The sequence below is a fragment of the Streptomyces sp. NPDC086147 genome, from assembly GCF_040702165.1.
GTDB lineage: Bacteria > Actinomycetota > Actinomycetes > Streptomycetales > Streptomycetaceae > Streptomyces.
In genome coordinates, this window is sequence record NZ_JBFBJO010000024.1 from 1 (window position 1) to 57,671 (window position 57,671).

The 57,671-nt window shown below is 76.3% G+C and carries 28 protein-coding genes (1 of these 28 running past the window's edge); 18 read left to right on the forward strand and 10 right to left on the reverse strand.

Annotated elements, in window-relative coordinates:
• Nucleotides 1-245: 245 nt before the first annotated feature.
• The 6 genes from AB0398_RS30510 to xylA all read right to left on the reverse strand — a co-directional run bounded on the left by AB0398_RS30510 (nucleotide 246) and on the right by xylA (nucleotide 5,346).
• The gene (locus tag AB0398_RS30510; protein WP_366378891.1) at nucleotides 246-503 is read right to left on the reverse strand and encodes a hypothetical protein; all 258 of its coding nucleotides are present in this window, start codon (nucleotides 501-503) and stop codon (nucleotides 246-248) included.
• Nucleotides 504-643: 140 nt separating this feature from the next.
• Complete coding sequence (locus tag AB0398_RS30515) at nucleotides 644-1,039, reverse strand: hypothetical protein (RefSeq protein WP_366378892.1); 396 nt, start codon at nucleotides 1,037-1,039, stop codon at nucleotides 644-646.
• Nucleotides 1,040-1,161: 122 nt separating this feature from the next.
• Nucleotides 1,162-1,797, reverse strand: coding sequence for an LUD domain-containing protein (locus tag AB0398_RS30520; RefSeq protein ID WP_366378893.1), 636 nt, complete (start codon nucleotides 1,795-1,797; stop codon nucleotides 1,162-1,164).
• Nucleotides 1,794-3,191, reverse strand: coding sequence for a LutB/LldF family L-lactate oxidation iron-sulfur protein (locus AB0398_RS30525; protein WP_366378940.1), 1,398 nt, complete (start codon nucleotides 3,189-3,191; stop codon nucleotides 1,794-1,796). Before AB0398_RS30525 ends, AB0398_RS30520 begins: the two co-directional genes overlap by 4 nt.
• A 50-nt stretch (nucleotides 3,192-3,241) precedes the next feature.
• Nucleotides 3,242-3,967: a (Fe-S)-binding protein gene (locus AB0398_RS30530; RefSeq protein ID WP_366378894.1), complete on the reverse strand. Its 726-nt coding sequence runs from the start codon at nucleotides 3,965-3,967 to the stop codon at nucleotides 3,242-3,244.
• Between the two features lie 206 nt (nucleotides 3,968-4,173).
• Entirely contained in the window at nucleotides 4,174-5,346 is a 1,173-nt protein-coding gene (gene xylA / locus AB0398_RS30535) for a xylose isomerase (RefSeq protein WP_366378895.1), read from the reverse strand.
• A 270-nt stretch (nucleotides 5,347-5,616) separates the two neighbouring features.
• Between xylA and xylB the strand changes: the two genes are divergently transcribed.
• The 5 genes from xylB to AB0398_RS30560 all read left to right on the forward strand — a co-directional run bounded on the left by xylB (nucleotide 5,617) and on the right by AB0398_RS30560 (nucleotide 10,919).
• Complete coding sequence (gene xylB, locus AB0398_RS30540; RefSeq protein WP_366378896.1) at nucleotides 5,617-7,125, forward strand: xylulokinase; 1,509 nt, start codon at nucleotides 5,617-5,619, stop codon at nucleotides 7,123-7,125.
• Nucleotides 7,126-7,198: 73 nt separating this feature from the next.
• On the forward strand, nucleotides 7,199-7,432 hold the full coding sequence (locus AB0398_RS30545; protein WP_366378897.1) for a hypothetical protein: 234 nt from the start codon (nucleotides 7,199-7,201) through the stop codon (nucleotides 7,430-7,432).
• A gap of 288 nt (nucleotides 7,433-7,720) precedes the next feature.
• Entirely contained in the window at nucleotides 7,721-8,941 is a 1,221-nt protein-coding gene (locus AB0398_RS30550; RefSeq protein WP_366378898.1) for an ROK family transcriptional regulator, read from the forward strand.
• 56 nt (nucleotides 8,942-8,997) lie between these two features.
• Nucleotides 8,998-10,431, forward strand: coding sequence for a WGR domain-containing protein (locus AB0398_RS30555; RefSeq protein WP_366378899.1), 1,434 nt, complete (start codon nucleotides 8,998-9,000; stop codon nucleotides 10,429-10,431).
• Nucleotides 10,428-10,919 carry a hypothetical protein gene (locus AB0398_RS30560; RefSeq protein WP_366378900.1) on the forward strand — a complete coding sequence of 164 codons (492 nt, stop codon included), beginning with the start codon at nucleotides 10,428-10,430 and terminating at the stop codon, nucleotides 10,917-10,919. Before AB0398_RS30555 ends, AB0398_RS30560 begins: the two co-directional genes overlap by 4 nt.
• A 10-nt stretch (nucleotides 10,920-10,929) precedes the next feature.
• On the opposite strand, the gene AB0398_RS30565 is transcribed toward AB0398_RS30560, so the two are convergent.
• The 3 genes from AB0398_RS30565 to AB0398_RS30575 all read right to left on the reverse strand — a co-directional run bounded on the left by AB0398_RS30565 (nucleotide 10,930) and on the right by AB0398_RS30575 (nucleotide 13,572).
• Nucleotides 10,930-11,352 (reverse strand): DUF350 domain-containing protein, encoded by a 423-nt coding sequence (locus AB0398_RS30565; protein ID WP_366378901.1) that lies wholly within the window; start codon nucleotides 11,350-11,352, stop codon nucleotides 10,930-10,932.
• Between the two features lie 146 nt (nucleotides 11,353-11,498).
• Entirely contained in the window at nucleotides 11,499-12,113 is a 615-nt protein-coding gene (locus AB0398_RS30570; protein WP_366378902.1) for an HdeD family acid-resistance protein, read from the reverse strand.
• An 82-nt stretch (nucleotides 12,114-12,195) separates the two neighbouring features.
• Nucleotides 12,196-13,572 carry a dipeptidase gene (locus AB0398_RS30575; protein WP_366378903.1) on the reverse strand — a complete coding sequence of 459 codons (1,377 nt, stop codon included), beginning with the start codon at nucleotides 13,570-13,572 and terminating at the stop codon, nucleotides 12,196-12,198.
• Between the two features lie 226 nt (nucleotides 13,573-13,798).
• On the opposite strand from AB0398_RS30575, the gene AB0398_RS30580 reads away from it, so the two are divergent.
• A complete protein-coding gene (locus AB0398_RS30580; protein ID WP_366378904.1) occupies nucleotides 13,799-14,332 on the forward strand; it encodes a DoxX family membrane protein in 534 nt (177 codons plus the stop codon).
• Nucleotides 14,333-14,474: 142 nt separating this feature from the next.
• Nucleotides 14,475-15,386 carry a glucose-6-phosphate dehydrogenase assembly protein OpcA gene (gene opcA, locus AB0398_RS30585; protein ID WP_366378905.1) on the forward strand — a complete coding sequence of 304 codons (912 nt, stop codon included), beginning with the start codon at nucleotides 14,475-14,477 and terminating at the stop codon, nucleotides 15,384-15,386.
• Nucleotides 15,387-15,576: 190 nt separating this feature from the next.
• Here the strand turns inward: opcA and AB0398_RS30590 are convergent, their stop codons facing one another.
• A complete protein-coding gene (locus AB0398_RS30590; protein WP_366378906.1) occupies nucleotides 15,577-16,215 on the reverse strand; it encodes a 4'-phosphopantetheinyl transferase superfamily protein in 639 nt (212 codons plus the stop codon).
• A 270-nt stretch (nucleotides 16,216-16,485) separates the two neighbouring features.
• Between AB0398_RS30590 and AB0398_RS30595 the strand changes: the two genes are divergently transcribed.
• From AB0398_RS30595 to AB0398_RS30645, 11 genes are all read left to right on the forward strand, one after another.
• Nucleotides 16,486-17,514, forward strand: a complete 1,029-nt coding sequence (locus AB0398_RS30595) for a 3-oxoacyl-ACP synthase III family protein (protein ID WP_366378907.1) — start codon at nucleotides 16,486-16,488, stop codon at nucleotides 17,512-17,514.
• A 1-nt stretch (nucleotide 17,515) separates the two neighbouring features.
• Nucleotides 17,516-17,761 carry a phosphopantetheine-binding protein gene (locus AB0398_RS30600; protein ID WP_366378908.1) on the forward strand — a complete coding sequence of 82 codons (246 nt, stop codon included), beginning with the start codon at nucleotides 17,516-17,518 and terminating at the stop codon, nucleotides 17,759-17,761.
• Nucleotides 17,758-18,513, forward strand: coding sequence for a 2-oxo acid dehydrogenase subunit E2 (locus AB0398_RS30605; protein WP_366378909.1), 756 nt, complete (start codon nucleotides 17,758-17,760; stop codon nucleotides 18,511-18,513). The genes AB0398_RS30600 and AB0398_RS30605 overlap by 4 nt, the downstream gene beginning before the upstream one ends.
• Nucleotides 18,510-19,628, forward strand: coding sequence for an alpha/beta hydrolase (locus tag AB0398_RS30610; RefSeq protein WP_366378910.1), 1,119 nt, complete (start codon nucleotides 18,510-18,512; stop codon nucleotides 19,626-19,628). Before AB0398_RS30605 ends, AB0398_RS30610 begins: the two co-directional genes overlap by 4 nt.
• A complete protein-coding gene (locus AB0398_RS30615) occupies nucleotides 19,625-20,455 on the forward strand; it encodes an alpha/beta fold hydrolase (RefSeq protein WP_366378911.1) in 831 nt (276 codons plus the stop codon). Before AB0398_RS30610 ends, AB0398_RS30615 begins: the two co-directional genes overlap by 4 nt.
• A gap of 18 nt (nucleotides 20,456-20,473) precedes the next feature.
• On the forward strand, nucleotides 20,474-39,304 hold the full coding sequence (locus AB0398_RS30620) for an SDR family NAD(P)-dependent oxidoreductase (protein ID WP_366378912.1): 18,831 nt from the start codon (nucleotides 20,474-20,476) through the stop codon (nucleotides 39,302-39,304).
• A 174-nt stretch (nucleotides 39,305-39,478) separates the two neighbouring features.
• The gene (locus AB0398_RS30625; protein ID WP_366378913.1) at nucleotides 39,479-49,990 is read left to right on the forward strand and encodes an SDR family NAD(P)-dependent oxidoreductase; all 10,512 of its coding nucleotides are present in this window, start codon (nucleotides 39,479-39,481) and stop codon (nucleotides 49,988-49,990) included.
• A 27-nt stretch (nucleotides 49,991-50,017) separates the two neighbouring features.
• Nucleotides 50,018-53,269 carry a beta-ketoacyl synthase N-terminal-like domain-containing protein gene (locus tag AB0398_RS30630; RefSeq protein ID WP_366378914.1) on the forward strand — a complete coding sequence of 1,084 codons (3,252 nt, stop codon included), beginning with the start codon at nucleotides 50,018-50,020 and terminating at the stop codon, nucleotides 53,267-53,269.
• Entirely contained in the window at nucleotides 53,266-55,215 is a 1,950-nt protein-coding gene (locus AB0398_RS30635; RefSeq protein ID WP_366378915.1) for an HAD-IIIC family phosphatase, read from the forward strand. Before AB0398_RS30630 ends, AB0398_RS30635 begins: the two co-directional genes overlap by 4 nt.
• A 49-nt stretch (nucleotides 55,216-55,264) precedes the next feature.
• Complete coding sequence (locus AB0398_RS30640) at nucleotides 55,265-56,296, forward strand: LLM class flavin-dependent oxidoreductase (protein ID WP_366378916.1); 1,032 nt, start codon at nucleotides 55,265-55,267, stop codon at nucleotides 56,294-56,296.
• A 116-nt stretch (nucleotides 56,297-56,412) separates the two neighbouring features.
• Nucleotides 56,413-57,671: the 5' portion of an ABC transporter substrate-binding protein gene (locus AB0398_RS30645; RefSeq protein WP_366378917.1), read on the forward strand. It continues 400 nt past the right edge of the window; the window shows 1,259 of its 1,659 coding nt (coding positions 1-1,259); its start codon is at nucleotides 56,413-56,415; its stop codon lies beyond the right edge, outside the window.

Consider the following 57,671-nt stretch of genomic DNA (forward strand, 5'->3'; position numbering starts at 1 on the left):
GTGTCCCCTTGTCCGCGCGGGGGGGGGCCGCCGTGTTTTTTGGGGGGCGGCGGGTGTGGGGGGCTCGGGGCCCCGCCGGGCGGGGGCGACACGGCCGGCCGTGTCGCACCGCGTCGTCGGGCCGGGCCGTACGCACGCGAAACCGTCCTGGCCGGTGGTCGTGCCCCACTCGCGGGAGGGGTACGGCCACCGGCCAGGACGGTTTCGGCGCGGGGCCCCGGTTCACCGGGCCACGGGCTACGGGGTTACGCGCTCGCCACGACGGCACCGAGGATCAGGCCGCCGACCAGGCCTGCGGCGCTGACCACGAGGGCGACGGTGGCGAGCCGCTCGTGCCGGACGAACTTGGCGATGGCGGCCAGCACCAGGGCGATCACGCCGAACACGATGGGGAAGAAGACCAGCGAGATCACACCCAGCACGATCGCGATGATGCTCATCACGTTGCCGTTGGTCCCGCGGGTCTGCTGGTCGGCCGGACGGTTGTCATACTGCGTCGTCATGTTCCACTCCTTCGGGACGGTCACTCCGGGGGCTGATCCGGAGGTGGACCGGCCCACCACCCGGGTACCCCGAAGTTCCGTGCTGACACAGCGACTTGAAGAAGTGCGGATCGGGAAGGCCCGCCCGTCCGCCCGTCCTGTCAGTCGGACGTCCGCTCCTGGGTGCTTCCGGAGGGGGCGAGCAGCGAGACGGCGAGGATCGAGACGCGCGTGATCAGGCCGGCGAGGACGATCGTGCCGAACCCCTCGACCCGCAGCTCCGCGCCAAGCGTCCCGCCGAGCCACGAGAGCAGCCACCAGATGAGGGAGTCCTGTAGGACGCCGGCGGCCGCGAAGGCCGCCAGGGGAGCGGCTCCGACGCGCACCGACGGGCCTATGTGGACGATCTGTGTGATCAGCGCGACCGCGACGAAAGCGACGGCGAGGGAGAAGGCGACGTCGGCGCCGGCCGTGCCCAGGGTGATGCCGGGCAGCAGCCCTCCGGCGAGGCATACGCCGACGAGGGCCCCGAGCTTGCGTCTTCCTTGATCGGTCATGCGCGGACTCTGGCACATCGTGAGCGGCGTGGTGAAGAATTTGTGGAAAGCGATCGTTCTGGAGGGGCGCGGGAGATGTGCCGGCCACGGGAACGACAGGCCGCGGACCTGCCGAACCCCCGTCAGGGGCCCGTCACCAGCACCACCTCCAGGGTCCGGGGCCCGTGGACGCCCTCGACGCGGTCGAGTTCGATGTCGCTCGTCGCGGACGGGCCCGAGATCCAGGTCAACGGGCGTGCCGGGTCGAGGCGGGGGAGGGCCCGGGGGACCGAGGCGACGACCTGTTCCGGAGCACGGACCACGCACAGGTGCAGGTCGGGGACGAGGGTGAGGGCGCGGCGGCCCTGTCCCGGGCCGCCGTCGAGGACGATCGTGCCCGTCTCGGCGACCGCCACCGCGCACCCCGTCACCACGGCGTCGGTGCCGTCCAGTTCGTACGGGGTCAGCCGGGGCACGTCGGTCCGCCGGACGGCCTCCGTGGCGGCGAGCCAGCCGGCGGGCAGTCCGGGCGGTACGACGACGCTGCGGGCGCCGCGCTCCGCGAGGAGCCGGGCGAGCAGCCCGGCCAGGCCGTCCGGGGCGGTCCGGTGGACGTGGGCCCGGTAGTCGACGAGGTTCTCGTGGAGCAGGTCGAGGAGGGCCGCCGGGTCCCCGGCGGTGTGGCTCGTCCGGTAGTCGCGGACGGTGGCGGGCGCCTCGGGCGCGTCCGCGACGGCGGCGCGGATCCGGGCGAGTACGCGCGCGCGTGCGTCGGTCATGTGCGGTTCTTCCTCCACCAGTCGCGGAACGGTTCGGCGGGCATCTCCGGCAGGTCGCGGCTCCCGGTCCACCGGCGGACGCCCGGACCCGGCGCCCGCCGGGGGTGCAGCGCGCGGGTGCGGGAGGCCAGGCGCTCCCCGGCCGCCAGCACGCCCGGGTGGTCCAGTACCCAGGCGGAGGCCTTGACCGCCGCCCTTTCGAGGGCGTGACCGCCCTGTTCCGCGACCTTTCCGCGCAGGTGGACCAGGACCTCGGGGATGTCGATGGCGACCGGGCACACCTCGTAGCAGGCGCCGCAGAGGGAGGAGGCGTAGGGCAGGGAGGCGTCGATCTCGCTGGTGGTGCCCCGGAGCTGGGGGGTGAGGATCGCGCCGATGGGGCCGGGGTAGACCGAGCCGTAGGCGTGGCCGCCGGCCCGTTCGTACACCGGGCAGACGTTGAGACAGGCCGAGCAGCGGATGCAGCGCAGGGCCTGGCGGCCGACCTCGTCGGCGAGGGCCGTGGTGCGCCCGTTGTCGAGGAGGACGAGGTGGAAGGAGCGGGGACCGTCGCCGTCGGCGGTGCCGGTCCACATCGAGGTGTACGGGTTCATCCGCTCGGCCGTCGAGGAGCGGGGCAGGGTCTGGAGGAAGACCTCCAGGTCCCGCCAGGTCGGCACCACCTTCTCGATGCCGACGACCGAGATCAGGGTCTCGGGCAGGGTCAGGCACATGCGGCCGTTGCCCTCGGACTCCACGACGACCAGGGTGCCGGTCTCGGCGACCATGAAGTTCGCCCCGGAGATCCCGACCTTGGCCCGCAGGAACTTCTCCCGCAGGTGCAGCCGGGCCGCCTCCGCCAGCTCCGCCGGGGTGTCGCTCAGCCCCTCCGGCGCCGGGCGCCCCCAACTCCCCATCCTCTCGCGGAAGATGTCGCGGATCTCGCCCCGGTTGCGGTGGACGGCCGGGACCAGGATGTGCGAGGGGCGGTCCTCGCCGAGCTGCACGATCAGCTCCGCGAGGTCCGTCTCGTAGGCGGCGATCCCCTCGGCCTCCAGGTGCTCGTTGAGCCCGATCTCCTGCGTGGCCATCGACTTGACCTTGACGACCTCGCGCTCGCCGGTGGCCCGCACGAGATCGGTGACGATCCGGTTCGCCCCGTCCGCGTCCTCCGCCCAGTGCACGGTGCCGCCCGCCGCCGTCACCGCCTCCTCCAGCCGGAGCAGGTGCGTGTCGAGGTGGCGGAGCGTCTCGTCCTTGATCCGCTTCCCGGCCTCGCGCAGGGCGGCCCAGTCGTCCAGCTCGGCCACCGCCCGCGCCCGCTTGTCCCGGATCGTGTGCGTGGCGTGCCGGAGGTTGGCCCGCAGGGTCGTGTCGCCGACGGCCCGCCGCGCCGCCTCCGGGAACGCCGGCATGCCGACGAAGGCCGGACCGGACCTCCTCGGGGGTGTCCTCTCGTCGCCGCTCAACGCCAGGGCTCCTCTTCCGTGCTCGCCAGGATCTCCGCCAGGTGCAGGGGGCGCAGCGGCGCCTCCCGTCTGCTCGCCATGCCGCCCAGGTGCAGCAGACAGGAGTTGTCCGCGCCGCACAACACCTCCGCGCCCGTCGACAGCGCGTTCGCGAGCTTGTCGGCGCCCATGGCGGCCGAGACGTCGGGGTTCTTCACCGCGAAGGTGCCGCCGAAGCCGCAGCACTCCTCCGCGCCCGGCAGCTCCACCAGGTCCAGGCCCTTCACCGCCTCCAGGAGCCGCCGGGGCCGCTCCCCGAGCCCGAGCAGGCGCAGACCGTGGCAGGAGGGGTGGTACGTCACCCGGTGCGGGAAGTACGCGCCCACGTCCGTCACGCCGAGCACGTCCACCAGGAACTCCGTCAGCTCGTACACGCGCGGCGCCAGGCCCGCCGCTCCCGGCACCTCCGCGCCGAACGTCCCGTAGTGGTGCCGGACCATGGCCGCGCACGAACCGGACGGGACGACGACGTGCCCGTACCCCTCGAAGGCGCGCACCGTGCGCCGTACGAGGGGCGCGGTCTCCCCCCGGTAGCCGGTGTTGAACTGCGGCTGTCCGCAGCAGGTCTGCGCGGCCGGGAAGTCGACCTGCACACCGAGCCGTTCGAGCAGCCGGACCGTGGCCACGCCCGTCGCGGGGAAGACGGCGTCGTTGACGCAGGTGACGAAGAGGGCGACACGCATGGCGGATTCCTCGGGGACGGCTCGGCGCGGGGTCTGACGCGGTCCGTAGTCTGGCAGGGGACGCGGCCGGAGGCCCGGCCGACGCCCCGCGCGGCAGCGGGCGTCCGCGTGCCCGTCGATGCCCGTACGTCCAACGGCGCCCGCCTGCTTACTGCCGCCCGCGCGCCCACAGGCGCCCCGCGTCCACCTGCCTGTGCCCCGCCCGCCTACCGGCGCACCCCGAGCAGGTGCTCCAGGGCCAGCTGGTCGAGGCGCTCGAAGGCCATCGAGCGCTCCGCCGCCGCGTCCGCGTCGAACGTCTCGTACGCCGTGGGGTCGGCGAGCAGCCCGGCGAGGCCGTCGGCGGCCGTGGGCACGGCCAGCTCGGGCAGCCGGGAGGCGTCGAGCGCCGCCACGACGTCCGGGTCGGCACGGAAGGCCGCCGAACGCTCCTTCAGGACCAGGTAGTTGCGCATGCAGTTCTTCGCGGACTCCCACACCCCGTCGAAGCCGTCCGTGCGCACCGGCTTGAAGTCGAAGTGGCGCGGCCCGTCGTACCCGGCCGTCTCCAAGAGGTCCACCAGCCAGAACGCCTGGCGCAGATCGCCCGCCCCGAAGCGGAAGTCCTGGTCGTACTTGATGCCCGACTGCCCGTTGAGGTCGATGTGGAACAGCTTGCCCGCCCACAGCGCCTGCGCGATGCCGTGCGGGAAGTTGAGCCCCGCCATCTGCTCGTGCCCGGTCTCCGGGTTGACCCCGACGAGGTCCGGGCGCTCCAGGCGCTCGATGAAGGCGAGCGCGTGCCCGATCGTGGGCAGCAGGATGTCGCCGCGCGGCTCGTTCGGCTTGGGCTCGATCGCGAAGCGCAGGTCGTAGCCCTGCTCGGTGACGTACTGGCCGAGCAGGTCGAAGGCCTCCTTCATGCGGTCCAGCGCGACTCGTACGTCCTTCGCCGCGCCGGACTCGGCGCCCTCCCGGCCGCCCCACGCCACGTAGACGCCGGCGCCGAGCTCGGCGGCGAGGTCGATGTTGCGGAGCGTCTTGCGCAGGGCGAAGCGGCGCACGTCCCGGTCGTTGGCGGTGAACGCGCCGTCCTTGAAGACGGGGTGGGTGAAGAGGTTCGTGGTGGCCATCGGCACCGCGAGCCCCGTGCGGTCCAGGGCCTCCCGGAAGCGCTTCACGACCGCTTCGCGCTCGGACTCCGACGCGCCGAAGGGGATCAGGTCGTCGTCGTGGAAGGTGACGCCGTACGCGCCGAGCCCGGCGAGCCGCTCGACGGCCTCCACGGGGTCGAGGGCGGGGCGCGTGGCCTCGCCGAAGGGGTCGCGGCCCTGCCAGCCGACGGTCCAGAGACCGAAGGTGAAGCGGTCCGCGGGGGCGGGGGAGAAGCGCTCCGGCATGGGATGTCCTTCTTTCGTGCGCCGGGGGCCGCGCTCCGTGAGCGGCGGGCCCGTGCCGTGCGAGCGGGGGACCATTCGGCGGCCGGGTACTGGCCACCAGATTTGTTTTCTGAGATAACTAATACGGGACGGGGCGCCGCCGCGCCAGACCCGCCCCGGAACGAAAACTCCGGAACGAACCGGGACGAACCCTCGGGGCGAACCGGAACGAACCCCAGGACGCTCCTCGGTGCCACCCATCGAGAGACGAGACCGAGACGAGGTGAGGGCGTGCCCGCGAGCCGCTCCGTCGTGATCGGCGTGGACAGCTCCACGCAGTCCGCCAAGGCCGCCGCCGTCGACGCCGACACCGGCGCGCTCCTCGCCGTCGGCCGCGCCCCGCACACCGTCACCGGGGCCGGCGGCGCGCGCGAGAGCGACCCGGAGGAGTGGTGGACGGCGCTCGTCGCCGCCGTACGCTCGGCCGTACGGGACGCGGGCGTCCCCGCCGGATCCGTCACCGGCATCGCGGTCGCGGGCCAGCAGCACGGCCTCGTCACCCTCGGCCCCGGCGGGCGGCCCCTGCGGCCCGCGCTGCTCTGGAACGACACCCGCTCCGCGCCCCAGGCCGCCGCGCTCGCCGCCCGCCTCGGCGGCCCCGACGCCTGGCCGGCCCGCACCGGCTCCGTCCCCGTCGCCTCCATGACCGCCGCCAAGTGGCAGTGGCTGCGCGAGCACGAGCCCGAGCGGGCCGACGCCGTCACCGGCGTCCGCCTTCCGCACGACCACCTCACCGAGCGCCTCTCGGGAACCGCCGTGACCGACCCCGGGGACGCCTCCGGAACCTGCTGGTACGGGACCGCCACCGGCGCCTACGACCGGGAGGTCCTCGACCTCCTCGGCCTCGACCCCGCCCTGCTGCCCGCCCTCGCCCCCACCGGCGCCACCCGCGTCGGCACCCTCGCCCCGGCCGCCGCCGAGGCCCTCGGCCTGCCCCGCACGGTCGCCGTCGCCGCCGGGACCGGCGACAACATGGCCGCCGCCGTCGGACTCGGCCTCGGTGGCGCGGGCCTGCTCGACCACCCCGTCGTCAGCCTCGGCACCTCCGGCACGGTCTTCGCCGCGACCCGGATCCGCCCCGCCGCCCCCGGGCTCGCCGGCTTCGCCGCCACCGACGGCACGTACCTCCCGCTCGGCTGCACGCTCAACTGCACCCTCGCCGTCGACCGGTTCGCCGCCCTCCTCGGCCTGGACCGGGAGGACGCCGTGCCCGGCGGCGGGGTCGTCGTCCTGCCGTACCTCGACGGCGAACGCACCCCCGACCTCCCGCACGCCGCCGGACTCGTCACCGGTCTCCGGCACGGCACGGACCCCCGGGCGGTCCTCGGCGCCGCCTACGAGGGCGCCGCCTTCACCGTCCTGCGCGCCCTCGACGAACTCCTCGCCGCCTGCGGCCTCGACCCGGCCGCGCCGGACGTACGGGACCGGCCGCTGCGCCTGATCGGGGGCGGCGCGCGCGGCCGGACCTGGACCGACACCGTCCGCAGGCTCTCCGGCCGCCCCCTGGTCGTCCCCGCGGCCGGCGAACTCGTCGCCCTCGGGGCGGCCGCCCTCGCGGCGGGCGCGGTCACCGGCGCCGACCCCGTCGCCCTGGCCGCCGCGTGGGGCACGGGCGCCGGCGAGGTCCTGCCCCCGCTGCCCCGCGACGGGGAGGCCTGGGACCGGATCGCCGGAGTCCTGACGGCCGCGACGCCGACCCTGCTGAGGGACCGACCGGGCGCGGAAGCGGAACGGACATGATCCACTTCGCCGTTGGGACCTGGTCCGGTCGTGACCTCCGGGTTACCCTGCCGGTAACCACGGGGAGGCACACATGATCGCTCTGCTCATCCTGTTCGGGGCCATCATCGGCGTGGGGGCACTGGCGTTCGTCATCGTGCACCGCCGGGGCGGAAGCAGGACGGAAACGATCGAGGGCCTGCTCCTGGAGCGGGAGGCCGGGCGCCAGGCCCGGACGGACAGGGTCTCCTTCAACTCCCTGTCCGTCCATAATTCCCTGCCGACCAGCAGCGACGCCCACCACCGCCGGGGCGGCAGCCGGTACTAGGGACTGTCCGGCGGGTCAGGGGCGGGGCCGCTACGCCGGTCGGCCGGGACTTCCGGCACACGCCCCGGAGCCCGTCCGGTGCGTCACGGCCGGGGCCGCGGCGCCCCGGCACGGCGGCGGCCCGTCGCGTTCACCGCTGCTCTCCGGCCCAGTACGCGGCCCGCACCTCGCCCTCAGCGATGTCCCGGCGCGACGGTTCCGGCCCCGGGAGAGCCGTACGGCGCCGGGGACGCGACACCGGGCGCCGTTGTCGTGCGAACGAAACGGGCGACTAGGCTCTCGCTCACCATGAACCAGCCCACGGAACCCAAGGCCGACAAGTCGGGAGTGCGACGGCACAACCTGAGTCTCGTCCTGCGGACCGTCCACGAGGCGGGCGAGACCACGCGGGCCGCCGTCGCGGCCCGCGTCGGACTCACCCGGCCCGCCGTCTCCTCCCTCGTCGAGCAGCTCCTCGACCTCGGCCTCCTCGTCGAGTCGGGCAAGACCTTCAGCGGGCAGGCGGGACGGCCGGGCACCGTCCTGAAACCGGCCGACACCGGCCCCGCCGGACTCGGCGTCGAGATCAACGTCGACTACGTCACCGCCTGCGTCGCCGACCTGGCCGGCACCGACCGCGTCCGGCGCACCGAGCGCCTCGACAACCGCGCGGCCGGCGCCGGCGAGGTCCTTGCCGGGGCCGCCCGCATCGCCGCCGGAGCCCTGGACGAAGCGGCCGGCCTCGGCCTCTTCCCGGCGGGGGCCGGACTCGCCCTGCCCGGACTCGTCTCCGGCGGGACCGTCCGGCAGGCCCCCAACCTCGGCTGGAACGAGGTCCCCGCCGAACGCCTCTTCGCCGAGGCCCTCGCCGCCCTGCGCCCCGCCACCACCGGCCTCCCCGTCGCCTCCGACAACGAGGCGAACTCGGCGGCCCTCGCCGAGCTGTGGTCCGGCTCCCTCGGCGAGGTGCGGACCTTCCTGCACCTGACGGGGGAGATCGGCGTCGGCGGCGCGATCGTCGTCCACGGCGAACTCCTGCGCGGCGCGCACGGGTTCGCGGGCGAGATCGGGCACATGGCAGTCGACGCCGAAGGGCCCCGCTGCCGCTGCGGCTCGCGCGGCTGCCTGGAGCAGTACGCCGGGCAGGCGGCCCTCCTGGCCTCGGCCGGGGCGAGCGGCGTCCCCGACCTGGCGCGGCGCGCCGGAGCGGGAGAGCCGCGCGCCTTCGCCGCCCTCGCGGAGGCGGGCCGCATGCTCGGGCGCGCCCTGTCGGGGGCCGTGAACCTCCTGGACCCCGAGGCCGTCGTCCTGGGCGGCATCTACCCGCGCCTGATGCCCTGGCTGGCGCCCGCCCTGACGGAGGAGCTCGCCGACCGGGTCGTCTCCGGCCTCTGGACCCCGGACGCGGGCCGCCTGCGCCCGGCCTCCGCCGCCGCGGACGCGGCCCGGGGCGCGGCGGCCCTGGTCCTCCGCGACGTCCTGGCCGACCCGCTGGCCCACGCCGCGGCGGCGGGCGACCGGGGGGCGTGAGGGCGCCGGCACCGTATCCGGGGACGTTGTCAGTGGTCGCCCCTAACGTTCTCCCCATGACGACGACTTACCTGGAGCTGTCGCAGGACGGCGGCGGTGCCCACAAGTTCTACGAAGTGACCGTCGAGGACCTCGCGGTGTCGGTCCGCTACGGCCGGATCGGCGCGGACGGGCAGACGCAGCGCTCCACCTTCCCGACCGCGCAGAAGGCCCGGGCCGCCGCCGCGAAGAAGATAGGGGAGAAGGTCCGCAAGGGCTACGCCCCCGCGGTGCGCGGAGCGCGCGCCGCCCGCGCGGTGACGCGCCGCGCGGTGACCTCGGCGCCCTCCACCGCGCGGGCCGTCGCCCCGGTGCTCTGGCGCTTCCGGACGGGCTCGGCGGCCTTCGGCATCCACGTCGACGAGGAGCGCTGCTGGGTGGGCAACCAGGCGGGGGACGTCTTCACGCTCGACCGCACCGGCGAGGTGCAGGCCCGCTTCAGCCTGCCGGACGGCGTCAAGTGCCTGGTCGCCGACGACTTCTGGATCTACGCGGGCTGCGACGACGGCAAGGTGTACGACCTGTCGTCCAAGCTCCCCTTCGCCGCGTACGACATCGCCACCGACGTCGACATCTTCTGGCTCGACATCCACGAGGGCGTCCTGCACGTCGCCGACCGATCCGGCCGGCTCACCGTCATCGACCACGAGGACGAGCACCAGTGGGCGCGCGGCGGCCAGGGCGAGCACGCCTGGATGGTCCGCGCCGACGGCGAAGCCGTCTACTACGGGGACACGCGCGGCGTCGCGGCCCACGCGCCGGACGGCGGCGGCGAGCTGTGGCACACGGCCACCGACGGCGCGGTCCTCTTCGGCTGGCAGGAGGACACCGCGGTCTACGCGGGCACGGGCCGCAGGAAGGTGCAGCGGCTCGCGAAGAAGGACGGGCGCGTGGAGGCGGTGTACTCCTGCGACAGCGCGGTGTACTCCTGCGCCACCTCGCCCGGCGGCCGGTTCGTCTTCGCGGGCGACTCGTCCTCCTCCGTCTACTGCTTCGCGGAGGACGGCACCCGGCTGTGGAAGCTCGGCACGGGCGGCGGTTCGGCGCTCTCCATGCAGTACCGGGACGAGCGGCTCTACCTGGTGACCACCGACGGCTCGCTGGTCTGCGTGGACGCGAGCGAGGCGGCGATCACGGCCGCCCAGCGGGGCACGGTCCCGGTCGCCCGGGACGTCAAGCTGGCCGCCGCGATGCCGGTGTACGAGCCCGCCACGACCGCCACGGCCGTGACCGTCGTCAGCGACGCCCCGGCCGGCGCGGTGGTCGTGGAGTGTGTCGGCGAGTCGGGCCGGACCCGGGTGCGGGTCGTCTCGGGGGGCTACGACTCCTCGTGGAACGTGCAGTTCCCGCGCGCGATCCGCGAGCCCGGCGCACGGTACGTGGTCGACGCCCTGCACCCCGCCGCGGGCGGCTTCTACCGGGTCCGCGGCGACATCCGGCGGCTGCGGTGACGGTACGGGGAGCCGGTGACGGGGGCGGCGCCGGCGTCTTCGAGGCGGCCACGGGCGACGGCCCGCCCCTACCCCCGGCCGACGCCGAGCAGCGCTCCCGGGAGGTCCGGGCGGCCCTCGACGGACTGCTCCGGATCAGAGGACTGACCGGGGAGCGGGGCGGAGACCCGAAGGCCGCGCCCGCCGACTGGGAGCGCCGGCAGCCGGTCCGGGCGGTGGCCCTGGCCCTGGAGTCCGGCGGGATCTCGCCCTCGTCCGTGGACGCCGCCGGGGCGCGGAGCTCCACCGGCTACCGGGTCGCCGCGGGGGAGCGGCCCGGAACGGCCGTGGTCGAGTGGCTGGGGCCGCCGGGCGCGGGCGCCGCGGGGGAGGAGGCGGAGGCGCTTGGCGCGTGCGTCCCCGCCCTGGCCCGGCTCGGCTGGGACGCCCTGCTCTACAAGGGGCCGCGCGGCCGCCGCTTCCTGGAGGTGGAGCCGATGGGGGCCTGAGCCCCGGGGCTCAGGCGATCGAGGCGGAGACGATCGCCGAGACCGCGATGTTGCAGGAGGCGGTGACCCAGACCGCCGGGTGCGGCTCGGGGTCGACGAGGGTGGCGCCCAGCTTCCCCGGCGTGACCAGGTCGACGACGAGGAAGGCCACCGCCATCATCACCAGGCCGAGGAGGCCGAACGCGGCGGTCGAGACGAGGCCCTTGCCGAAGTCGTCGTACGTCGTCCAGATCGAGGTGAAGACGATGCCGCCGATGCCGAGGAGCGCCGAGCTGAGCAGGATCGCGGCGTTGCGGTTGCGGTCCTCCCAGATCTGCCGCCCGAGCTTGCCGGGGGTCAGCACGTCCACGAGCACGATGCCGAGGATCAGCAGGACCACGCCGAGGGCGCCGTAGGCGCTGGTCCGGCCGAGGCCGTTGACGATGTCGCTCATGGGATGCGGGCTCCGGAGGGTTCACGATCGCGGGGGACCGGACGGTCGGGGACCGGCAAAATGTAGCGCACGCGTCAACGACGACCGCCGCCCGCCCGGGGACCGGACGGACGGCGGAGGAGGACGATCGGGCAGGTGAGCCCCTGTCAGGCCCCTGGCGGCAGGTTCCTGGCGCGCGAGCGGACCTGGAGGGCCGTGACGATCTCGACGGCGCCGACGGCGACCAGCCAGATGCCGCCGAGGAGCGTGAGCACCGCCGCCGACTCCAGCGGGGACACGATGAGGACCACCCCGGCCAGCGCGCTGACGATGCCGAGGAAGACCTGCCAGCCGCGGGCCGGCATCGCCGGGTCAGAGGCCGCCGCCACGGTCTGGGTGATGCCCCGGAAGAGCCAGCCGATGCCGATCCAGAGCGCGAGCAGCAGGATCGACTGCATCGCGCCCCGGAAGCAGAGCAGACCGAGCAGGATCGAGAGGGCGCCGCTGATGAAGGCCATGACCCGCAGCGCGGTGCTGACATGGGTGCCGAAGGCGGCGACCAGCTGCATCACACCGCTGAACAGCAGGTACAGGCCGAAGAGCACACCGGCCACGAGCAGCGAGGCGCCGGGCCAGACCAGGACGAGGACGCCGAGGACCAGCGCCACCAGACCGGCGAGGAGCAGGGCCTGCCAGGCGGCGCCCGCCAGCATGCCGAGGGGTCCGGTCGGTACGTCCCGGTCCTGGGGCCTTTCGTGGGACCGGTCATGAGTCTGTGTCATGGGACGGGAACCGTTCTGTTCGCGGGGAGGGATCGTTCGAGGGAGGGGCCGTCCGCGCGGAGGGCCCGTTCACGGGGCAGGGTCAGAGGGGGGTGGCGTAACCGCTGAGGAAGAGCGCCTCCGTGAGCGCCATGTGCTCGATCTCCGAGGGATCCACGCTCTCGTTGGGCGCGTGGATGAGGCAGCCCGGCTCCTCGACGCCGATGAGCGCGATCTCGGCGTCCGGGAAGTGCGCGGCGAGCACGTTGCACAGCGGGATCGACCCGCCCTGCCCCGCCTGCACCATGTCCTTCCCGTACGCCTCGCGGAACGCCGTCGCCAGGGCCCGGTAGGCGGGTCCGTCGGTGCGCGCCCGGAAGGGCTGGCCCGCGCTCTCCGGCTCCACCTCCACCCGGGCGCCCCACGGGGCGGCCGAGGTCAGGTGGCCGGTCAGGGCGCGCAGGGCGTCGTCCGCGTCGGTCCCCGGCGGGACCCGCAGGCTGACCCTGGCCCGTACCTTCGCCTGCACCGCCGCCGAGGAGCCCACGACCGGCGGGCAGTCGATGCCGAGGACGGTGACGGCCGGCCGGGCCCACAGCTCGTCGGCGACCGATCCCGTACCGACCAGGGACACCCCGTCCAGGACGCCGGCGTCGGAGCGGAACTGCTCGGCCGGGTAGTCGACGCCCTGCCAGGAGCCGTCGCCCGCGAGCCCCTTGACCGCCGTGTCGCCGTGCTCGTCGCGGAGGCTGTCGAGCATCCGGACGAGCGCGGCCAGCGCGTCGGGCGCGGGCCCGCCGAACATGCCGGAGTGCATCTCCCCCTTCAGGGTGGAGACGGTCACCACGACGTTGGTGAGCCCGCGCAGCGAGGTGGTCGCGGTGGGCAGCCCGCGCGCGAAGTTGCCGGTGTCGCAGATCAGCAGGGCGTCGGCGGCGAACAGGTCCGGCTGGAGCGGGACGAGCCTCTCCAGACCGGCCGTCCCCTGCTCCTCGGAGCCCTCCGCCACGAACTTGACGTGCACGGGGAAGCCCCGCCCCTCCGGCCCGCCGAGCGCGCGCAGCGCTGTCAGGTGCATGGCGATGTTGCCCTTGCAGTCGGCGGCGCCGCGGCCGTACCAGCGCCCTTCGTGCTCGGTGAGCTCGAAGGGCGGGGTGCGCCAGGCGGCGTCGTCGAGCGGCGGCTGCACGTCGTAGTGGCAGTACAGCAGGACGGTCGGCGCCCCCTCGGGGCCCGGCGCGTGCCCCACGACCGCGTCCGTGCCGTCCGGGGTCGTCACCCGCCGCATGTCCCTGAGCCCGGCCTCCGTGAAGGCCCGTACGAGGAAGTCGGCGGTCTTCGCGCACTCCTCGGGCGGGAACTGGCGCGGGTCGGCGACCGAGCGCATCGCCACCAGCTCGGTCAGGTCCTCCTTCGCCCGGGGCATCAGGGCCCGGACCCTCTCCCGCAGGGCTGCGGTCTCGGTGGACTCGGCGGTCATGCGCACCCACTTCCCCTCGGGCCGCTTCCGGGCCTCGGGCCGCTTCCGGGGGCGCGGCTCGCGACGGTCCCGGGACGGCGACAGCCCTCCCACTAAAGCAACAGCCGACAAAAGGCGCAAAAGGGTACTCGAATGGAGCAGGGATCCGGGGCTCGGACGGCGGGAGTCCCGGCGGACGCGGACAGTGGACGGCGTACGCGTCCCCCTCCCGCACCTGGAGAACCCCATGGCCCACCCCAACCGACGCGATCTCGGGCTGCTCGTGCTCAGGGTCGGCACCGGCGCCGTGCTCGCCGCGCACGGCACGCAGAAGCTCTTCGGCTGGTTCGGCGGCGGGGGCGTCGAGGGCACGAGCAAGGCGATGGAGGCCATGGGCTTCTCGCCGGGCCGGCAGAGCGCGATCGCCGCCGGTCTCGGCGAGGCGGGCGGCGGCGCCCTCCTCGCCCTCGGCCTCGCCACCCCGGCCGCCGGGGCCGCCGCGGCCGGCGCCATGGCGGGCGCCGTCTCGGTGCACGCCCCGGCCGGCTTCTTCGCCCAGGGCGGCGGCTACGAGTATCCGGCCTTCCTCGGCTTCACCGCCGCCGCGATCGGTGTCACCGGCGCCGGGCGGTACTCCCTGGACCACCTCACCGGCCACGTCCTCGACCGGCCCTGGGTGGTGGCCGTCGCCTTCCTCGGCACCGCGTTCGCGGCCGCCGCCGTCGTCGGCCGCCGCGCCCGGGGTCAGGCCGCCCCCGACTCGGATCCCGAGCAGGCCTAGGGCGTGTCGTCCGGGCCGGACCCCGCGCACCCGGCCCGGCCCGGTCCGGGAGGCGGGTTCCGGAAGGGGCGCCGGGGACCCGCACGCGTTCGCCGCGCGGGGGAGTTAGGCTCGCCGGAGAGGAAGGGACGGGCGCCGCGACATGAAGATCGATCTGACGGACACCAATTCCAGCAAGATCAACAAGGCGATCCTGAAGGGGCGCAGGGACGTCGGCACCCCCGCCGTCGGCGCCGTGCTCACCCTCGTCGTCGTCACCGACGAGGAGAACGCCTACGACGCCGTCAAGGCGGCCAACGAGGCCTCCCGGGAGCACCCCTCCCGCATCCTCGTGGTCATCAAGCGCCACGCGCGCGCGCCCCGCGAGCGGCACGAGACCCGGCTCGACGCCGAGGTCCGGCTCGGCAGCGACGCCGGTTCGGGCGAGACGGTCGTGCTCCGGCTCCACGGCGAACTCTGCGCCCGTGCCGAGTCCGTGGTCCTGCCCCTGCTCCTGCCGGACGCGCCCGTCGTGGTCTGGTGGCCCGTCGACGCGCCCGAGGTCCCCTCCAAGGACCCGCTCGGCTCGCTCGCCCAGCGGCGCATCACCGACGCGTACGCGGTGGAGGACCCGCTCGCCGTCCTGGAGACCCGCGCCGCCTCGTACGCCCCCGGCGACACGGACCTCGCCTGGACGCGGCTCACCCCCTGGCGCTCGATGCTGGCCGCCGCGCTCGACCAGGCGCCGCTCGCCGTCACCTCCGCCGCCGTCGAGAGCGAGGCGGAGAACCCCAGCGCCGAACTCCTCGCCCGCTGGTTCGAGGTCCGCCTCGGCGTCCCCGTCGACCGGGTCGTCACCGACGGTCCCGTGATCACCGGCGTCCGCATGGGCACCCCGGACGGCGACATCCTCATCGACCGGCCCGAGGGCCCGGTGGCCCGCCTCGCCATCCCCGGCCAGCCCCACCGCGTCCTCGCCCTCAAGGTCCGCTCCACGGCGGAGCTGATCGCCGAGGAACTGCGCCGTCTCGACCCCGACGAGGCCTACGAGAGCGCCCTGCGCGGGCGGGCCTGAACCCGGGCGGATCCGATCCGGGCGGGCCTGAACCCTGGCGGGGCCGACCCCGAGTGGTCCTGAACCCGGGCGGGTCTGAACCCGGGCGGGACCGACCTCGAGTGGCCCTGAATCGGGCAGGCCCGAACCCGAGCGGGCCCGAGCGCCCGGCAGCCGCCCCCGGCCGTCGGCGTGAAGGCCCCTCGACAGGTCAGCCCCGGTACGTCACCGCCGTGACCAGCAGTCCGCCGGCCACCAGCCACCTGCCGGTGAACTCCGAGGGCCCGGGGCTCCGGAGCAGCGCCGCCCGGAACGAACCCGCCGGATCGAAGGTGACGTCCGCCTCCTCGAAGCCGAGCCGGGTCCGCGTCAGCGGGAACCACGCCTTGTAGACGCTCTCCTTCGCGCTGAACAGCAGCCGGTCCCAGTGGACGTACGGACGCGAGCGCACGAGGCGGTCGAGGCGGCGGAGTTCGGCGGGCCGCGCGATCGCCGCCAGCACGCCCGGCGGCAGGCCCCGGTGCGGTTCCGCGTCGATGCCGACGGACAGCACCTCCGGCGCCCGCCGCGCGACGGCCGCCGCGCGGTAGCCCTCGCAGTGGGTCATGCTGCCCACCACCCGCTCCGGCCAGCGCGGCGCGCCCTGCTCGCCCGGCAGCAGGGGCGCGGGAGCGACGCCCAGTCCGGCGAGGGCGCGCCGGGCGCACAGCCGCACCGTGGTGAACTCGCGCCGGCGGCCCTCCGAGGCCCGGCGGAGCAGCGCCTCCTCGGCGGGGAACAGCGGCGCATCCGGCGGATCTCCGTACGCCTCCGCCGACGCCACCCCCGGCGGCAGCAGCAGCTCGATCACGTCGTCGTACCGAACGGGTGGGAGGGGGAGGGCCCGGCGGCCCGCGGGGCGTCGCGCGGCGCGGCCGGACGGCCGGGCGCGGCCGTGGATGCGATGGCTGTCACCCGCCCAGGCTCGGCGGCCCCGCTGAAGCGCCGCTGAAGGCACCTCGCCCCCGGTGCGGTGGTTCAGGGCTGCTTTAGAACCCCGACCTAGCGTCCCGACGCAAGCCGGGCGGAAGACCGGACGGAACGAGAGAGAGGACGCCACGTGGTGGACCCGGACCGTACGGTGCGTGTTCTGTCCGCGGGGACCGCCCTGCCGGGCTCCCCCATCGACACCGAGGCGCTGGCCGGCCGCTTCGGAATGGACCGGCTCTGGCAGCAGTGGGTCGACACGTTCATCGGCACCCGCACCCGCCATCTCGCCCTCGACCTCGCGACGGGCGAACCCCGCGAGTCGCTCGCCGACCTCGCCACGGCCGCCGCCGCGACCGCGCTCGACCGCGCCGGGCTGTCCCCGGACGACGTCGACCTCGTGGTCCTCGGCACCGCGACCCCCGACACCCTGATGCCGGCGACCGTCAACGTCGTCGCCGACCGGCTCCGCATCGACGGCATCCCGACCTTCCAGCTCCAGTCCGGCTGCTCGGGCGCCGTGCAGACCTTCGACGTGGCGACCTCGCTGCTCGCCGCCGGACGCCACCGCACGGCCCTCGTCATCGGCGGCGACGTCATCGCCAAGCACTACGACGTGACCGCGGACCTCGGCGCCCTGCCGCCCGAGGAGCTCGTCAACTACGTGCTCTTCGGCGACGGCGCCGGCGCGGCCGTCCTCACCACCGCGCCCGGCCACGACGACGCCCCGGCCGTCCGCACCGTCCTGACCCGGCTCTCCGGCCTCGACCGGGAACCGGGCCAGGTGCTCCGCTGGTACGGGCTCGCCGACCGCGACAGCCCCCAGGCGCCCGCCGGCGAGGACTACAAGGCCATCGAGGAACTGGTCCCCGAACTCGCCGCCGACGTGGCCGACGAGATCCTCGACGACCTCGGCTGGGAACGGGAGGACGTCGCCTACCTGCTGCCCCCGCAGCTCTCCGTCACCATGACCGACCGGATCGTGAAACGGCTCGACTTCCCGCTGGCCGAGGAGATCAGCTGCGTCGGCGAGACCGGCAACAACGGCAACGCCCTGCTCTTCTTCCAGCTGGAGCGGCTGCTCGGCGCGATGGACGCCCCGTCGCGGGCCGTCGCCGTGGCCATCGAGTCCAGCAAGTGGATCCGCTCGGGCCTCGCCCTGGAACTGAACGGGAGCACCTGACATGAGCGCCGCACCCGGCCGCCCCCTGGGCCGCCAGGAGTTCGCCGACCTGGTCCGCGACGAGATCGGGATCGACGTCACCGAGGCCGAACTCGACCTCCCCCTCGACGCGTTGACCGGCTGGGACTCCGTACACCTGCTGTCCCTGCTCGTCCTCCTGGAGAAGGAGACCGGCAGGCCGCTGTCCCTGCCGGACTTCCTCGACGCGGGCAGCCTGGCCGCCATCCACGAGGCGGTGGCCCGGTGACCAGCCGCCCCTTCCCCAGCCAGCGCCGGCACACCCTCTTCTTCCTCGACCAGATCAGGGACTTCTCCCCGGTCCACCTCGACACCGAGGTGGACGCCACCGCGATCGTCGCCTCCCGCCGCCGCGCCCGCGAGGCCGGCGCGCGCCGCTCGGTCGTCGCCCACGTCGTGCACGCCGCCGCCGGAGTGCTCCGCGAGCACCCCGAGGCCAACGCCGCGATCCACGGCCGGCTCGACCCGACCGTCGCCACCTACGACACCGTCAGTGCCAAGGTCACCCTCGACCGGAACCTGGACGGCCGCCGCGTCGTCCTCGCCACGGTGGTCCCCCGCCTGGAGGACGCCGGCCTCGACGCGATCCAGGACCACCTCGACCGCGCGCTCGCCGACGACCCCGACACCGCCGAACGGTTCGCCCCCGTAAGGGCGTTGAGGGCGCTGCCCTGGCAGGAGGCCCTGGACCGGTTCCGGGCCGCCGCCGGACTGCTCGAACGCCGCCCCGAGATCACCGGCACGTTCAGCGTCACCTCGCTCGGCCACCGGGCCGTCGACGGATTCCACTCCGTCGGCGGCACCACCGTCACCCTCGGCGTCGGCCGCATCGCCGACCGGCCCGTCGTCCGCGACGGAGCGGTCGTCGTCGCACCGGTCCTGCGGCTCTCCCTCACCTTCGACCACCGGGTCATCGACGGCGCCGAGGCCGCCGACGTCCTCACCGAGATCAAGGACGCGCTGGAGGCGTACCCCGCATGACCGACACCACCGGAGGGCCCGGCCGTGGCAACGACCTGGACGAACTCAAACGCTTCGTCGTCGCGCACGCCGTCTCCCAGAACCTTCCCGCCGACCACTACGCACCGCTCCTGGACCGGATCACCGCCGACACCGGCGACGCCCCCGGCTCCTGGGCGTACGAATGGATCCGCGCCGGCGACGAACTGGACGCGGCCGGGCAGACCCTGGCCGCCGGCCACTACTACGTCCTGGGCCGCTTCCCGTTCGTGGACGGCCCCGGCCGGGCCCGCGCCCTGGTGCGCTCCGTCGACGCCTTCGACCGCTGGCGCAAGACCGAGGACACCGGGATCGAGAGCGGGACGGCCGACGTCGACGGCGTCCCCGTCCGGATCTGGACCGCCGGCCTCGACACCGCCCGCCCCCGCCCGCTGCTCGTCGTGACCGGCGGGATCGTCAGCACCAAGGAGCAGTGGGGGCCGCTGCTGCCGCAGCTAGCCTCCCTCGGTCTGGCCGCCGCCGTCGCCGAACTGCCCGGCGTCGGCGAGAACCCCCTGCGCTACGAGCGCGACGGCGCCCGTCTGTTCGGCGCGATCCTCGACGCCCTCGCCGACCGCGCCGACGTCTCCCGCACCTATCTGCTCGCCCTCAGCTTCAGCGGCCACCTCGCCGTCCGCGCCGCCCTGGCCGACCCCCGGATCCGCGGCATCGTCGGGAACGGCACCCCCGTCCACGACTTCTTCACCGACCCGGACTGGCAGCGGACCGTCCCGAAGGTCACCCGCGACACGCTCGCCCACCTCACCGGCGTCCCCGCCGACACCGTCTACGACCACCTGCGGGACTGGGCCCTCACCGACGACGAACTCCGCTCCCTCGACGTCCCCTTCGCCACCGTCGCCGCCCTCCGCGACGAGATCGTGCCGCCCTCCGACGCCGAACGGCTCCGCCGCCACGTCGCCGACCTCGACGTCCTGGAACACGACGACGTGCACGGCGCCCCCGCCCACCTCGCCGAGACGAAGGCGTGGAGCCTGCTCGCCGTCCAGCGGATGCGGCCCGACGCCGACCCGGCGGTCACCGAACGCCTCACCGCCGCCGTCGCCGCGGCACGCGGCGCGGGAGCCGCCCGATGAGCACGGCCGGACCCGCCACGACCACGGCCGGGCCCGGTCCCACGACCACGGTCCGGACCGGTGCCGCCGCCGACTGGCTCCGCCAGTACGCCCCCGCCGACGCCGGAGCCCCCTGCCTGGTGGTCTTCCCGCACGCGGGCGGATCGGCCGGGTTCTTCACCCCGCTCGCCCGTGCCCTCGCCCCCGCCGTCCGGGTCCTGGCCGTCCAGTACCCCGGCCGGCTCGAACGCCGCACCCACCCGCCCGCCGGGGACATCCGGGAACTCGCCCGCCACGCGCTCGCGGCGGTCGCCGAGGCCGTCGCCGGAACTCCGGCGGGCGACGGGACCGCCCCGCTCGTCCTCTTCGGGCACAGCATGGGCTCGCTCGTCGCCTTCGAGGCCGCCCTGCTCGGGGAACGGGGGGCGGGACCCGCCCCCGCCGCGCTCCTGGCGTCCGGCGGCCGCGCCCCGGCCCTGACCCGCGTGGACCCGTCGATCCTGCGCAGCGACGACTCCCTCGTCGAGGAGGTCCTGCTGCTCGGCGGCACCGACCGGGCCGTCCTCGACGACCCCGACCTGCGCGGGCTGATCCTGCCCGCGCTGCGCGCCGACTACCGGGCGCTCCAGTCCTACGTCCCCGACCCCACCGCCCGCGTGAGCTGCCCCGTCCGGGCGCTCGTCGGCGACCGCGACCCGCTGGTGCCGGTCGCCGACGCGCGGCGCTGGCGGGACCACACCACGGGACCCTTCCGGCTCCGGGTGCTCCCGGGCGACCACTTCTATCTGAATCCGCGGCTGACGGACGTGGCGGACACCGTACGCACGGTGCTCGCGGAACTGTCCTGACCGAGAGTGAGGCTGTAGTTGAGCGGCAAGGGCAACGACACGCGGGAAACCCCGAGGACCACGACCGCCACGGCCGGGCCGGTCGCCCCGATCGCGGTGATCGGCCTGGCCTGCCGGATGCCCGGGGCCCCCGACCCCGAGGCCTTCTGGCACCTCCTGCGCGAAGGACGCAGCGCCGTCCGGGACGTGCCCGAGGACCGCGCCGGACCGGCGTCCGGACCGGGCTCCGTCGCCGAACTGGCCGGCGGCCACCCCGGCGTCCGGTACGGCGGCTACCTGGAGTCCGTCGACGGGTTCGACCCCGCCTTCTTCGGCATCTCGCCGCGCGAGGCGGCGGCCGTGGACCCGCAGCAGCGCCTCGTCCTCGAACTGGCCTGGGAGGCGCTGGAACACGCCGGCGTCCTGCCCGCCGCACTGCGCTCCACGGCCACCGGCGTCTTCGTCGGCTCGCTCGCCGACGAGTACGCCGCCCTCGCCCGCCGCACCGGACCCGGCCGCCACACCCTGACCGGCACCACCCGGGGCATCCTCGCCAACCGCGTCTCCTACGTGCTCGGACTGCGCGGACCCAGCATCGCCGTCGACACCGCGCAGTCCTCCTCCCTCGTCGCCGTCCACCTCGCCTGCGAGAGCCTGCGGCGCGGCGAGTCCGCGCTCGCCCTCGCCGGCGGCGTCAACCTGATCGTCGACCCCGCCTCCACCGCGGCCGTCGCCCGCTTCGGCGGACTCTCGCCGGACGGCCACTGCTACACCTTCGACCGCCGCGCCAACGGATACGTGCGCGGCGAGGGCGCCGGACTCGTCCTGCTCAAGCCGCTCGACGCCGCCCTCGCGGACGGCGACCGCGTCCACGCCGTCCTCCTCGGGAGCGCCGTCAACAACGACGGCGCGACCGACGGCCTCACCGTGCCCAGCCCCGAGGCGCAGGCCGACGTGGTCCGGCGCGCCTGCGCCGCCGCCGGAGTGGCGCCCGAGGCGCTCCAGTACGTCGAACTCCACGGCACCGGGACCCCGGTGGGCGACCCGCTCGAGGCCCGCGGACTCGGCCTCGCGCGGGACGGCGCCGAGGACCGGCCGGTCCTGGAGGTCGGCTCGGTCAAGACCAACATCGGCCACCTGGAGGGCGCGGCCGGCATCGCGGGGCTGCTCAAGACCGTCCTCGGGGTCGCGCGCCGCGAACTGCCGGCGACCCTCAACCACGCCGAGCCCCACCCCGACATCGACCTGGACGGGCTGCGCCTCGCCGTCCGCACCGAGCCCGGCGCCTGGCCGCGCGCCGACGAACGGCTCCTCGCGGGCGTCAGCTCCTTCGGCATGGGCGGCACCAACTGCCACGTCGTGGTCGCCGAGCCTCCGGCGCCGGCCGGTGGGGGCGGGCTGCCGGCCGTCGCGGGGACTCCGGTACGGGCCGGTGCCTCGGTACGGGACGAGACCCCGGTACTCGTCGGGGCCGGGGCCTCCGCCGACTCCGGGGCGTCCGGCCCCGAGGCGTCCGGCGCGGAGCGCGTCCTGCCCCTGGTGCTCAGCGCCCGCACCCCGGCCGCGCTGCGCGCACAGGCCGCCCGGACCGCCGCCCTGATCGAGCGCGAGGGCGGGGTGCCGCCCGGCCTGGCCCGCGCCCTCGCCACCACCCGTACCGCCTTCGAGCACCGCGCCGCCGTGACCGGCGACGTCCGCGCCGGGCTCGCGGCCCTCGCCGCCGGCCGCGCCTCCGCGGGCGTCGTCACCGGCACGGTCGCCGCACCGGGCACGGGCTCCGGGACCGGCCCGGTCGTGCTCTTCCCCGGCCAGGGCAGCCAGCGGCTCGGCATGGGACTCCGCGCCCACGCCGAGTCCCCGGTCTGGCGGGCCGCGTTCGACGAGGCCGCCGAGGCGCTCGCCCCGTACCTCCCGCGCCGGATCGAGGACGTGATCCGGGCCGAGCCGGGCACGGGGGAGGCGGTCCTCCTCGGCCGCACCGCCTTCACCCAGCCTGCGCTGTTCGCCGTCGAGGTCGCCACCTACCGCTGGCTGGTCTCGACGGGCCTCGAACCCGCCTTCGTCGCCGGGCACTCGATCGGCGAGGTCGCCGCCGCACACGTCGCGGACGTCCTCGACCTCGACCGCGCCGCCGAACTCATCGCCGCACGAGGCCGGTTGATGGACGCGCTGCCCGGGGGCGGCGGCATGCTGGCGGTCGGCGCCACCGAGGAGACCGCCGCCGAACTGCTCGCGCACACCGCCGGCACCGTCGCCGTCGCCGCCGTCAACGGCCCGGCGTCGGTGGTCCTCTCGGGCGAGACCGCCGCGCTCGACGAGATCGCCGCGCGCGCGGCCGAACGCGGCCTGCGGCACCGCGGGCTCGACGTCAGCCACGCCTTCCACTCGCCGCTCATGGACCCGATGCTGGACGAGTTCCGCCGCACCCTGTCCGGAATCGACTTCCGGCCCGCCCGCATCCCCTTCGTCTCGACGGTGACCGGCGACCTCGTCACGACCACCGACGCCGACTACTGGGTGGAGCACGCGCGCCGACCGGTCCGGTTCGACGCGGCCGTCCGCCGGCTGACGGACCTCGGCGCGACCGTCCTCCTGGAGGCGGGCCCCGGGACGACGCTCAGCGCCCTCGGCCGGGAGGTCACCGGCCGCGCGGCGACGTTCGTGCCCGTCCTCGGCAAGGACGACGCGCCCGCCGCCGCCCTCGGCCGGCTCTTCACCGCCGGGGCCGACCCGGACTGGGACGCCGTGGCCCCGCCCGGCGGCCCCCGCCCGGAGCTGCCCACGTACCCCTTCCAGCGGGAGCGCCACTGGCTCGACCTCGGGCCCGGCCGGGAAGCGGATGCCACCGCCCCGGGCCCCGGGGCTCCGGCCGCCCCCGCGGAGGATTCCGCGCCCGTGTCCGTCGTCGACCTCCGGCTCGAACAGCGGGTCGTCGAAGAGGTCGCCGCCGTCCTCGGCTTCGCCGACCCGGCGCGCCTCGACCGCACCGCCACCTTCAAGGACCTCGGCATCGACTCGCTCGGCCTGGTCGAACTCCGCGACCGGCTCGGCACCGCCCTGGGCACGGAACTGCCGGCCGCGGCCCTGTTCGCCCACCCGACGACCGAAGCCCTGCTCGACCTGCTCCGCGCCGACGTTCCGGGGAGGACCGCGAAGTCCGTGGCGGTCGTCCGGGAGCGGGCCGACGACGATCCGGTGGTCATCGTGGGCATGGGCTGCCGGTTCCCCGGGGGCGTGGCCTCGCCGGAGGACCTGTGGCGCCTGGTCACCGACGCCGTCGACGCCATCGGCCCGTTCCCCGCCGACCGGGGCTGGAACCTCGACTCCCTCTTCGCCGACGACCCCGACCGCCCCGGCACGTCCACCACCCGGCACGGCGGGTTCCTCGACACGGCCGCCGAGTTCGACGCCGAGTTCTTCGGCATCAGCCCGCGCGAGGCGCTCGCCCTCGACCCGCAGCAGCGCCTGCTGCTCCAGACCTCCTGGGAGGCCCTGGAGCGGGCCGGCATCGATCCGCACGGCCTCAAGGACTCCGACACCGGCGTCTTCGTCGGGGCGACCGCCTCCGACTACGCGCCCCGGCTCCACGAGGGCGGCGCGGGCTCCGACGGCTACCTCCTCACCGGCTCCACCATCAGCGTCGCCTCGGGCCGCATCGCGTACGTGCTGGGCTTGCGGGGGCCGGCGCTGACGGTGGACACGGCGTGCTCGTCGTCGCTGGTGGCGCTGGACCTGGCGGTCCGGGCGGTCCGGTCCGGCGAGTGCTCGACGGCACTCGCCGGCGGTGTGGCCGTGATGGCGTCGCCCGGGATGTTCGTGGAGTTCTCGCGCCAGCGCGGCCTGTCGCAGGACGGCCGGTGCCGCGCCTTCGCGTCCGGTGCCAGTGGCACCGGCTGGGCGGAGGGCGTCGGCGTACTCGTGGTCGAGCGGTTGTCGAAGGCGCGTCGTGAGGGTCATCAGGTGCTCGCGGTGGTGGCGGGTTCGGCGGTGAACCAGGACGGTGCGTCGAACGGTCTGACGGCGCCCAACGGGCGTGCGCAGGAGGAGGTGATCGGCCGGGCGCTGGCGGACGCGGGTCTGCTTCCTGCGGACGTGGACGCGGTGGAGGCGCACGGTACCGGGACGCGGCTGGGTGATCCGATCGAGGCGCAGGCGTTGATCTCGGCTTATGGCGGGGATCGTGAAGTGCCTTTGCTGCTCGGGTCGTTGAAGTCGAACATCGGGCACGCGCAGGCTGCTGCCGGTGTGGGTGGTGTGATCAAGACGGTGATGGCGTTGCGGGAAGGGGTACTGCCCCGGACGCTGCACGCCGAGGAGCCGTCGCCGTTCGTGGAGTGGGAGGGGTCCGGGGTCCGGCTGTTGGGGGAGCAGGAGGCGTGGCCGGAGCGTGGTCGTCCGCGCCGGGCCGGAGTGTCCTCGTTCGGGATCAGCGGCACCAACAGCCACATCATCCTCGAACAGGCTCCGGAGTACGTGGACCAGGCTGATCACCCCGATCACGTCGGGCCCGTCGAGCCCCGCCCCGCCCCCGACCGTCCGGCCCCGCCCGTCCTGCTCTCCGGCAACACCCCGGCCGCGTTGCGCCGCCAGGCCGCCGCGCTCGCCGACCACCTGCGCGCCCACCCCGACACCGACGCGCACGCGCTCGCCGCCGCCCTCGCCCGGCGCGCCCGGCACGCCCACGGCGCGGCGGTCCCGGTGGACGGCGACCCGGGCCGGCTCCCCGCCGCCCTGCGCGCGCTCGCCGCCGGAGAGGTCCACGACGCCCTGATCACCGGCGAACGGGCCGCCGGACGGACCGTGTTCGTCTTCCCCGGGCAGGGCTCCCAGTGGAGCGGCATGGCCCGTGAACTCCTCGTGACCAGCCCCGTGTTCCGGGCCGGGATCGAGGCCTGCGCCGACGCGTTCGCCCCGCACACCGACTGGTCCCTGCTCGACGTGCTGCACGGCGAGCCCGGCGCCCCCGGCCTCGACCGGGTCGACGTCGTCCAGCCGGTCCTCTTCGCCGTGATGGTCGCCCTCGCCGGTCTGTGGCGGTCGGCCGGCGTCGTGCCCGACGCCGTCGTCGGGCACTCCCAGGGCGAGATCGCCGCCGCGCACGTCGCGGGCGCGCTCTCCCTCGCGGACGCGGCGAGGCTCGTCACCCTGCGCAGCCGCGCTCTGACCGGCATCGCCGGCGACAGCGGCATGGTCTCCGTCGCCCTCGGCGCCGACGGCCTCGCCCCCGTGCTCGCCGAGCACCCGGACGAGTTGGAGATCGCGGTGCTCAACGGGCCCCGCGCCACCGTCGTCGCCGGCGGCGACAGCGCCCTCGGCGCGCTCCTGGCCTGGTGCGAGGAGCGCGGGGTGCGCGCCCGCCGCATCCCCGTCGACTACGCCTCGCACACCCGGTACGTCGAGCCGCTCCGCGACCACCTGCTGGAACTCGGGGCCGGGCTGACGCCGGGCACGGCCGGGACCGCGTTCTACTCCGCCGTGACCGGCGGCCCGGTCGCCACGGACACCCTCGACGCCGGGTACTGGTACCGCAACCTGCGCGAGACCGTGCGGTTCGAGACCGCCGTCGGCAGCCTGGTCGACTCCGGGCACCGGCGCTTCGTCGAGATCAGCCCCCACCCCGTCCTCACCTTCGCCGTCGAGGAGATCCTCGCCGAGCGCGGCGTCACCGCCTTCACCGGCGGCACCCTGCGCCGCGACCACGGCGGCCCGGACGCGTTCCGGCGCTCCCTGGCCGCCGCGCACCTCGGTGGCGCGCCCGTCGACTGGGCCGTCCCCGCGACCGCGCCGGACCTCCCGCTGACGTACCGCTTCGCCGCCGACCGCCACTGGCTGGTCCCGTCCGGCGGGCCCGCGGCCACGGCCCTGCCCGGCCTCACCGCCGACGCCCACCCGCTGCTCGGCGCCCGCGTCGAACTCGCCGACGGGGCAGAGCTGTTCACCGGACGGATCGACCTGCGCGCACAGCCGTGGCTCACGGACCACAGCGTCTTCGGCACCGTCCTCGTCCCGGGCACCGCCTTCGCCGAACTGGTCCTCCACGCGGGCGCCGCCGTGGACCTGCCGACGGTGGCCGACCTGACCGTCCGCACCCCCCTCGTCCCCGACCCGGACCGCCCCACGACGCTCCAGGTCCGCGTCGCACCCGCCGACGCCACCGGAGCGCGCGAGGTGACCGTGCACGCGCGGCCCGACGACACCGCCCCGTGGACCCTGCACGCCTCGGCGACCCTGCGCGCGGCCGGCCCGGCCGCGACACCGGCGGTCCCCGCGACCCCGCCCGCCGACGCGGAACCCGTCGCCCTCGACGACGTCTACGCCGGCCTGTTCCGGCTCGGCTACGACTACGGCCCCGCCTTCCAGGGCCTCGCGACCGCCCGCCGTACCGCCGACGGGGTGCTGTACGCCGACCTCGACCCCGGCCTGTCCGACGGGGACGGCACCGTGCCCCGTACGGGCTTCGCGCTCCACCCGGCACTGCTCGACGCCGCCCTGCACCCGGTCGTCGCCGGACTCGTCGGGACGCACGGCACGGACCCGGAACGACCGCTGCTGCCCTTCGCGTTCGAGGGGCTGCGGATCACCGACGCGGCCGCGGCCGCCGACGCCGACCGGCTGCGCGTACGGATCGAACCGCTCGCCGACGCCCGGTTCCGCCTCACCCTGGCCGACGTCCACGGAAACCCGGTCGCGGAGATCGACTCGCTGGCGTTCCGGCCGGTCGGCCGCGCCGAACTCGCCGGCCGCCCGGCGGCCGGAACCACCGCCCACCACCTCGACTGGCCCGAGCTGCCCCTCGCGGGACCGGCCACGGGCACCCCCCTCGTCCTCGCCGGACTCGGCGACACCGGCCTCGTCACCGACGCGGAGACCGTCCCGGACACCGAGGCGCTGCTGCACCGCGCCACGCGGCCCACGGCCGTACTCGTCCCCGTCACCGGCACCACCGACGTCCCCGCCGGCACTGATCCCGTCCTCACCGATGTCGACGTCACCACCACCGACGGCTCCTGCACCGACCCGGACCCCCGCGCCGTCCCCGCCCGCGCCCACGCGCTCGCCGCCTCCGTCCTCGCCCTCCTCCAGCACTGGATCGCCACACCGGACCTGCGCGAGGTCCCCCTGCACGTCGTGATCAGGACCGGCGACCTGGCCGCCGCCCCCGTACGCGGCCTCCTGCGCACCGCCGCCGCCGAACACCCCGGCCGCTTCGCGCTCGTCGAGACCGACGGACCGGCCCCGGCCGCCCTCCTCGCCGGCGACCACGGCGAACCCGAGTCCGCGCTCCGCGACGGCCGGACCCACGTCCCCCGCCTCGCCGTCCACGACCTCGCCCCGGCCTCCCCGCCCGCCCCGGACGGGGACGGCACCGTCCTCGTCACCGGCGGTACGGGAGCGCTCGGCGCGCTCGTCGCCCGCCGGCTCGCGGCGCGGCCGAGGCCCCCGCACCTGCTGCTGGTCAGCCGCACCGGACCGGACGCGCCGGGCGCGGACGACCTGGCCGCCGAACTCCGCGCGGCCGGCGCCCCGACGACCGTCGCCGCCTGCGACGTGACGGACCGCGACGCCCTGGCGCGGCTGCTCGCCGCCGTACCCGCCGACCGTCCGCTGCGCGCGGTCGTCCACACGGCCGGGGTGCTCGCCGACGCCACCGTCACCGAGCTCACCCCCGAGCGGCTGGCCGACGTGCTGCGGCCCAAGGTCGACGCCGTCTGGCTGCTGCACGAGCTCACCGCGGAGCTGCCGCTCGACGCGTTCGTCCTGTTCTCCTCGGCCGTGGCCGTCGCCGGTGTGCCCGGCCAGGCCAACTACGCCGCGGGCAACGCCTTCCTCGACGCCCTCGCCGCCCACCGCCGCGCCCTCGGCCTGCCCGCCGTCTCCCTCGCGTGGGGCCTGTGGGAGGAGACCGGGGCCATGACCGGACACCTCGGCGCCGCCGACCGGACCCGGCTCGCCCGGTACGGCGTCGGGCCCGTCGCGACCGAAGCCGGTCTGGACGCCCTGTTCGCGGCGGAACGGCCGCACACGATCGTCTCCCCGCTCGACGAGGGCCTGCTGCGCCAGGAAGCGGCGGACGGCCGGCTCCGCCCGGTGTTCGGCGCCCTGGTGCGCGTGCCCGCGACCGCCCGGCGCACGGCAGGACCGGGCGGCGGCGCGTGGGCCGACCGGCTCGCCGCCGTCCCGGCCCACGAGCGGCTGCGCACGCTCACCGCGCTGCTGCGCGAACAGGCCGCGCTCGTCCTCGGACACGACGGGACCGGGGACGTCGGAGCGGACCGGCCCTTCAAGGAGCTCGGCTTCGACTCCCTGACCGCCGTCGAACTCCGCAACCGGCTCGGCCGGCTCACCGGCCTCGCCCTGCCCGCCACCGTCGTCTTCGAGTACCCCACGATCGCCGGACTCGCCAGCCACCTGCACGCCTCGCTCACCACGGAGGCGCCGGAGAACGCCGTGGCGGTCGCCAGGCAGCGGGCCGACGACGATCCGGTGGTCATCGTGGGCATGGGCTGCCGGTTCCCCGGGGGTGTGGCCTCGCCGGAGGACCTGTGGCGCCTGGTCGCCGACGGCGTCGACGCCACCGGAGGCTTCCCCGAGGACCGGGGCTGGGACCTGGAGAAGTTGTACGACCCCGACCCCGACCACAAGGGCACCACGTACACCAGGCGCGGCGGATTCCTCCACGACGCCGCCGAGTTCGACGCCGACTTCTTCGGCATGAGCCCGCGCGAGGCGCTCGCCACCGACCCGCAGCAGCGCCTGCTGCTCCAGATCACCTGGGAGGCCCTGGAGCGGGCCGGCATCGATCCGCACGGCCTCAAGGACTCCGACACCGGCGTCTTCGTCGGCGCCATGTACGACGACTACGCGGCACGCCTGCGCACGGCCCCCGAGGACGTCGAGGGCCTGCTCCTGGCGGGCAACCAGTCCAGCGTCGCCTCGGGCCGTATCGCGTACGTGCTGGGGCTGCGGGGGCCCGCGTTGACGGTGGACACGGCGTGCTCGTCGTCGCTGGTGGCGCTGGACCTGGCGGTCCGGGCGGTCCGGTCCGGCGAGTGCTCGACGGCGCTCGCCGGCGGCGTCGCCGTCATGTCCACCCCGGGCACCTTCGTGGAGTTCTCGCGCCAGCGCGGCCTGTCCGCCGACGGGCGCTGCCGCGCCTTCGGCGCGGGTGCCGACGGCACCGGATGGGCCGAGGGCGCGGGAATGCTGGTCGTGGAGCGGTTGTCGAAGGCGCGTCGTGAGGGTCACCGGGTGCTCGCGGTGGTGGCGGGTTCGGCGGTGAACCAGGACGGTGCGTCGAACGGTCTGACGGCGCCGAACGGGCGTGCGCAGGAGGAGGTGATCGGCCGGGCGCTGGCGGACGCGGGTCTGCTTCCTGCGGACGTGGACGCGGTGGAGGCGCACGGTACCGGGACGCGGCTGGGCGATCCGATCGAGGCGCAGGCGTTGATCTCCGCCTATGGCGGAGATCGTGAAGTGCCTCTGTTCCTGGGGTCGTTGAAGTCGAACATCGGGCACGCGCAGGCCGCCGCTGGTGTGGGTGGTGTGATCAAGACGGTGATGGCGTTGCGGGAAGGGGTACTGCCCCGGACGCTGCACGCCGAGGAGCCGTCGCCGTTCGTGGAGTGGGAGGGGTCCGGGGTCCGGCTGTTGGGGGAGCAGGAGGCGTGGCCGGAGCGTGGTCGTCCGCGCCGGGCCGGAGTGTCCTCGTTCGGGATCAGCGGCACCAACAGCCACGTCATCCTCGAACAGGCCCCCGACAGCGCGGGATCCACCGCCCACGATTCCGGCTCCGTACCCGCCGCGCCGCTCGTGCTGAGCGCGCGGACCGAGCCGGCGCTGCGCGCCCACGCCGCCGCGCTGTACGACGTCCTCGCGCGGGACGCCGCCCCGCGCACGTCCGACGTCGCCCACACGCTCGCCCGCCGCGCCCGGTTCGACCACCGGGCCGTCGTGGACGCGGACGGGGACGTCCTGGCCGCCCTCGCGGCCGTACGGGACGGCCGACGGCACCCCGGGGCGGTCACCGGCCGCGCCGAACCCGACGGCCGGCTGGCGTTCCTCTTCTCCGGGCAGGGCTCCCAGCGCACCGGCATGGGCGCCGAACTGCTCGCCGGGTCACCGGTGTACGCCGCCGCGTTCGACGCGGTCGCCGCCCACCTCGACCCGCTCCTCGGCATCGCGCTGCGCGACCTGATCACCGGGACGGACGGGGTGGACGGGGCGCTGCGGGAGACCCGGTACGCCCAGCCCGCGCTGTTCGCCGTCGAGGTCGCGCTCTTCCGGCTCGCCGAGTCCCACGGACTGCGGCCGGACTTCGTCGTCGGGCACTCGGTCGGCGAACTCGCCGCCGCGCACGTCGCCGGGGTGTTCGACCTGCCCGACGCGGCCGCCCTCGTGGCCGCGCGCGGCCGGCTCATGCAGTCCGCCCGGGAGGGCGGGGCCATGGCCGCCTTCGCCGCGACCGAGGAACAGGCGGCCGGACTCGTCGCCGCGTCGGACGGCGCGGTGGAGCTCGCCGCCGTCAACGGACCGGACTCCGTCGTCCTGTCCGGGGACGCCGACGCCGTCGACCGGCTCGTCCGGCACTGGAAGGAGACCGGGCACAAGGCCTCCCGGCTCAAGGTCGGCCACGCCTTCCACTCGGCGCACATGGACGACGTGCTCGACGAGTTCCGCGCCGTCGCCGCCGCGCTGTCCTTCTCCGCCCCGCGCCTCCCGGTCGTCTCCACCGTCACCGGCGAGGTCGCCGATCCGCTGGAACTGACCGTCCCCGACTACTGGGTGCGCCAGATCCGGCGCCCCGTCCGGTTCGCCGACGCCGTGCGCACGGCCACCGGGCTCGGCGTGACCCGGTTCGCCGAACTCGGCCCCGACGGCACCCTGTCCGCCCTCGCCGGGGACAGCGGGGCGGACCGCGTCGTGGCCGTGCCCCTCCTGCGCCCCGGCACCCCCGAACGCGACACCGTACGGGCCGCGCTGAGCCGCCTCCACGTCGCGGGCGTCGACGTCGACCTCGTCCCGGACCTTTCCGGCGCCGGGATCGTCGACCTGCCCTCGTACCCCTTCGAGACCCGCCGGTACTGGCTCGACGTGCCCGAGGAGAACGGCGGCGCCGACGCGTACGGCCTCGACGACGTCCGGCACCCGCTCCTCGCCGGGGCGACCGAACTACCGGACGGGAGCACGATGTTCACCGGATCGCTGTCGCCGAGGCGGCGGTCCTGGCTGGCCGACCACCGGATCGACGGCCGGATCCTCGTCCCCGCGGCGGCCCTCGCCGAACTCGCCCTGGCGGCCGGCCGCGCCCTCGGCCGGCCCACGCTCCGCGACTTCCTCGTCCGGTCCCCGCTGGAGCTCGACCCCACCGCCGACGCACCCCTCCAGGTCGCCGTCGACGCCGACGGAGAGCTCACCGTACGGGCCAGGGCCGCCGACGGGACGTGGACCGTCCACGCCACCGCCCGGCTCACCGACGACCCCGTCCCGGCCGGACCCGCCCCGGACGCGCCCGCCGGAGACCGGATCGACCCGGGCGACCGCGCCGCGACCTACCGCCTGCTCGACGACGCCGGCTACGGCTACGGGCCCGCCTTCCAGGGCCTGGCCGCCGCCCACCGCGACGCCACCGGCGCCCTGCGGGCCGAGGCCGAACTCCCGCCCGCCCTCCACGGCGGCGCCGGCTCCTTCGGGATCCACCCGGCGCTGCTCGACGCGGCCCTGCACGTCCTGCCGCTGCACGCGCCCGGCGGCCCCCGCCTCGTCCCGTACGCCCTCGACGGCGTCCGGCTGCACCAGCGCGGCGCCTCCCGGGCGACGGCCCTCCTCACCCCCGTGGGGCCCGACGCCCACCGGCTCGACCTGACCGCCCCGGACGGCCGGCCCGTCCTCACCGTGGAACGCCTGACGCTGCGGGCGCTGCCCGCCGGGTCCGACCTCTACCGGACGGCGTGGGAGCCCGTCGAACCGCTCCCCGCACCGTCCGCCACCCCCGACGTGCTCACCGTCGACGCGGCGGCGGACGACGATCCGCTCGCCGCGGCCGACGCGGCGCGGGCCGCCGTCGCCGCACGGCTCGCCTCGGACGCCGCCGGGCCGCTGCTCGTCCTCACCCGGGGCCTCGCCGTCGCCGACGGCGAACCCGCCCGCGCCGGGACGGCCGCCGTGTGGGGCCTCGTCCGCGCCGCCCAGGCCGAACAGCCCGGCCGGTTCACCCTGGTCGACACCGACGGCAGCCACGACGCCGCCCTGCTCGCCGCGCTCGCGGCCCGGCTGCCGCAGGCCGCCGTCCGCGACGGCGTCCCGTACGTCCCGCGGCTGACGCCCGTGCCCGACGCCCCGGACGCCGCGCCCGCCCCCTGGCCGCGCACCGCCGACGGCGGCACCGTCCTCGTCACCGGCGGGACCGGAGCCCTCGGCCGGGCCACCGCCCGTCACCTGGTCACCCGGTACGGGGCCCGCACCCTGCTCCTCGTCTCCCGGCGCGGCCCCGAGCACCCGGACGCGGACGCGATCGCCGCCGAACTGGCCGCGCTCGGCGCGAGGGCCGAGATCCGGGCCTGCGACACCGCCGACCGCGACGCGCTCGCGGCCCTGCTCGCCGGGCTCGACGCGCCCCTGTCCGCCGTCGTGCACACCGCCGGGATCGCCGAGGACACCGTCGCCGAACGGCTCACCCCCGACGCCCTGCGGCGCCTGTTCGCGCCGAAGGCGCTCGCCGCCCGCCACCTCGACGAACTGACCCGCGACACCGCCCTCGACGCCTTCGTGCTCTTCGGCTCGGTCGCCGGAGTCCTCGGCACCGCGGGCCAGAGCGGCTACAGCGCCGCCAACGCCGCGCTCGACGCCGTCGCCCACGGACGGCGGCGCGCCGGCCGGACGGCGCTCACCGTCCACTGGGGCCTGTGGGACACCGAAGGCGGCCTCGCCGGGGACCTCGGCGAACGGGACGTCACCCGCCTGGCGCGGGCCGGGATCAGGCCCCTGCCGGCCGCCGACGCGCTCGCGCTGCTCGACCGCGCGCTGCGCGCCGACCTGCCCGTCGTGACGGCCGCCGGACTCGACGCCCGCGCGACCGCCCCGCGCCGGTTCCCCGCCGCCCCCGGACCGCGCACGCCGGACGGCGACGCGGGCCCCCGGGCCGCCGGCGGCGACGTGCCCCGGATCGTCCTCGCCGCCGTCGCCGACGTGCTCGGACACGCGCCGGACACCGTCATCGACCCCGACCGCCCCTTCACCGACCTCGGCTTCGACTCCCTCACGGCCGTCGAGCTGCGCAACCGGCTCACCGCCGACCTCGGCGTCCGGCTGCCCGGAACCGTCGTCTTCGACCACCCCACCCCGGCCGCCCTGACCGCCCACGCCACCGCCCTCCTGGAGGAGACGGCGGACACCACGGACACCGGACCGGAACCCGCCCCCGCCGACCCCCCGGCACCCGCCGCCGACCCGGACGACGACGCCATCGCGATCGTCGGCATGGCCTGCCGCTTCCCCGGCGGCGTCCGCACCCCCGACGAACTGTGGGAACTGCTCGCCTCCGGCACCGACGCCATCACCGAGTTCCCGGACGACCGGGGCTGGGACCCGGACCTCTTCGACCCCGACCCCGACCACCCCGGCACCTCCTCCACCCGACACGGCGGCTTCCTGCACGACGCCGCGGAGTTCGACCCCGCGTTCTTCGGCATCAGCCACCGCGAGGCCCTGGCCGTCGACCCGCAGCAGCGGCTGCTGCTCCAGACCGCCTGGGAGGCGGCCGAGGACGCCGGCATCGACCCCGCGAGCCTGCGCGGCACCGACAGCGGCGTGTTCGTCGGCGTCATGTACGCCGACTACGGCGCCCGGGTCCACCAGCACCGGGGCGCCGCCGCCGACCTGGAGGGCTACCTCGTCAGCGGCAGCGCCGGCAGCGTCGCCTCCGGCCGCGTCTCGTACACCCTCGGCCTCCAGGGCCCCGCGGTCACCGTCGACACGGCCTGCTCCTCCTCGCTCGTCGCCGTCCACCAGGCCGCCCAGGCCCTCCGACTCGGAGAGTGCTCGCTCGCCCTCGCCGGCGGCGCGACCGTGATGGCGAGCCCCGCCACGTTCGTCGAGTTCAGCCGGCAGCGCGGACTCGCCCCCGACGGACGCTGCAAGCCCTTCTCCGCCGACGCCGACGGCACCGCCTGGGCCGAGGGCGCGGGCCTGCTCGTCCTGGAACGCCTGTCGGACGCCCGTCGCGCCGGCCACCGCGTCCACGCCGTCCTGCGCGGCTCCGCCGTCAACCAGGACGGGGCCAGCAACGGGCTGACCGCCCCCAACGGCCCCGCCCAGGAGCGCGTCATCCGCAGCGCCCTGGCCGCCGCCGGACTCGGCCCCGGAGACGTCCACGTCCTGGAGGCGCACGGCACCGGCACCCGGCTCGGCGACCCCGTGGAGGCGGGCGCGGTACTGCGCACCTACGGCCGCGAACGCGCCGGGAACGGACCGCTCCTGATGGGCTCGGTGAAGTCCAATCTCGGCCACACCCAGGCCGCGGCCGGCGTCGCCGGGATCATCAAGTCGGTCCTCGCCATGCGGCACGGCCGGGTCCCCGGCACGCTCCACCTGGAGCGCCTGAACGAACACGTGGACTGGACCGAGGGCGAGGTACGGGTCCCCACTCGCCCGACCCCGTGGCCCGGCGGCGACGGGCCGCGCCGCGCCGCCGTCTCCTCCTTCGGCATCGGCGGCACCAACGCCCACGTGATCCTGGAACGGGGGGAGGAGCCCGCCCCGGCATCGGCGTCGGCGTCGGTCCTTGAGCCCCCGGCGCAGGACGCCGCCCCGCGCGTCGTGCCCTGGGTGCTCAGCGCCCGTACCGAGGAGGCCCTGCGCGAGCAGGCCGTCCGGCTGCGCCGGCACGTCCTGGACGGACCGGCGCCGCGCCCCGCCGACGTGGCGCTCTCCCTGGCGACCACCCGGACCGCCTTCGAACACCGGGCCGTCGTCCTCGGCCGTGACCTGCCCGAACTCCTCGCCGGACTCGACCACCTCGCGGCGGGCACGAAGCCGGAGCCCGCCGGCTTCCCCCTCGTCGTCACCGGAACCCCGGTGCGGGGCGAGACCGCCCTGCTCTTCACCGGCCAGGGCAGTCAGCGGACCGGCATGGGCACCGCGCTCCACCGGGCGTTCCCGGCCTACGCGCGGGCCTTCGACGAGGCCGCCGAGGCGGTGCTCCGCGCGGGCGGCCCGGACGTCACCGCCGCCGTCACCGGCTCTACGTCGGACCAGGACCAGAAGCAGGAGCAAGACCAGGACCCGGCCCCGGATCTGGACCGGACGGAGAACACCCAGCCCGCGCTGTTCGTCGTCGAGGTCGCCCTGTACCGGCTGCTCGCCTCCTGGGGCCTGTCCGCGCCGTTCGTCACCGGCCACTCCGTCGGCGAGATCGCGGCGGCCCACGCGGCCGGGGCGCTGAGCCTCGACGACGCCGCCCACCTGGTCGTCCACCGGGGCCGGCTCATGGGCGAGCTGCCCGGGGGCGGCCTGATGGCCGCGGTCCAGGCGGACCCCGCCACGGTCGAGGCCCTCATGGCGGAGACCGGCCTGCGGGTGGACGTCGCCGCCGTCAACGCGCCCGGCTCGGTCGTCCTCTCCGGCGACGCCGAACCCGTCGCCGAGCTCGCCGCACTGCTCGCCGGGCGCGGCCACCGCACCAAGCGGCTCACGGTCAGCCACGCCTTCCACTCCGCCCGGATGGAACCGATGCTCGACGCCCTCCGGGACCGCCTGGGCACGCTGGCCGCCGCGGAGCCGACCGCCACCGTGGTCTCCACGCTCACCGCGCGCGAGGCCGGCGCGGACGTCCTGGGGTCCCCGGCGCACTGGGCCGACCAGGTGCGCAGCACCGTCCGGTTCGCCGAGGCCCTCGACCGGCTGCGCGCCCTCGGCGCCACCCGCCTCCTGGAGCTCGGCCCGGACGCCGCCCTCACCGCGATGGCCGCGCAGTCCGACCTCGGCACCGCCGTGGCCGTGCCGTCCCTGGACCGCCGGAAGGACGACCTCACGGCGCTCTGGTCCTTCGTGGCCGCCGCCCACGTGGCCGGCGTCGCCTGGGACTGGCACGCCCTGCTCGGCCCCGGCGCCGTGACCGTCCCCCTCCCCACGTACCCGTTCGCCCGGGAACGCCTGTGGCTGCTGCCCCCGGCCGGCGGCGACGGCACCGCGACGGGCGTCGGCGCGGACGACCCCGGCCACCCGCTGCTGTCCGCCGCGATCGCCGACCCCGACGGCGGCCGGACCGCGTACACCGGCGTCCTGTCGCACCGTCGGCAGCCCTGGCTCGCCGACCACGCCCTGCACGGCTCGCCGCTGCTGCCCGCCGCCGCCCTCGTCGACCTGCTGACCCGGCTGGCCCGGCGGCACGACGCGGACGGCCTCGCCGAACTCACCCTGCACGCCCCGCTCGTCGTCGGCCCCGACACCGAGACCCGGCTGCGCGTCACCGTGGCCGAGGACGCCGTACGCGTCCACGCCAGGACCGGCGAAGCGCCCTGGACCCTCCACGCGGAAGCCCTGCTCGCCACCGGGGGAACGGCCCCGGACGCCTGGACGGGCGACCGGCCGCAGCGCGCGCGGACCGTCGAACTCGGAGACGTGTACGAGGAGTTCGCCGCGCACGGATACGACTACGGTCCCGCCTTCCGGGGACTGCGCGCCCTGTGGTCCGACGGCGACACCCTCTACGCGGACGTGGACACCGGCGACCCCCTGGCCGCCGGCCTCCTCGACGCCGCCCTGCACCCGTGGCTCGCCGACGTGCTGCGCCGCGACGAGGGCGGCGACGGGACCGACAGGACCGACGGGGCCGATGTGGACGTGCCGTACAGCTGGCACGGGATCCGTGCCTACGCCGAGCCCTCCGGGCCGCTGCGCGTCCGCGTCCGCCGCCTCGGCGCGGCGGCCTTCGCCCTGGACGTCACCGACGACCTGGGCCGGCCCGTGCTCGGCGTCGACGAGGTCCGGCTCCGCCCGGTCCCGGCGGCCGCGCTGGGCGCCGGTCGGCGGGGGAGCGGCACCCCGCTGCACGAGGTCGTCTGGAAGGAGGCCCCGCTCGAACCCGCCGGACCGGCGGGCCGCGCGGTCGCCCTCGTCCTGGGCGACCCCGCCACCGCCGGGGAACTGCCCTTCCCGGTCGTGGCCGCGCCCGACGGGACCGAGGACACCGTCGTCGCCGTCGCCGCGCACGGCGACGCGCGCGCCAACCTGCGGGCCGTGCGCGAGCTGATCCTCGCCCTGCCCGAGCCCACCCGTCTGGTCGTGCTGACCCGGAACGCCGTCGCGGTCGACCCGGCCGACCCGGTCACCGGGCTCGCCGAGTCCCCGCTCTGGGGACTCGTCCGCTCGGCGCAGCACGAACACCCCGGCCGGATCGGCCTCGTCGACACCGACGGCCACGCCGACTCGACCGCCGCGCTGCCCCGCGCGATCGCCGCCGGGGCCGACCAGACGGCCCTCCGGCACGGCGCCGCCCACCGGCCCCGGCTCGCCCCCGTCACCCGGCCGGCGGGCCCCGCGCCCGCCTTCGGCGACGGCACGGTGCTCGTCACCGGGGCGGGCGGCGCCCTCGGCTCCGCCGTCGCCCGCCACCTCGCCGCCCGGTACGGCGTCCGCAGCCTGCTCCTGGCCAGCCGGCGCGGCGACGCCGACCCCGCCCTGCGCGCCCTCGCCGAGGAGCTGCGCGCCACCGGAGGGGAGTCCGTCGAGGTCCGCACCGAGGCGTGCGACCTCGCCGACGCGGCGGCGGTCGACCGGCTCGTCGCCGGGATCGACCCCGCCCGTCCGCTCACCGCCGTCTTCCACGCGGCCGGCACACTCGACGACGCCGTCCTCGCCAACCTGACCGACGCACGCCTCGACCACGTCCTGCGGCCCAAGGCCGACGCGGCCGGGCACCTCCACCGCGCCACCGCCGGGCTGCCGCTCACCGCGTTCGTGCTGTTCTCCTCCGTCGCCGGCGTCCTCGGCAACGCGGGCCAGGCCGGCTACGCCGCCGCCAACACCCACCTGGACGCCCTCGCCCAGCACCGCACCGCCGCCGGGCTCCCCGGCACCTCGCTGGCCTGGGGCCTGTGGGAGACCGACGACGCGGCCGGAATGGCGGGCTCGCTCGACAACGCGGCCCGGGCCAGGATCGACCGGCTCGGCATCCGTCCCCTGTCGACCGCCGACGGACTCGCCCTGCTCGACACCGCGCTCGCCCTCGGGGAGAAGGCGCCCGCCCTCCTCGTCCCGGCGCGGTTCGACACGGCGGCCCTCGCGCGCCGGCCCGAAGGACCGCCCCCGCTGCTCGCCGGCCTCGTCCCCGTACGGCGCGCGACGGCGGCGGACCGGGGCCCCGCGGCCGTCCCGCTCACCGAGCGGATCGCGGGCCTCGAACCGGAGGCCGCGCGCGTCCTCGTCCACGGGGTCGTCCGGACGTGCGTCGCCGAGGTGCTCGGCCTGCCGCGGAGCGTCCACGTCCCCGACGACCGGGGCCTGTTCGACCTGGGGCTCGACTCCCTGACCGCGATCGAGCTGCGCAACCGGCTCGGCGCGGAGGCCGGCACACGGCTCCCGGCCACCGTCCTCTTCGACCACCCCACCCTCAGGGACCTCACCGGCCACCTGCTGGAAGGCGCCGCCGGGGAGCGGACGGTGTACGACGCGGACGCCCTGGGCGACTGGGTGAGCGCGGCGTCCGGCCTCGGGGCCGAGGACGACCGGCGGGCCGGTCTCGTACGGGCCCTCAAGACGGCCCTGGGACGCCTCACCGGCCCGGACGACACCGATCCCGCGACCGCCTTTGGAATGGATTCAGCCTCCGATGATGAGCTGTTCGGACTGCTGGACCGAGAACTGACCGACTGACCGGCCGAACACCCGACGGGCCGGACCCGGCACCGACCGGGCCGGCCCGGACACCGGCCGAGTACCGAACGGGCCGGAGCGAACCGGGTTTCGGCCCGCACCGGGCGCCGGCCCGAACCGAGTACCGACCCAGCCGAACTGAGCACCGACCGAGCTTCGGAGAGCGGTTTATCGATGGCGAACGAAGACAAGCTCCGCGACTACCTCAGGCGGACCACCGCCGACCTGCTGCGCACCCGCGCGCGGCTCGACGAGGTCGAGCAGGCCGCCGGCGAACCCCTGGCGATCGTCGGCATGGCCTGCCGCTACCCCGGAGGCGTCCGGTCGCCCGAGGACCTCTGGCGGCTGGTCGCGTCGCGGACCGACGCGATCGGGCCGTTCCCGCGCGACCGCGGCTGGCCGCTCGACCGGCTCGTCGACCCCGACCCTGCCAAGGAGGGCACCACCTACTCCGACCAGGGCGGCTTCCTCCACGACGCCGCCGACTTCGACGCCGAGCTGTTCGGCATCAGCCCCCGCCACGCCCTCACCGTCGACCCGCAGCAGCGGCTGCTGCTGCAGACCGCCTGGGAGGCCTTCGAACGCGCCGGCATCGACCCGCGCTCCCTGTCCGGGCAGTCCGTCGGGGTCTTCGCCGGCGTGATGTACGGCGACTACGGCTCCCGTCACACCCGCGCCCCCGAGGGTTTCGAGGGGTTCATCGGCACCGGGAGCGCCGGCAGCGTCGCGTCCGGCCGGGTCGCGTACACCTTCGGGCTCGAAGGCCCCGCCGTCACCGTCGACACCGCCTGCTCGTCCTCGCTCGTCGCCCTGCACTACGCCGCCCAGGCGGTGCGCCGGGGCGACTGCCGGATGGCCCTGGCCGGCGGGGCGACGGTGATGGCCACCCCGGCGACCTTCGTGGAGTTCAGCCGGCAGCGCGGCCTCGCCCCGGACGGCCGCTGCAAGGCGTACGCCGCCGGCGCGGACGGCACCGGCTGGGCCGAGGGCGCCGGCCTCGTCCTGGTCGAACGGCTCTCCGACGCGCTCGCCGCCGGTCACCCCGTCGTCGCCGTGCTGCGCGGCAGCGCCGTCAACTCCGACGGCGCCAGCACCCAGTTGTCCGCCCCGAACGGCTCCGCGCAGCAGCGGGTGGTCCGGGCCGCGCTCGACGACGCGGGGCTCGACGCGGCCGACGTGGACGCCGTCGAGGGCCACGGCACCGGGACGGGCCTCGGCGACCCGATCGAGGCCGCGGCGCTGATCGCCGTGTACGGCAGCGGGCGCACCGCCGCCGATCCGCTCTGGCTGGGCTCGCTGAAGTCCAACATCGGACACACCCAGGCCGCCGCCGGCATCGGGGGCGTCATCAAGATGGCCGAGGCGATGCGGCACGGCGTGCTGCCGGCCAGCCTCCACATCGACGCGCCGTCCCCGCACGTCGCCTGGGCCGACAGCGGCGTCGAACTGCTCGCCGAGGAGCGCCCCTGGCCCGAGCGGGACCGGCCGCGCCGCGCCGCCGTGTCGTCCTTCGGGATCAGCGGCACCAACGCGCACGTCGTCATCGAGGCACCACCGGAGCCCGCACGCGGGACCGCGGCCGGTCCCGCACCCGCGCCCGTGACCGCTTCCGTACCCGAGCCCGCGTCCGTACCCGAGCCCGTACCGGGCGCCGAGACCGATCCCGTACCCGATCCTGCGCCGGACGCCGCCCCCGCCCCGCTCCACGCGTCCGCGCCCGACCCCGGCACCGCGCCCGTGTCCAGTACCGCCGATTCCGGCACCGCGCCCGTGTCCGCCCCCGCCACCCCCGCCGACCCGCCCCCGCCCGTCGCCTGGGAGCTGTCCGGTCACACCGAACGGGCGCTGGACGACCAGATCGTCCGGCTGCGCGCCCATCTCGACGCGCGTCCCGGGCTCGCCCCGGCCGACGTCGCGCACACCCTGAGCACCGGGCGTGCCGCCCTGCCGTACCGGGCCGTCGCCGTCGGCCGCACCCCGGACGACTTCGCCCGGGAGCTCGCGGCCCTCGCGGACGGCGTGCCCTCCCGCCGCACCGCGCGCGGCGAGGCGCACGGCGGCGCCCGCCCCGTCTTCGTGTTCCCCGGGCAGGGCTCCCAGTGGGCCGGCATGGCCCGTGGACTCCTCGCCTCCTCCGAGCCGTTCCGGGCCGAGCTGACCCGCTGCGCCGAGGCCCTCGCCCCGCACACCGACTGGGACCTGCTCGACGTCGTGTCCCGGGACGACGCCCCCGAGCTCGCCCGCGTCGACGTCGTGCAGCCCGCCCTCTTCGCGGTCATGGTGTCGCTGGCCGCCGCCTGGCGCTCGTTCGGCGTCGAACCCGCCGCCGTCGTCGGCCACTCGCAGGGCGAGATCGCCGCGGCGTACGTCGCCGGCGCCCTGTCCCTCGACGAGGCCGCCGCGCTCGTGGCCCGGCGCAGCAAGGCCCTCCTCTCGCTCGCCGGGACCGGCGCGATGGCCTCCGTGGAACTGTCGGCCGACGACACGCGGCGCCGGATCGGCACCCGTACGGACCTCGGCGTCGCGGCCGTCAACGGACCCCGCTCCACCGTCGTGTCCGGGGACGCCGACGCCGTCACGGCGTTCGTCGCCGCCGCCCGGGACGACGGCCTGCGGGCCCGCCCGATCCCGGTCGACTACGCCTCCCACTCCCACGCCGTCGAACCGCTCCGGGAAGCCCTCCTGGACGAGTTCGCCGGACTGCGTCCGCGCGCCTCCGCCGTCCCCTTCCACTCCACCGTGACGGCCGGGGCGGAGGCGAGCGACACCACCCGGCTCGACGCCGCCTACTGGTACGCCAACCTCCGCGAGCCGGTCCTGCTCGCCGACACCGTGCGCGGGCTGATCGACGCAGGACACCGGCACTTCCTGGAGGTCAGCGCCCACCCCGTGCTCGTCGCCGCCCTCACGGACACGGCCGAGGACGCCCGGCCGGACGAGGAGACGCCCGTCCACGTCTCCGGGACGCTCCGCCGTGACGACGGCGGCCCCGAACGGCTCCTCACCGCCGCCGCTGAGCTGTACGTCGCCGGGGCGGAGGTCCGCCGTCCGGCCGCCACCGGGGGCCGGACGGTCTCCCTGCCCACGTACGCCTTCCAGGAGCGCCGCTACTGGCTCGACACCCGCACCGGCGCGGACGCGCCCGCCCCGTCCGATCCCGGCGGCCACCCGCTGCTCGGCCCCGCGGTCGAACGCGCCGACGGCCGGGGCGTGCTGTTCACCGGCGCCGTCCCCGCGAGCGGCACGGAGCGGAACTGGACGCGCGGACACCGGCTCGGGGACCGGACGCTCCTCGTGTCCGGCGCGCTGACCGAGCTCGCCCTCGCGGCGGGCGAGCGCGTCGGCCTGCCCCGCGTGCGGGAGCTGACCCTGCTCGCCCCCGTCGACGTGCCCGAGGACGCGCCCGTACGGCTCCAGGTGGCCGTCCACGCCCAGGACGACGGCGACGCGGCGGTCACCGTGCACGCGCGACGGGACGACGGCACCCCGGACGCGGCGTGGCTGCTGCACGCCACCGGTGTGCTCACGGCGGAGGAGCCGGAGGAGGGGGACGCCGTCGGCGTCGCGCTCGCGGACGGCGGCGAGCCCGTCGACGTGGCCGCGGGCTACGCCGTCCTCGCCGCGCGCGGCGTGCACTACGAGCCCGCCCTCCGGACGGTGCGCGAGGCCCGCACGGACGGCGTCACCGTCGTCGCCGACGTCCTCGCCGGGACCTCGGGGCCGGGGTACGCGATCCATCCGGCGGTGCTCGACGCCGCGCTCCAGGCCTCCTTCCTGGCCGGACTCACCACGACCGACCCGACTGCCCCGACCGCCCCGGCCGAGACCGGTACGGCCACGAACACCAGGCCGGCCGTCACCGTTCCCTTCGCCTGGACCGACGTCCGGCTGCACGTCCCCGGCGCCCCCGTGGCCCGGATCGCCGTCACCCGGCGCGGTCCCGAGGAGCTCGCGGTCGCCGCCCTCGACGCCGACGGGCGTCCCGTCCTCACCGCCGCCGGGATACGGCTGCGCACCCTGGACGGCCCCCTGCCCGAGGCCCCGCCGACCGTTCCCGCGCGGGCCCGCCGCCTGGGCGTCGTCGGCCCGGCCGGACCGGAGGCCACCGGTCGCCCCGTCGACCCGGCGGAGCTGCTCGCCACGGTCTCCAGGGCGGTCGCCGGGATCCTCGGCTACGACTCGCCCCGGGACGTCCGTCCCGACCGGCCGTTCCGCGACCTCGGCATCGACTCGATCACGGCCGTCCAGCTCCGCGACCACCTCGGCAGGGCCGTCGGGCGCAGGCTTCCCGCCACCCTCGTGTTCGACCACCCCACGCCCCGCGCCGTCGCCTCGTTCCTCGCCGCCGGGGCGGACCCGGCCGACCCGGAGCGGACCCGGCCCGGCACCGCCGCGCGGACCGACGACGACCCGATCGCCATCGTCTCCATGAGCTGCCGCTATCCGGGCGGCGCCGACAGCCCCGAGCGGCTCTGGGAGCTCCTGGAGCGCGGCGGCGACGCCGTCGGAGACTTCCCCGGGGACCGAGGCTGGGACCTGGACCGCCTCTTCCACGACGACCCCGACCACCCCGGCACCTCCTACGTCCGGCGCGGCGGGTTCCTCCACGACGCCGCCGACTTCGACGCCGACTTCTTCGAGATGTCCCCGCGCGAGGCACGGGCCGCCGACCCCCAGCAGCGGCTGCTCCTGGAGACCTCCTGGGAGGCGTTCCAGCGCGCCGGCATCGACCCGGCCGGTCTGCGCGGCTCGCGCACCGGCGTGTACGTGGGCCTGATCTACACCGAGTACGGCGGCCGGGCGCAGGCCGACCCGCGCGAGCACGGCGGCTACCTCGGCACCGGCAGCGCCGGCAGCGTCGCCTCCGGCCGGATCTCCTACACCTACGGCCTGGAGGGACCGGCCGTCACCGTCGACACCGCCTGCTCCTCCTCGCTCGTCGCCCTGCACCTGGCGGCGCAGGCCCTGCGCGCCGGGGAGTGCGACCTCGCGCTGGTCGGCGGCGCGACGCTGATGGCGACGCCCGCCACGTTCGTCGAGTTCAGCCGGCAGCGCGGGCTGTCCCCGGACGGCCGCTGCCGCGCCTTCGCGGACGCCGCCGACGGCACCGGCTTCAGCGAGGGCGTCGGACTGCTGCTCGTGGAGCGCCTGTCGGACGCGCGCCGCAACGGGCGCCACGTCCTGGCCGTGCTCCGGGGCTCCGCCACCAACCAGGACGGCGCCAGCAACGGCCTCACCGCCCCGCACGGCCCCTCCCAGCAGCGGGTCATCGAGGAGGCGCTGCGCAACGCCGGGCTCGCGCCCTCGGACGTCGACGCCGTCGAGGCCCACGGCACCGGCACCACCCTCGGCGACCCGGTGGAGGCGCAGGCGCTGCTCGACGCGTACGGCGCGGGCCGGGACGGCCGGCCGCCGCTCCGGCTCGGCTCGCTGAAGTCGAACATCGGGCACACCCAGGCCGCGGCGGGTGTCGGCGGCATCATCAAGATGGTCCAGGCGCTGCACCACGAGACGCTGCCGCGCACCCTCCACGTCGACGCGCCGACCCGGCACGTCGACTGGGAGCGCGGCGGACTGGCCCTGCTCACCGAGAACGTCCCCTGGCCCGCGGGCGACCGCCCGCGCCGCTTCGGCGTCTCGGCGTTCGGGATGAGCGGCACCAACGCGCACGTCGTCATCGAGGAGCCCCCGGCGCCGGACCGCCCGGAGGGCGCACCGGACCACGGGCCCGGCGGCACCCCGTACGCGCTGGTCCTGTCCGCGAAGTCGGCGGGCGCCCTGCGGGGCGAGGCCCGGCGCCTGCTGACCCACCTGGAGGCCCGCCCGGACACCGACCCGGGCGCCGTCGCCGCCGAACTCGCGGGCACCCGGAGCGTGTTCGCGCACCGCGCGGTCGTCGTCGCCGGGGACCGCGCCGCGGTCCTCGAAGGACTGGCCGCCGTCGCGGACGACACCCCGTCCCCGTACGTGGTCACCGGCCACGCCCCCGCCGACCGCGCCCCGGTGTTCCTCTACCCGGGCCAGGGTGCCCAGTGGCCCGGGATGGCGCGCGAACTCCTGGACCGCTCGCCCGCGTTCGCCGGACGGATCGCCGAGGTCGCGGCCGTCCTCGACCCGGTCACCGGCTGGTCGCTGCTCGACGCGCTGCGCGGCGACGCCGACCTGACCCGGGTGGACGTCGTCCAGCCCGTGCTCTGGGCCACCATGACCGGCCTCACGGCGGTGTGGGAGTCGTTCGGAGTGCGCCCGGCGGCCGTCGTCGGCCACTCCCAGGGCGAGATCGCCGCGGCCCCGGCGGCCGGGGCGCTGTCCCTCGCCGACGCGGCCGCCGTCGCCGCGCTGCGCAGCAGGAGCCTCCGCGCCCTCGCGGGCGGCGGCGCGATGCTGTCGGTGGCCGCCGACGAGACCGCGGTCCGGGAGGTGCTCGGCGCGACGGGCGCGGCGGCGGGCGTCGCCGCCGTCAACGGCCCCCGGTCCACCGTGGTCGCGGGCCCGCCCGCCGAGGTCGAAAAGGTCCGCCGCGCCTTCGACGAGCGGGACGTCCGCGTCCGGCTCATCGACGTCGACTACGCCTCGCACTCCGCCCAGGTGGAGTCCCTGGAGACGGAACTCCTCGCCGTGCTCCCGGAGACCGAGCCCCGCGACGCCTTCACGGCCGAGGTCTTCTCGACCGTGACCGGCGGGCCCGTCGCGCCCGGCGACCCCGAGTTCGGCCGGCCCGCCTACTGGTACCGGAACCTGCGCGAGACCGTGCGGCTGCGGACGGCCGTGGAAGCCGCCCTGGCGGCGGGCCACGAGGTGTTCGTCGAGATCAGTCCGCACCCGGTGCTCGGCGTCGGGGTCCAGGACGTCCTCGACGCCGCGCCCGGCGGCGACGCCACCGCCGTCCTCGGCACGCTCCGCCGCGACGAGGGCGGCCTCGACCGGGTGCTGCGCTCCGTCGCGGAGGCCTGGGTCCAGGGCGTGCCGGTCGACTGGACCGCCCACACCGGACCCCGGACACCGGGCCTGCCGCCCCTGCCCACGTACGCCTTCGACCGGCGGAGGCACTGGCTCGACCCGGCCGCCCCCGGACCCGTGGCCGGGCCCCCGGCCGCCGGCCTGCGCCCGGCCGGCCACCCGCTCCTCACCGGCGCGGTCCGGACCGCCGGGGCCGACGGACTGCTCCTCCTCGGCCGGCTCTCCCCGCACGAGCAGCCGTGGCTCGGCGACCACGCCGTGGACGGCTCGGTCCTCGTCCCCGGCGCCGTCCTCGCCGAACTCGCCCTGTACGCGGGCGGACTCGCGGGCACCGGACAGCTGGAGGAACTGGTCCTGCGGGAGCCGCTGGTGCTCGCGGCGGACGGACCCGACGGCGGCGCCGTCGAGATCCAGGTGGCCGTCGGCCCCCCGGAGCGGGACGGCGTACGTCCCCTGACCGTGCACGCCCGGCCCGTCGAGGACCGGACCGACGCCGACCGGTCCGTCTCCGGACGGACCACCGGCGACCGGACCGACGCCGATCCGCTCGGAGCGCCGTGGACCGCCCACGCCACCGGCACCCTCGCGCCCGAGGGGGAGAGGCCCGAAGCGCTCCCGGGCCCCTGGCCGCCGTCGGGCGCCGACCCGGTCGACGTCGACGCGCTGTACGACGACCTGGCGCTCAAGGGCTATCGGTACGGACCCGCCTTCCGCCGTCTGCGCGCGGCGTGGCGGTCCGGCGACGAGGTGCACGCCGAACTGTCCCCGACCGCTCCGGCGCCCGGCTTCCGGATCGCGCCGACCCTGCTCGACGCCGCCCTGCACGCCGTCGGCGCCGCCGGCCTGTTCCCCGACGACGGGGCCATCCGGCTGCCCTTCAGCTGGCGCGGGCTGCGGCGGTACGGCGACGTCCCGGACACCGTCCGCGCCCACCTGCGGCGCGGCGCGGGCGACACCGTCTCGGTGTCCTTCACCGGTACCGACGGCACCCCCGTGGCGGACCTCGACGCCGTGGCCTTCCGGGTCGCCGAGCCCGTCGGGGCGGACCCCCTCCATGTCCTCGGCTGGGAGGCGGCACCGGCCCCGGACGGCCCCGTAGCCCCCGGGCCGGAGGTGTGGGAGCTCGGCTCGCCCGCACACCCCGACCTCGCCGCCGTACGGGCCGCGCTCGACGCCGGAACCCGCCTGCCCGGAGCCCTCGTGCTGCCGGTCCCGGACCCCGGCGACGACCGCCCCGAGACCCTGCGCGGCACCCTGGAGGCGCTCGTCGCCACCCTGCGGGACGGACTCGCCGAACCCCGCCTGGACCCTGTCCGCCTCGTCGTCCGGACCCGGCGCGCCGTCGAGGCCGTGCCCGGCGAGGGCGTCGCCGGACCGGTCGGCGGCGCAGTCTGGGGCCTGGTCCGCAGCGTGCAGACCGAGGAACCCGGCCGGGTCGTCCTCGTCGACGCGGACGGCCCCGGCGGGGACCTGCCGCCGCGCGTCCTGGCCGACGGCGAGAACCAGTTCGCGCTGCGCGGCACGGACCTCCTGGTGCCCCGGCTCCACCCGTACCGGCCGGCCCTCGCCCCGGACACCGGCCGGGACGGGAACTGGCGGCTCGCCACCGGCGGGAGCGGCTCGGCCGACGACCTCGTGCGCCGCCCGGTGCCCGAACGGCCCCTCGGCCACCACGAGGTGCGGATCGCCGTCCGCGCCGCCGGACTCAACTTCCGCGACGCCATGCTCGCCCTCGGCATGTACCCGGGCGAGGCCGAACTCGGCACCGAGGCGGCCGGCGTGGTCCTCGCCACGGGCGACGGCGTCGTCGGGCTCGCCCCGGGCGACCGGGTCATGGGCCTGGTGTCCGGCGGCATAGGGCCGGTCGCCGTCACCGACCACCGGCTGCTCGCCCCGATCCCCGACGGCATCGACTTCGCGCGGGCCGCCACCGTGCCCGCCGTCTTCCTCACCGCGTACTACGCCCTCGGCGACCTGGCCGACGCGAAACCCGGGCAGTGGCTGCTCGTCCACTCCGCCGCCGGCGGTGTCGGCGGCGCCGCGATCCAGCTCGCCCGCCACTGGGGCCTGCACGTCTTCGGCACCGCGAGCCCCGCCAAACACCCCGCCGTCGAGGCCGCCGGACTGCCCGCCGACCGCATCGGCAACTCCCGCGACCTGTCCTTCGTGCCCGAGGTCCGCGCCGCCACCGGCGGACGCGGCGTGGACATCGTCCTCAACTCCCTCGCCGGGAAGTTCGTGGACGCCTCGCTCGAACTGCTCGCCCCCGGCGGCACGTTCGTCGAGATGGGCAAGACCGACCTGCGCGACGCCTTCCGCGTCCGGGCCGAACACGGCGTCGGCTACCGCTCCTTCGACCTGATGGAGGCGGGACCCGACCGCATCCGGGAGATGCTCGCCGACCTCGTCGAGCTGCTGCGGACCGGCGTCCTCACGCCGCTCCCGGTGACCGCCTGGGACGTGGACCGGGCCCCGACGGCCCTGCGTCACCTCAGCCTCGCCCGGCACACCGGCAAGGTGGCGCTGCGCATCCCGCGGCCGATCGACCCGGACGGCACCACCCTGATCACCGGCGCGTACGGCGGCGTCGGCCGGCTCGTCGCCCGCCACCTCGCCGCCCGGCACGGCGTACGGCACCTGCTCCTCGTCGGCCGGCGCGGCGCGGACACGGAAGGGGCCCGCGCCCTGCACGCCGAACTCGCCGCCCTCGGAGCCGAGGCGACCTCCGTCGCCGCGGACGTCGGCGACGAGGCGGAGGTCGCCGCGCTGCTCGCCGGCATCCCGGCCGAGCGCCCCCTGACGGCGGTCGTGCACGCCGCGGGCGTCCTGGACGACGCGACGCTGCGCACCCTCGACCCGGCCCGCCTCGACGCGGTGCTGCGGCCCAAGGCCGACGGCGCACGCCACCTGGACCGGCTCACCCGGGACGCCGACCTCGCGGCGTTCGTCCTGTTCTCCTCCGCGGCCGGCCTCGTCGGCAGCGCGGGCCAGGGCGCGTACGCCGCCGCCAACGTCCACCTGGACGCCCTGGCGACGGCCAGGGCCCGGGCGGGCCTCCCGGCCACCTCGGTGGCCTGGGGCCTGTGGCGCTCCGACAGCGGCATGACCGGCACGCTGTCCCGGGCGGACCGGGCCAGGATGAGCCGCGGCGGACTCCTGCCGCTGTCCCCGGAGCGCGCCCTCGCCCTCCTCGACGCGGCCCTGGAGGCCGGGGAACCGGCGCTCGCCGCCGTACGGCTCGACACGGCCCGGCTCGCGGCGGAGACGGAACCCGCGCCGCCGCTGCGCTCCCTCGTCCGCCCCCGGGCCGCGGCGCCCGCCGACGGCGGGGAACCGGCCGGCGACGGGCTGTCCGAGCGGATCGCGGCGGCCGCACCGGCGCGGCGGCGGGAACTGGTGGCCGACACCGTGTTCCGGCACATCGCCACCGTCCTCGGCGCCGCGCCCGGCACGGACGGCGCCACGGACGGCCGGACCTTCAAGGAGCTCGGCTTCGACTCGCTCACCGCGGTCGAGCTGCGCAACCGGCTCGGCCGGGCGACCGGCCTGCGGCTCCCGGCGACCCTGGTCTTCGACCACCCGACGCCCGAGGCGCTCGCCGACCACCTCCTGGACCGGCTGGCCCCCGCACCGGGGACGGCGGACCCGGACGCGGCGGACGCGGCCGGCGCCCCGTCGACGGCGGAGGAGCTCTTCCGCTTCATCGACGCCGAGTTCCGATCCTGATCCCGACGACGAGAGGGGGCCGCAGCCATGGCCGACGAGAAGAGACTGGTCGAGTACCTCCGGTGGACGACGAACGAACTCGCCCGGGTCAGAGGAGAGCTGGCGGACCGCGAGGCGCGGCTCGCGGCCTTCCGCGAACCGGTGGCCGTGGTCTCCATGGCCTGCCGCTACCCCGGCGGGGTCCGCTCGCCCGAGGACCTCTGGGAGGTCGTCGCACGGGGCGCGGACACCGTCGGCGGACCGCCGGCGGACCGGGGCTGGGACCCGGCCGCCCTGGAGCACGCGCGCGCCGGCGGCTTCCTCGACGACGCGGCCGGCTTCGACTCCGGCTTCTTCGGCATCGGCCCTACGGAGGCCCTGGCGATGGACCCCCAGCACCGGCAGCTCCTCGAACTGTCCTGGGAGCTGCTGGAACGGGCCGGACTCCTGCCGGGCGACCTGCGCGGCAGCCGTACGGGCGTCTTCGCCGGGGCGATCTACCAGGAGTACGCGCCGCCGCCCGGCACCGTGGCCGCGGACGTCGAGGGCCATCTGATGACCGGCAACGCGGCGAGCATCGTCTCGGGACGGCTCGCCCACACCTTCGGCTTCGAGGGCCCCGCCCTCACCGTCGACACCGCCTGCTCGTCGTCGCTGGTCGCGCTGCACCTGGCCGCCGAGTCGCTGCGCCGCTCCGAGTGCGACCTGGCGCTGGCGGGCGGGGTGACCGTGATGTCGACGCCCCGCGTCTTCACCGACTTCGCGGCCCAGGGCGGGCTGGCCGCCGACGGGCGCTGCAAGGCCTTCGGCAAGGGCGCGGACGGCACGGGCTTCGGCGAGGGAGCGGGGCTCCTGCTCCTGGAGCGGCTCTCCGACGCGCGCCGCCACGGGCATCCCGTACTGGCCCTGCTGCCGGGCTCGGCGATCAACTCCGACGGGGCGAGCAACGGACTCACCGCGCCGAGCGGACCCGCCCAGCGCAAGGTCGTCGAGGCGGCCCTGCGCGCCGCGGGGATCCCCGCCTCCGCCGTCGACGCGGTCGAGGCCCACGGCACCGGGACGGCCCTCGGCGACCCGATCGAGGCGGGCGCCCTCATCGCCGCGTACGGCGAGGATCCCGGCCGCGCGGCCCCGCTCTACATCGGCTCGGTGAAGTCGAACCTCGGCCACACCCAGGCGGCGGCCGGCGTGGCCGGCGTGATCAAGACGATCCAGGCCCTGCGCCACGGCGTCCTGCCGGCGACCCTGCACGCCGACGAGTGGTCCGAGTTCGTCGACTGGCCCTCCGGACGCGTGGCCGTCCTCAGCGAGGCCCGCTCCTGGCCCGCCGCCGAGGGCCGCCCGCGCCGGGCCGGCGTCTCCTCGTTCGGCATCAGCGGCACCAACGCGCACGTCATCGTGGAGGAGTACGAGCCGGAGGCCGCACGGGCCCAGGAGCTTGCGCCGCCCCAGGAGCCCGTGCGGGCCAGGGAACCCGACCTGGCCCCGGGGCCCGCCGCCGGAACCGTCACCGACGGAGCCCAGGAGCCCGCCGCCGCGGCCGTCGCGGGCGGGGCCCCGGAAGCGGCCTCCGCTGAGTCCCCAGCCCCGGCTCCCACCCCCGACACGCCCCGGACGGACGTCGTCTGGGCCCTGTCCGGGCGGTCCCCCGAGGCGGTGCGGGCCCAGGCGGGACGGCTGCGGGCGCTGCTGCGCGACCGGCCGGACACCGATCTCGGCGCCGTCGCGCGGACGCTGGCCACCCGCCGGACCTTCTTCCGGCACCGCGCCGCCGTCCAGGGCGCCGACGCGGCCGGGCTCGGCCGGGAGCTCGACGCGCTCACGGCCCCGTCCGCGCCCGTCGCGAGCGCCGTCGCCGGGCCCCGGATCGCCTTCGTGTTCAGCGGCCAGGGCACCCAGCGACCCGGCATGGGCGCCGAACTCGCCGACCGGTTCCCGTTGTACGCCGAGGCCTTCGACGCCGTGTGCGCCGCCCTCGACGCGGCCCGCGGGCCCGACCAGGGACCCGCCCTGCGGGACGTGGTCCTGGCCGCGCCCGGCGGCCCGCGGGCGGCGCTCCTGGAGCGGACCGAGTACGCCCAGCCGGCGCTGTTCGCCGTCCAGGCGGCGCTCGCCCGGCTCGCCGAGTCCTTCGGGCTCGTCCCGGCCGCGCTCCTGGGCCACTCGATCGGCGAGCTCACGGCCGCGTACGTCGGCGGCGCCCTGACCCTCGACGGCGCCGCCCGGCTCGTCGTCGCCCGGGCCCGCGCCATGCAGGCCGCCCCCTCGGGCGGGGCGATGCTCTCGATCCGGGCCTCCGAGGACGAGGTCGGGGAGTCGCTCGCGCGGGCCGGGGGAGCGGTGGCCGTCGCCGCTGTCAACGGCCCCCGGTCGACCGTGGTGTCCGGCGACGCCGACGCCGTGCGCCGGGTCGCGGCCCTCTGGCGGGCGGAGGGCGTGCGGACCAAGGCGCTCAAGGTCGGCCACGCCTTCCACTCCCCGCACATGGAGCCCGCGCTCGCCGCGGTCGACGCGGCGGCGGCCGGCCTCGCCGTGTCGCGGCCGCGCGTCCCCCTGGTGGCCAACCGCACCGGCGAGGTCGCGGACCTCGCCGAACTCTCCGCGCCGGGCCGCTGGTCGGCCCAGGTGCGCGGCACGGTCCGCTTCCACGACGGCGTGACGGCCCTGCGCGGCCTCGGCGTCGACACCTTCGTCGAGATCGGCCCCGACACCACCATGACCGGCCTGGTCGCCGACTGCCTCGCCGACCGGCGGGACGGGGCCGCCGTGATCCCGCTGGTCCGCCGCCCCGCGGCGGAGGCCGCCTCGGTGGTCCGGGCCGTCGCCCAGGCGCACTGCCGGGGCGTCCGCGTCGACTGGGACCGGCTGCTCGGCGCGGGACCGGCCGCCGACCCCGCGCTGGTGCCCGTCTACCCGTTCCAGCACCGCCCGTACTGGCTGAGCCGCCCCGCGCCCGGCCCCGTCCCGGACGCGCCCCCGGCCGTCCCCGAGCGGCCCGAGCCGCCCGTCCCGCTCCTCCACGAGGTGCCCGAGGAGGAGCGGCGGGGCGTCGTGCTCGCGCGCGTCCTCGACGCCGTCGCCGCCTCCCTCGGGTACGCGCCCGGCGAGGTCGACCCGGCCGCCGACCTCACCGAGATCGGCATCACCTCCTTCGGCTCGCTGGAGATCGCGGCCCGCCTGAACCGCGAGACCGGGGCGGAGGTCCGCCCCTCCGTCGTCCTGGAGCACCGCACCGCGCACGAACTGGCCGCGCACCTCCTCGTGTCGCTCGACACCCGCACCCCGGAGACCGTCCGATGACGACCGACCCCGCCCCCGTGCCCGTCGGCGCCCTCGACGCCCTGCGTGCGCTGCACCGCGACGGCGGCCTGGACCGTCACTTCGACCGCGTGCCCGCCCTGCTCGCCGCGCTCGACCGGACGGACCTCGCCCGCGCGGCCCGCCTGCTCGCCCGCGTCGACCCGGCGCGGGCCCGCGCGCACCACCCCGGCCTGCCCGCCGTCACGGTCGCGCTGACCGGCGGCGGCACCCTGGACGCGCTGCGGACGGCGCTGCTCGCCGAGCTCGCCCGGCACGGCTTCCTGCCCGAGGTGCGGCTCACCGGCTTCGGCTCGTACGTGCACGAACTCGGCGACCCCGGGAGCTCGCTGCACACGGAGCCCGCCGACGTGACCGTGTGCGTCCTGGACCACGCGACCGTCTTCGACGAGGTGCCGGTGCCGTTCACGGCGGAGGACGTCGCCGACGCCCTGCACCGCAAGCTGACGCTGTGGCGGGGGCTGGCGAACCGGTTCGCCGACCGCTCCTCCGGCACCCTCGTGCTCAACACGCTGCCGCTGCCGAGGAACCAGCAGGCGCAGCTGCTCGACCTGCCGTCCCGCGCGCGGCTCGGCGCGGCCTGGCGGACCGCCAACGCCGAACTCCTGGGATTCGGCGAGGAGTCGGGCCGCGTCGTCGTGCTCGACGTCGACCCGCTGCTCGGCGGGCCCGTCGAACTCGCCGACGCCCGCTTCGACGCGTACGCCGGGGCCCGGTTCTCCGACGGGTTCCTCGCCGCGTACGCCCGCGAACTGGGCCACCTCGTCCGGGCGGTGACCGGCCGGACGAAGAAGGTGCTGGCCGTGGACCTGGACGAGACGCTGTGGGGCGGGGTCCTGGGCGACGACGGCGTGGAGGGCATCGAGGTGGCGCACGGGCGCCGCGGCGAGGCCTTCCACCGGATCCAAGGGGTGGTGAAGCAGCTCCAGTCGCAGGGCGTCCTCCTCGCGGCGGTCAGCAAGAACGACCGGGACACCGTGGTGGCGGCGCTCCGCGACCACCCGGACCTGCGGGTGCGGGAGGAGGACTTCGTCCGGATCCTGGCCGGCTGGCAGCCCAAGGCGGAGTCGCTGCGCGCGCTGGCCGGCGGCCTCAACCTGGGCGGCGACAGCGTGGTGTTCGCCGACGACAACGTGCGCGAATGCGCGGCGGTGGGCGCGGAGCTCCCGGAGACGACGGTGATCCCGCTGGACGGCGATCCGGCGCTGCACGTGACGCGGCTGCTGGCGGACGGCTGGTTCACGACGACGGAGGTGACGTCCGAGGACCGGGTCCGCACCCGCCGCTACCGCGAGGAGTCGGCGCGGGCGGACTTCCTGTCCGCGGCGGGGAGCGCGGAGGAGTTCCTCGACGGGCTCGGCGTGACCGTCCGGCTCGCACCGGCGGCCCCGGCGGAGATCCCCCGGCTGTCCCAGCTCACCCTGCGCACCAACCAGTTCAACCTCACCACGCGACGCCTGTCGGCCGAGGAGGTGCGGGCCGGGGCCGCCGGCCCCGGCACGGCCGTCCTGGGGCTGACGGCGGGGGACCGGTTCGGGAGCAACGGGCTCGTCGGCGCGGTGTTCCTGCGCGCCGAGGAGAAGGTCCTGCACATCGAGAACATGCTGCTCAGCTGCCGGGTGTTCGCCCGGGGCATCGAACAGGCCTGCCTGGCGGCGCTCCTCGACCGGGCCGCCGACGCCGGTTTCGCCGAGGTGCGGGGCGCGTACCGGCCGACCGCGAAGAACGCCAAGGTCGCCGGCCTCTACGCGCACTACGGGTTCGAGGAGCTCGGGCCCGACGCGGGCGGAACCGGTGACGCGAGCGGCTCGGCCGGGACCGTGTTCGTACACCGTCTGGAGCGACGGCCGCGGGTGCCCGGCCATCTGACCCTGGACGCGGCCGAAGACCTGCTCCCGGCCCCAGGCGCCCCGGCATTGACAACCTGAGGTGTGCTCGACTTAACTTCCCGGGACAACATGAGGTCGCCTCAGGATCGTGTCCGCGAGACCGGCGACCGCCCAGCAGGAGGAGGAGAACCAGGTGGCCGAGGGAATCGCGATTTCGGTGCACGACACGGTCCCCGTCTGGCGCGGCGACACCCCCGGCGACGCGCTGCGCCGCACCGTCGACCTGGCCGCGGCGGTGGAGGGCTTCGGCTACCGCCGCTACTGGGTGGCGGAGCACCACGGCACCCCGGCCCTCGCCACATCCAGCCCCGCCGTACTCGCCGGACCCCTGTTGCAGGCCACCCGCACCCTCACCGTCGGGTCCGGGGCGGTCCTGCTGCCCAACCACTCCGCCCTCGCCGTCGCCGAGCAGTTCGGCGTGCTCGCGAGCCTCTACCCCGGCCGCGTCGACCTCGGACTCGGCCGGGCCACCGGCGGCTCGCCCGCCTCCGCGGCCCGCCTCGGCGACCCCCGCCGGCTCGGCTTCGACGCCCAGTTCGACGAACTCCGCGGCTACTTCGCCGGCGGACACCAGGGAGTGCGGGCGGTCCCCGAGCCGGAGGTCCCGCCCCGCTTCTGGCTCGTCGGCTCCAGCGTCGGCAGCGCCGTCCACGCCGGCCGGGCCGGACTGCCGTACGTCTACGCCCACGCCATCGTCGGCGGCGGCGCCCCCCAGGCGCTGGACGCCTACCGCGAGGCCTTCCGGCCCGCCCCGGGCCTGTCCGCACCGCACGCCTGCGTCGCGGTGATAGCGGTCGCCTCCGACAGCGACGCGCGCGCCCACCGGCTCGCCGAGGCCTTCGTGCACGGGCAGATCCTCATGCGCACCGTCGACCCGGAGGGCGTCCTGCCCACCGAGGAGGAGGCCGCCGCGCACATCCACACGTCCGCCGAGCGGGACTTCCTGCGCTCGCGCATCGACCCCCAGTTCGTCGGCGCCCCGGACCGCATCGCGCCCCGCCTCGCCGACTTCGTCGCCCGGACCCGCGCCGACGAGCTGTTCGTCCTCACCCAGGTCCCCGACCACGAGGCCCGGATCCGCTCGTACGAACTCGTCGCGAAGATCGCCGCCTCGCTCTGACCGCCCGCCCCCATCGTCCGTCCCCATCGCCCGCCGTCCGCTTTCAGACCGGCTTTAGGCCGGCCGTGCACCGTGACTGACCGAACGTCACGGCACAAGCGATGAGGACGACGCGCATGCACTCGGGTACACGGACACGGACGAAGAGATCCGCCCTCCTGGCGGCGGGGACCGCCCTGCTGACGACGCTGGTGACCGCGTGCTCCGCGGGGGCCGGGACCGACGGCGGCCCCGCCGCCGGCGGCCCGCCCCGCGACGGCGGCACCCTGCGGATCGCCATCGCCAAGGAACCCGAGTGCCTCGACCCCCACCAGAGCCCCACCGAGGCCGCCCGGCTGCTGTCCCGGCCGATCCTGGACTCCCTCGTCCACCAGACCCCGAAGGGAGCCTTCGAACCCTGGCTCGCCAAGAGCTGGACGCTGTCGCCCGACGGCCGGACCTACACCTTCGCCCTCCGCGACGACGTCACCTTCACCGACGGCGCCCGCTTCGACGCGGCGGCCGTGGTCGCCAACCTCGACCACGTCGCCGACCCCGCGACCAAGTCCCTGCTCGCCTCCAGCCTGATCTCCGCCTACAAGTCCTCCCGGGCCGTCGGCCCCCACACGGTCGAGATCACCCTCGAGCAGCCCGACTCGGGCTTCCTCGGCGCCCTCGCGCTGCCCAACCTCGGCATCGAGTCCCCGGCCGGACTCAAGGGGTCCACCGCCGAACTCTGCAAGAAGATCGTCGGCACCGGTCCGTTCCGCACCGCCACCGGACTCGTCGCGCAGAAGGGCATCGAGTACACCCGGAACCCCGACCACGCCTGGGCCCCCAAGTCCGCCGGCCACTCCGGCCCGGCCCGCCTCGACGGCATCCGGGTCCAGGTCGTCCCCGACAACGCCTCCCGCTTCGGCGCCCTCACCAGCGGCCAGGTCGACGCCGCCACCGGCCTCGACCCCACCAGCACCCGGCAGCTCGCGAAGACCCCCGGCTTCACCCTGCACAGCACCAGCTTCCCCGGCGCCAACTACAGCTACTGGCCCAACACCGCCAAGGGCCCCCTCGCCGACGCCGCCGTGCGCAAGGCGCTGCGCGCCGGCATCGACTGGTCGACCATCGCCCAGCGCGTCCACTTCGGCCAGTACCCCTCCGCCCAGGGCCCGCTGTCCGCGACCACCCCCGGCCACGACGCCTCCCTCGCCGCCGCCTACGCCCACGACCCCCGGGAGGCCGCGCGGCTGCTCGACGCGGCGGGCTGGACCGCCCGCGACGCCCAGGGCTACCGCACCAAGGACGGCAAGCGGCTGCGCGTCCGGCACCTGTGGTCCGACCCGTCGATCACCAACCTCGCCGTGCAGATCCAGTCCGCCGGCAAGAAGCTCGGCGTCGA

What these genes read in the sequence shown, in the direction of transcription:
- AB0398_RS30525 (WP_366378940.1), bottom strand. Translation starts at nt 3,191, where the DNA reads ATGCCGGCGTTCCCGGAGGCGGCGCGGCGGGCCGTCGGCGACACGACC.
- AB0398_RS30530 (WP_366378894.1), bottom strand. Translation starts at nt 3,967, where the DNA reads ATGCGTGTCGCCCTCTTCGTCACCTGCGTCAACGACGCCGTCTTCCCC.
- opcA (WP_366378905.1), top strand. Translation starts at nt 14,475, where the DNA reads ATGAAGATCGATCTGACGGACACCAATTCCAGCAAGATCAACAAGGCG.
- AB0398_RS30625 (WP_366378913.1), top strand. Translation starts at nt 39,479, where the DNA reads ATGGCGAACGAAGACAAGCTCCGCGACTACCTCAGGCGGACCACCGCC.
- AB0398_RS30615 (WP_366378911.1), top strand. Translation starts at nt 19,625, where the DNA reads ATGAGCACGGCCGGACCCGCCACGACCACGGCCGGGCCCGGTCCCACG.
- AB0398_RS30555 (WP_366378899.1), top strand. Translation starts at nt 8,998, where the DNA reads ATGACGACGACTTACCTGGAGCTGTCGCAGGACGGCGGCGGTGCCCAC.
- AB0398_RS30550 (WP_366378898.1), top strand. Translation starts at nt 7,721, where the DNA reads ATGAACCAGCCCACGGAACCCAAGGCCGACAAGTCGGGAGTGCGACGG.
- AB0398_RS30600 (WP_366378908.1), top strand. Translation starts at nt 17,516, where the DNA reads ATGAGCGCCGCACCCGGCCGCCCCCTGGGCCGCCAGGAGTTCGCCGAC.
- AB0398_RS30545 (WP_366378897.1), top strand. Translation starts at nt 7,199, where the DNA reads ATGATCGCTCTGCTCATCCTGTTCGGGGCCATCATCGGCGTGGGGGCA.
- AB0398_RS30570 (WP_366378902.1), bottom strand. Translation starts at nt 12,113, where the DNA reads ATGACACAGACTCATGACCGGTCCCACGAAAGGCCCCAGGACCGGGAC.
- AB0398_RS30510 (WP_366378891.1), bottom strand. Translation starts at nt 503, where the DNA reads ATGACGACGCAGTATGACAACCGTCCGGCCGACCAGCAGACCCGCGGG.
- AB0398_RS30630 (WP_366378914.1), top strand. Translation starts at nt 50,018, where the DNA reads ATGGCCGACGAGAAGAGACTGGTCGAGTACCTCCGGTGGACGACGAAC.
- AB0398_RS30520 (WP_366378893.1), bottom strand. Translation starts at nt 1,797, where the DNA reads ATGACCGACGCACGCGCGCGCGTACTCGCCCGGATCCGCGCCGCCGTC.
- AB0398_RS30515 (WP_366378892.1), bottom strand. Translation starts at nt 1,039, where the DNA reads ATGACCGATCAAGGAAGACGCAAGCTCGGGGCCCTCGTCGGCGTATGC.
- xylA (WP_366378895.1), bottom strand. Translation starts at nt 5,346, where the DNA reads ATGCCGGAGCGCTTCTCCCCCGCCCCCGCGGACCGCTTCACCTTCGGT.
- AB0398_RS30565 (WP_366378901.1), bottom strand. Translation starts at nt 11,352, where the DNA reads ATGAGCGACATCGTCAACGGCCTCGGCCGGACCAGCGCCTACGGCGCC.
- AB0398_RS30610 (WP_366378910.1), top strand. Translation starts at nt 18,510, where the DNA reads ATGACCGACACCACCGGAGGGCCCGGCCGTGGCAACGACCTGGACGAA.
- AB0398_RS30635 (WP_366378915.1), top strand. Translation starts at nt 53,266, where the DNA reads ATGACGACCGACCCCGCCCCCGTGCCCGTCGGCGCCCTCGACGCCCTG.
- AB0398_RS30580 (WP_366378904.1), top strand. Translation starts at nt 13,799, where the DNA reads ATGGCCCACCCCAACCGACGCGATCTCGGGCTGCTCGTGCTCAGGGTC.
- AB0398_RS30575 (WP_366378903.1), bottom strand. Translation starts at nt 13,572, where the DNA reads ATGACCGCCGAGTCCACCGAGACCGCAGCCCTGCGGGAGAGGGTCCGG.